Annotated in this window: 53 protein-coding genes and 2 pseudogenes (1 of these 55 only partly in view); 27 read left to right on the forward strand and 28 right to left on the reverse strand. The window is 63.0% G+C overall.

Translation table 11 applies throughout. The features are described 5' to 3' along the window. Positions 1–14: 14 nt before the first annotated feature. From F474_RS18445 to F474_RS18455, 3 genes are all read right to left on the reverse strand, one after another. Positions 15–1340 (reverse strand): DEAD/DEAH box helicase, encoded by a 1326-nt coding sequence (locus tag F474_RS18445; protein WP_097087224.1) that lies wholly within the window; start codon positions 1338–1340, stop codon positions 15–17. A gap of 78 nt (positions 1341–1418) precedes the next feature. Beyond that, positions 1419–1898: an NYN domain-containing protein gene (locus F474_RS18450; protein WP_097087221.1), complete on the reverse strand. Its 480-nt coding sequence runs from the start codon at positions 1896–1898 to the stop codon at positions 1419–1421. An 86-nt stretch (positions 1899–1984) separates the two neighbouring features. Beyond that, positions 1985–2674 (reverse strand): DUF2076 domain-containing protein, encoded by a 690-nt coding sequence (locus tag F474_RS18455; protein ID WP_097087219.1) that lies wholly within the window; start codon positions 2672–2674, stop codon positions 1985–1987. Positions 2675–2844: 170 nt separating this feature from the next. Between F474_RS18455 and F474_RS18460 the strand changes: the two genes are divergently transcribed. The 9 genes from F474_RS18460 to F474_RS18500 all read left to right on the forward strand — a co-directional run bounded on the left by F474_RS18460 (position 2845) and on the right by F474_RS18500 (position 12260). Further along, positions 2845–3516, forward strand: coding sequence for a hypothetical protein (locus F474_RS18460; RefSeq protein WP_097087216.1), 672 nt, complete (start codon positions 2845–2847; stop codon positions 3514–3516). Between the two features lie 131 nt (positions 3517–3647). Further along, positions 3648–4376 (forward strand): DUF4198 domain-containing protein, encoded by a 729-nt coding sequence (locus F474_RS18465; RefSeq protein ID WP_097087214.1) that lies wholly within the window; start codon positions 3648–3650, stop codon positions 4374–4376. 430 nt (positions 4377–4806) lie between these two features. Further along, positions 4807–5784 carry a hypothetical protein gene (locus F474_RS18470; RefSeq protein WP_097087212.1) on the forward strand — a complete coding sequence of 326 codons (978 nt, stop codon included), beginning with the start codon at positions 4807–4809 and terminating at the stop codon, positions 5782–5784. Positions 5785–5846: 62 nt separating this feature from the next. Further along, a complete protein-coding gene (locus F474_RS18475) occupies positions 5847–6785 on the forward strand; it encodes an iron-containing redox enzyme family protein (RefSeq protein ID WP_097087209.1) in 939 nt (312 codons plus the stop codon). Positions 6786–6795: 10 nt separating this feature from the next. Further along, positions 6796–8205, forward strand: coding sequence for a hypothetical protein (locus F474_RS22715; protein WP_165830342.1), 1410 nt, complete (start codon positions 6796–6798; stop codon positions 8203–8205). Then, a complete protein-coding gene (locus tag F474_RS18480) occupies positions 8202–9452 on the forward strand; it encodes an aminotransferase class III-fold pyridoxal phosphate-dependent enzyme (protein ID WP_165830343.1) in 1251 nt (416 codons plus the stop codon). The genes F474_RS22715 and F474_RS18480 overlap by 4 nt, the downstream gene beginning before the upstream one ends. 3 nt (positions 9453–9455) lie before the next feature. After that, positions 9456–10607, forward strand: a complete 1152-nt coding sequence (locus F474_RS18485; RefSeq protein WP_097087204.1) for an ATP-grasp domain-containing protein — start codon at positions 9456–9458, stop codon at positions 10605–10607. Next, positions 10604–11824 carry an MFS transporter gene (locus F474_RS18490; protein WP_165830344.1) on the forward strand — a complete coding sequence of 407 codons (1221 nt, stop codon included), beginning with the start codon at positions 10604–10606 and terminating at the stop codon, positions 11822–11824. Before F474_RS18485 ends, F474_RS18490 begins: the two co-directional genes overlap by 4 nt. After that, positions 11808–12260: a GNAT family N-acetyltransferase gene (locus F474_RS18500; protein WP_097087199.1), complete on the forward strand. Its 453-nt coding sequence runs from the start codon at positions 11808–11810 to the stop codon at positions 12258–12260. Before F474_RS18490 ends, F474_RS18500 begins: the two co-directional genes overlap by 17 nt. A gap of 5 nt (positions 12261–12265) precedes the next feature. Here F474_RS18500 and F474_RS18505 read toward each other — a convergent pair whose 3' ends face one another. Both F474_RS18505 and hrpB read right to left on the reverse strand, forming a co-directional pair. Then, positions 12266–12754 carry an Lrp/AsnC family transcriptional regulator gene (locus F474_RS18505; RefSeq protein WP_097087197.1) on the reverse strand — a complete coding sequence of 163 codons (489 nt, stop codon included), beginning with the start codon at positions 12752–12754 and terminating at the stop codon, positions 12266–12268. A gap of 611 nt (positions 12755–13365) precedes the next feature. Continuing rightward, a complete protein-coding gene (hrpB, locus tag F474_RS18510; RefSeq protein WP_097087195.1) occupies positions 13366–15858 on the reverse strand; it encodes an ATP-dependent helicase HrpB in 2493 nt (830 codons plus the stop codon). A gap of 116 nt (positions 15859–15974) precedes the next feature. Here hrpB and zapE point away from each other — a divergent pair, with 116 nt between their 5' ends. The 4 genes from zapE to F474_RS18530 all read left to right on the forward strand — a co-directional run bounded on the left by zapE (position 15975) and on the right by F474_RS18530 (position 19423). Beyond that, on the forward strand, positions 15975–17063 hold the full coding sequence (gene zapE / locus F474_RS18515) for a cell division protein ZapE (RefSeq protein ID WP_097087193.1): 1089 nt from the start codon (positions 15975–15977) through the stop codon (positions 17061–17063). 100 nt (positions 17064–17163) lie between these two features. Continuing rightward, the gene (locus F474_RS18520; RefSeq protein WP_097087190.1) at positions 17164–17916 is read left to right on the forward strand and encodes a sulfite exporter TauE/SafE family protein; all 753 of its coding nucleotides are present in this window, start codon (positions 17164–17166) and stop codon (positions 17914–17916) included. Positions 17917–18101: 185 nt separating this feature from the next. After that, a complete protein-coding gene (locus F474_RS18525) occupies positions 18102–18521 on the forward strand; it encodes a polyribonucleotide nucleotidyltransferase (RefSeq protein WP_097087678.1) in 420 nt (139 codons plus the stop codon). After that, positions 18521–19423 (forward strand): cation diffusion facilitator family transporter, encoded by a 903-nt coding sequence (locus F474_RS18530; RefSeq protein ID WP_097087187.1) that lies wholly within the window; start codon positions 18521–18523, stop codon positions 19421–19423. Before F474_RS18525 ends, F474_RS18530 begins: the two co-directional genes overlap by 1 nt. Here F474_RS18530 and F474_RS18535 read toward each other — a convergent pair. Then, positions 19408–20436, reverse strand: a complete 1029-nt coding sequence (locus tag F474_RS18535; protein ID WP_097087185.1) for a DUF6515 family protein — start codon at positions 20434–20436, stop codon at positions 19408–19410. The genes F474_RS18530 and F474_RS18535 overlap by 16 nt on opposite strands. Before the next feature lie 440 nt (positions 20437–20876). Here F474_RS18535 and F474_RS18540 point away from each other — a divergent pair, with 440 nt between their 5' ends. Beyond that, entirely contained in the window at positions 20877–21362 is a 486-nt protein-coding gene (locus F474_RS18540) for an Lrp/AsnC family transcriptional regulator (RefSeq protein ID WP_097087183.1), read from the forward strand. Here F474_RS18540 and F474_RS18545 read toward each other — a convergent pair. The 9 genes from F474_RS18545 to glyA form a co-directional block, all read right to left on the reverse strand. Then, complete coding sequence (locus F474_RS18545; protein ID WP_097087181.1) at positions 21353–21955, reverse strand: pseudouridine synthase; 603 nt, start codon at positions 21953–21955, stop codon at positions 21353–21355. The two genes, F474_RS18540 and F474_RS18545, sit on opposite strands and share 10 nt — an antisense overlap. Before the next feature lie 183 nt (positions 21956–22138). Continuing rightward, complete coding sequence (locus tag F474_RS18550; protein WP_097087179.1) at positions 22139–22690, reverse strand: DUF2780 domain-containing protein; 552 nt, start codon at positions 22688–22690, stop codon at positions 22139–22141. Positions 22691–22979: 289 nt separating this feature from the next. Beyond that, positions 22980–24179, reverse strand: a complete 1200-nt coding sequence (gene fdhA / locus F474_RS18555; RefSeq protein WP_097087177.1) for a formaldehyde dehydrogenase, glutathione-independent — start codon at positions 24177–24179, stop codon at positions 22980–22982. Positions 24180–24291: 112 nt separating this feature from the next. Then, positions 24292–25149 (reverse strand): formyltetrahydrofolate deformylase, encoded by an 858-nt coding sequence (gene purU / locus F474_RS18560; protein WP_097087174.1) that lies wholly within the window; start codon positions 25147–25149, stop codon positions 24292–24294. 11 nt (positions 25150–25160) lie between these two features. Then, complete coding sequence (locus tag F474_RS18565; RefSeq protein ID WP_097087172.1) at positions 25161–25793, reverse strand: sarcosine oxidase subunit gamma; 633 nt, start codon at positions 25791–25793, stop codon at positions 25161–25163. Between the two features lie 63 nt (positions 25794–25856). Next, positions 25857–28874, reverse strand: a complete 3018-nt coding sequence (locus F474_RS18570) for a sarcosine oxidase subunit alpha (RefSeq protein ID WP_097087169.1) — start codon at positions 28872–28874, stop codon at positions 25857–25859. Positions 28875–28876: 2 nt separating this feature from the next. Continuing rightward, on the reverse strand, positions 28877–29200 hold the full coding sequence (locus F474_RS18575) for a sarcosine oxidase subunit delta (protein ID WP_097087166.1): 324 nt from the start codon (positions 29198–29200) through the stop codon (positions 28877–28879). Between the two features lie 15 nt (positions 29201–29215). Further along, on the reverse strand, positions 29216–30466 hold the full coding sequence (locus F474_RS18580; protein WP_097087164.1) for a sarcosine oxidase subunit beta family protein: 1251 nt from the start codon (positions 30464–30466) through the stop codon (positions 29216–29218). Positions 30467–30486: 20 nt separating this feature from the next. Further along, positions 30487–31737 carry a serine hydroxymethyltransferase gene (gene glyA / locus F474_RS18585; protein ID WP_097087162.1) on the reverse strand — a complete coding sequence of 417 codons (1251 nt, stop codon included), beginning with the start codon at positions 31735–31737 and terminating at the stop codon, positions 30487–30489. Between the two features lie 383 nt (positions 31738–32120). Here glyA and F474_RS18590 point away from each other — a divergent pair, with 383 nt between their 5' ends. Beyond that, a complete protein-coding gene (locus F474_RS18590; RefSeq protein ID WP_097087159.1) occupies positions 32121–33158 on the forward strand; it encodes a low specificity L-threonine aldolase in 1038 nt (345 codons plus the stop codon). An 84-nt stretch (positions 33159–33242) separates the two neighbouring features. Here F474_RS18590 and F474_RS18595 read toward each other — a convergent pair whose 3' ends face one another. Both F474_RS18595 and F474_RS18600 read right to left on the reverse strand, forming a co-directional pair. Next, positions 33243–33512, reverse strand: a complete 270-nt coding sequence (locus tag F474_RS18595) for a cell division protein ZapA (protein ID WP_097087156.1) — start codon at positions 33510–33512, stop codon at positions 33243–33245. Continuing rightward, positions 33509–33739, reverse strand: coding sequence for a hypothetical protein (locus F474_RS18600; RefSeq protein ID WP_097087151.1), 231 nt, complete (start codon positions 33737–33739; stop codon positions 33509–33511). Before F474_RS18600 ends, F474_RS18595 begins: the two co-directional genes overlap by 4 nt. A gap of 315 nt (positions 33740–34054) precedes the next feature. Between F474_RS18600 and F474_RS23350 the strand changes: the two are divergent. From F474_RS23350 to F474_RS23365, 4 genes and pseudogenes are all read left to right on the forward strand, one after another. Then, a pseudogene (locus tag F474_RS23350) lies at positions 34055–34819 on the forward strand (MCP four helix bundle domain-containing protein); the annotation flags it as partial. Continuing rightward, positions 34811–35674 carry a methyl-accepting chemotaxis protein gene (locus F474_RS23355; RefSeq protein WP_371919433.1) on the forward strand — a complete coding sequence of 288 codons (864 nt, stop codon included), beginning with the start codon at positions 34811–34813 and terminating at the stop codon, positions 35672–35674. The pseudogene F474_RS23350 and the gene F474_RS23355, both read left to right, overlap by 9 nt. A gap of 77 nt (positions 35675–35751) precedes the next feature. Further along, positions 35752–36855: pseudogene (locus F474_RS23360) on the forward strand (FIST signal transduction protein); the annotation flags it as partial. 3 nt (positions 36856–36858) lie between these two features. Further along, positions 36859–37770: a methyl-accepting chemotaxis protein gene (locus F474_RS23365; RefSeq protein WP_371916169.1), complete on the forward strand. Its 912-nt coding sequence runs from the start codon at positions 36859–36861 to the stop codon at positions 37768–37770. Between the two features lie 102 nt (positions 37771–37872). On the opposite strand, the gene gbcB is transcribed toward F474_RS23365, so the two are convergent. Further along, positions 37873–38973 (reverse strand): glycine-betaine demethylase subunit GbcB, encoded by a 1101-nt coding sequence (gene gbcB / locus F474_RS18615; RefSeq protein WP_097087145.1) that lies wholly within the window; start codon positions 38971–38973, stop codon positions 37873–37875. Between the two features lie 303 nt (positions 38974–39276). Between gbcB and gbcA the strand changes: the two genes are divergently transcribed. Continuing rightward, positions 39277–40572, forward strand: a complete 1296-nt coding sequence (gene gbcA, locus F474_RS18625; protein ID WP_097087142.1) for a glycine-betaine demethylase subunit GbcA — start codon at positions 39277–39279, stop codon at positions 40570–40572. Between the two features lie 3 nt (positions 40573–40575). Here the strand turns inward: gbcA and F474_RS18630 are convergent, their stop codons facing one another. The 8 genes from F474_RS18630 to F474_RS18665 form a co-directional block, all read right to left on the reverse strand. After that, entirely contained in the window at positions 40576–41274 is a 699-nt protein-coding gene (locus F474_RS18630) for an RHS repeat-associated core domain-containing protein (protein ID WP_097087140.1), read from the reverse strand. Positions 41275–41293: 19 nt separating this feature from the next. Further along, positions 41294–41935, reverse strand: coding sequence for an RHS repeat-associated core domain-containing protein (locus tag F474_RS18635; RefSeq protein ID WP_165830345.1), 642 nt, complete (start codon positions 41933–41935; stop codon positions 41294–41296). A 94-nt stretch (positions 41936–42029) separates the two neighbouring features. Then, positions 42030–42800 carry an electron transfer flavoprotein subunit beta gene (locus F474_RS18640; protein WP_097087135.1) on the reverse strand — a complete coding sequence of 257 codons (771 nt, stop codon included), beginning with the start codon at positions 42798–42800 and terminating at the stop codon, positions 42030–42032. Positions 42801–42809: 9 nt separating this feature from the next. After that, positions 42810–44030 (reverse strand): electron transfer flavoprotein subunit alpha/FixB family protein, encoded by a 1221-nt coding sequence (locus F474_RS18645; RefSeq protein ID WP_097087133.1) that lies wholly within the window; start codon positions 44028–44030, stop codon positions 42810–42812. Beyond that, positions 44030–46012, reverse strand: a complete 1983-nt coding sequence (dgcB, locus tag F474_RS18650; RefSeq protein WP_097087130.1) for a dimethylglycine demethylation protein DgcB — start codon at positions 46010–46012, stop codon at positions 44030–44032. Before dgcB ends, F474_RS18645 begins: the two co-directional genes overlap by 1 nt. 99 nt (positions 46013–46111) lie before the next feature. Beyond that, a complete protein-coding gene (gene dgcA / locus F474_RS18655; RefSeq protein ID WP_097087128.1) occupies positions 46112–48172 on the reverse strand; it encodes a dimethylglycine demethylation protein DgcA in 2061 nt (686 codons plus the stop codon). 15 nt (positions 48173–48187) lie between these two features. Next, positions 48188–48718: a DUF5943 domain-containing protein gene (locus F474_RS18660; protein WP_097087125.1), complete on the reverse strand. Its 531-nt coding sequence runs from the start codon at positions 48716–48718 to the stop codon at positions 48188–48190. Positions 48719–48793: 75 nt separating this feature from the next. Then, positions 48794–49771: a dipeptidase gene (locus F474_RS18665; RefSeq protein ID WP_097087123.1), complete on the reverse strand. Its 978-nt coding sequence runs from the start codon at positions 49769–49771 to the stop codon at positions 48794–48796. 245 nt (positions 49772–50016) lie between these two features. Between F474_RS18665 and F474_RS18670 the strand changes: the two genes are divergently transcribed. From F474_RS18670 to F474_RS18680, 3 genes are all read left to right on the forward strand, one after another. Next, positions 50017–50445, forward strand: a complete 429-nt coding sequence (locus F474_RS18670; protein WP_097087121.1) for a lysozyme inhibitor LprI family protein — start codon at positions 50017–50019, stop codon at positions 50443–50445. 116 nt (positions 50446–50561) lie between these two features. Next, positions 50562–51254, forward strand: coding sequence for a hypothetical protein (locus F474_RS18675; protein ID WP_097087119.1), 693 nt, complete (start codon positions 50562–50564; stop codon positions 51252–51254). Between the two features lie 52 nt (positions 51255–51306). Next, positions 51307–51858: a hypothetical protein gene (locus F474_RS18680; RefSeq protein WP_125483387.1), complete on the forward strand. Its 552-nt coding sequence runs from the start codon at positions 51307–51309 to the stop codon at positions 51856–51858. Here F474_RS18680 and F474_RS18685 read toward each other — a convergent pair. Then, entirely contained in the window at positions 51855–52790 is a 936-nt protein-coding gene (locus tag F474_RS18685; RefSeq protein ID WP_097087674.1) for a GlxA family transcriptional regulator, read from the reverse strand. The two genes, F474_RS18680 and F474_RS18685, sit on opposite strands and share 4 nt — an antisense overlap. Positions 52791–53178: 388 nt before the next feature. On the opposite strand from F474_RS18685, the gene F474_RS18690 reads away from it, so the two are divergent. The 4 genes from F474_RS18690 to F474_RS18705 all read left to right on the forward strand — a co-directional run bounded on the left by F474_RS18690 (position 53179) and on the right by F474_RS18705 (position 56040). Continuing rightward, positions 53179–54066 (forward strand): 3-keto-5-aminohexanoate cleavage protein, encoded by an 888-nt coding sequence (locus F474_RS18690; protein ID WP_097087115.1) that lies wholly within the window; start codon positions 53179–53181, stop codon positions 54064–54066. Between the two features lie 14 nt (positions 54067–54080). Next, positions 54081–55046 carry an L-carnitine dehydrogenase gene (locus tag F474_RS18695; protein ID WP_097087112.1) on the forward strand — a complete coding sequence of 322 codons (966 nt, stop codon included), beginning with the start codon at positions 54081–54083 and terminating at the stop codon, positions 55044–55046. Next, entirely contained in the window at positions 55039–55521 is a 483-nt protein-coding gene (locus F474_RS18700; RefSeq protein ID WP_097087110.1) for a thioesterase family protein, read from the forward strand. Before F474_RS18695 ends, F474_RS18700 begins: the two co-directional genes overlap by 8 nt. Positions 55522–55779: 258 nt before the next feature. Next, on the forward strand, positions 55780–56040 hold the full coding sequence (locus F474_RS18705) for a hypothetical protein (RefSeq protein ID WP_097087108.1): 261 nt from the start codon (positions 55780–55782) through the stop codon (positions 56038–56040). A gap of 20 nt (positions 56041–56060) precedes the next feature. Here F474_RS18705 and F474_RS18710 read toward each other — a convergent pair whose 3' ends face one another. Continuing rightward, a protein-coding gene (locus tag F474_RS18710) for a M12 family metallo-peptidase (RefSeq protein ID WP_097087107.1) crosses the window boundary here: on the reverse strand, positions 56061–56814 show its final stretch. Its footprint extends 968 nt past the window's final position; only the last 754 of its 1722 coding nucleotides appear in the window; its start codon lies beyond the right edge, outside the window — the gene reads right to left on this strand; it ends in the stop codon at positions 56061–56063.

Genomic DNA, 56814 nt, shown 5'->3' on the forward strand with positions numbered 1-56814 from the left:
AAGGGCGGTGCCTCTCAAGGCTTACGCTTGCGCGGCCCGGTATTGAACTTGGGCACCTTGCGCACCGCCTGAATCTCGGGCTGCGGTGCATCGTGGTTTTCCACCCACCGCCCCAGTGACCCTTTCGCACCACCGGTTTTCGGCTTCTTGGGTTTTTTCGGTTTCTTGATGACTTCACCGCCGGCGGTGGTTTCCGGCACACGGTGATCAGGTTCGAAGCCTGGCTCATCGATGCGCTTGATCACCTGCCGGGTCAGGCGCTCGATGGCGGCCAGTTGGTCGACTTCATCGGCGCACACCAGCGAGACCGCTTCACCCGTATTGCCAGCACGGCCGGTGCGGCCGATGCGGTGAACATAGTCCTCGGCGTTGATGGGCAGGTCGAGGTTGACCACCTGGGGCAGGTCCTGGATGTCCAGGCCCCGTGCGGCCACGTCAGTGGCAACCAGGATTGCCAGCTCACCGGCCTTGAATTGATCCAGCGCGCGTTGGCGCGTGGCCTGCGGGCGGTCGCCGTGGATGCCATCGGCGGCGTAACCCTGGCCCTGCAAGCGCTCGACCAATTGGTCAACGCCGTTGCGGGTTTTGGCGAACACCAGTACCTGTTTCCAGCGCTTGGCCTTGAGCAGGTGGCAAAACAGGTCGGCCTTGCGCTTTTTATCCACCGTGACCAGCCATTGCTTCACGCTGCTGGCGGCAACGTTGCGCGGGCTGACTTCCACCGACAATGGCTCGTCGAGCATCTGCCCGGCAAGCATGCGAATCTCGTCGGAGAACGTGGCGGAGAACAGCAGCGTCTGGCGGCGCTTGGGCAGGCTGGCATAAAGGCCACGCAGTTCTTCGGCAAACCCCAGGTCGAGCATGCGGTCGGCCTCGTCGAGCACCAGTGCCTGGACCTGGTTGAACTTGACTGCGTTCTGGCGGAACAGGTCCATCAGCCGGCCAGGCGTGGCCACCAGCACGTCGACACCACGGCGCAGGCGCATCATCTGCGGGTTGATGCTGACGCCGCCATACACCGCGTAGGTGCTGACCGGCAGCGCCTCGGCATAGGCACGCACATTGGCATGCACTTGCTCGGCCAGTTCACGGGTGGGCACCAGCACCAGGGCGCGTACCGAGTTGCTGGCCACCTTCGCCCCTTCTTGCGCCAGGCGCTGCAGCAAGGGCAAGGCGAAGCCCGCGGTCTTGCCGGTGCCGGTCTGGGCGGCGGCCATCAGGTCGCGGCCAGCGAGCACTGCGGGGATAGCCTTTTGCTGAACCGGGGTAGGCTCGCTGTAACCCAGGGTTTCCAGGGTGCGCAGCAAAGGGTCGATCAGGCCGAGGGAGGCGAAGGTCATGGAGGTACCAATCAGGGTGGGGCAAATACGGGCGCGCAGTTTACACCAGTGCGTGCCCCGCGAGCGCCACCGCCCGGCTCAATGGCGCAGCAACAGGTTGCCTTCGATGGGCACGTAGCGGCTGGCTGCGCGGATCAGCGCCCCGGCGGTCAGCCCAGGCACGCCGTAGGCGGTGGCTTGCACACCGTGGCGCTCGATGACCCGCTGCAGCAGCAAATCGAAATCGCCATCGCCAGAGGCCAGCACCACCTCATCGACCTCGGGCGCGGCGTCCAGCACGTCGATGGTGATGCCCACGTCCCAGTCGCCCTTGGCCGAGCCATCGGCGCGCTGGATGTAGGGCTTGAGCTTCACGGTAAAGCCCACGTTGCGCAGGATCTGCTGGAACTGCTGCTGGCGCGGGTCACCGCGCTCGGTGGCGTAGGCATAGGCCTTGACGATCTGGCCTTCGCGGCTGATCTGCTGCCAGAAGGCCGAGTAATTGAAGTGGCAACCGTAGGCCTGGCGCACGGTGTAATACAGGTTCTGTACATCGGCGAACACAGCGATGGTTTTCACACCTGCCCCTTTTCGGCTGGATACGGCAGCGCCGCCCGAAGGCGGCGCTGCGTGGTCAGGCGATCAGTATGCCAGCCCTTGAGGCTTCAGACGTAATCATCGTCGTCGAAGAAGCCGCCGTCGGCGCCATCGCTGCCCCAATCGGTGTTAGCGAAGCCGCCGGGGTCCTGGTCACTCCAGTTGCCCTGGTCGGCCACCTGGCCCTGGTCATAATTTGCCGGCTCGTCGCGGATGACCTCGACGATCTCCTGCGGCGCGCTGTTGTGGTGAAACAGGCTACTGATGCCCTCAGCCAGCATCACGCCCCCGGCCACGCCGGCGGCGGTCTGCAACGCACCCCGCATGAAGCCGCCGCCAGCCGGTGCGGCCTGCGGTTGGGGTGGTGGGGCATAGTTCTGCTGGGGCGCAGGCTGGCCCCAGCCGCTGTTGGGGTCGCGCCAGCCGCCGGCGCTGCGCGGGGCAGGCGCAGGCTCACGGCTACCGCCGCCGAACAGGTTGGAAAGAAAGCCCCCGCCGCCTTGCTGGGCAGGCGCCTGCGCCCGGCTACGCGCTTCATCCAGCTCAGCCTGCAATTGGCGCTTCTGCTCATCCATGCGCTTGAGGGCTGCCTCCTGCACCAGAATGGCCTGGGCCATGTAGTAGGCGGCCGATGGCTGGGCGGCCAGGTGCTGCTTGATCAACTGATCGGCCTGGGCATCGCGGGCGCCGCCCTCGGCCTCGGCCTTTTTCAGGCGGGTGAACAAGCCATCGATCAGGGTTTGCTCTTCACTGTTCATGGCGACCTCGCAAGTTGCCGAAAGAAGTGGCCCACTGGCCAGACGGGAAAACAATGCGGCCCGGCCCCGGTGCTTTCAATCCATACCCCGCATTAAAGTTAATTTATCCAGCCGCGGCCGATCGGCTACAGTGACGCCTGCTTCGCCATTCGACCCTGACGCAGACCCCAATGAATCCGCTCACCGTAGTCCAAGACGCCCTGTATTTCTTTCGCCGCCACCTGCTGGCCATCGCTGCGCTGTGCCTGCCACTGATCGTGCTGGAAGCGCTGGCCGAGCAGTTGGTGGCCCATAGCACCGGCCCCAACGGCTCACCTGTGTACGACATCCTCGTCGGCCTGCTGTTCTATCCCCTCTACACCGGCGCCCTGATCCTGTTCCTCGATGCCCGCAGCCACGGCGACACCCCGCGCACCCAAGACCTCTGGGCCATGGCGCTGCGCCTGTGGCCACGCTTTGCGCTGCTGGCTGCGGTGAGCACGCTGTGCATCATGCTGGGCATGTCGCTGTTCGTGCTGCCGGGGCTGTGGGTGATGGCCAAACTGGTGTTTTCCGAATACCTGCTGGTGCTGCGCGGGCTGCCACCGCTCAGTGCGATCAAGCAGAGCTTCCTGCTCACCCAGGGCCATTTCTGGCGCATCCTGGCGTGCATCCTGCTGGTGCTGGTGCCGCTGTGGGCGATCGACTGGGCCAGCGCCCAGGTGTACCCACCGGAAGGCGGCAACATGCTCGTGCAATTGATCATCGACAGCCTCAACAGCTTCCTGCAGCTGTTCACCACGGTCGTGCTGTTCCGCCTGTTCATGCTCATCGCCGACCCCAGCCTGCGCCAGCCCGGCTGAGGCCGGCTGGCGGCTGTTGCCAGACACCTCCTGAAGCCGGTGAGCTTCGGTAAAATCTGGTAACAGTACGGCACAGATTTACCCCCCCTCGCTTCGTTAGCTTAGTGCTTCTTCCGACAACGAGGCTTTCCATGAAACGTTTCTCGCTGCACCTGATCGCCGCTGCCCTCCCCCTACTCGCCGCCACCCAGGCCAATGCTCACGGCCTCTGGACCGAACAGCGCCGTGGCCACATCGAAGTGGTGGTCGGCGAAGGCGCCGAAGACGATGCCTTCGACCCTGCCCAGGTCAAGGCCGCCCACGCCTGGAACGGCAAGGGCGACGCGTTGAAGGTCGAGATCGAGAAACTCAAGGATCACGCCCGCCTGGCACCGGCCAAGGGGGCGGCCGTGGTGGCCGTGGAATTCGACGCAGGCGTGTGGACCAAGGACGCCGACGGCAAGTGGGCAGAGAAACCCAAGGCCGAGGTCAAGAACGCCGTGTCCACCACGCAGGGGCTGCGCTACAGCCTGGCGATCAACGACCACTACAGCCAGTTGCCCAAGCTCGACAAACTGGGCTTGGTGATCGTGCCGCAAGTGGACCCCGCCACCGTGGGGCAGGGCAAGCCGCTTGCCGTGCAGGTGCTGTCCAACGGCAAACCGGTCGAAGGGGTCAAGCTTTACGAAGACTTTCGCAACATGCCCGAGCAAGCCACCATCACCACCGACAAGGACGGCCGCGCCCAGGTCACGGTGCGCAACGAAGGCCTGAACGTGATCGCCGCCTACAGCGAGGCCAAGGTCGAGGGCAACAAGGCGCTCGACGCGTACGGCTACTTCACCTCGCTGACGTTCGTCGGCGCCGAGCACCACGAGTAATACCCCGCCGCGGCTCATCCCACCTGGGCCGCGCTTTCAACCCCCACCCCGCCCGGCGAGAGCGGCATCAGCCTGCCACCATGCAACAGCACCCGATTGGAAGATTTTTCCAAACCCGGGGCCACTGCACTTCGGAAAAAGCAATTTTATTTCTCTCCTCCAGTGCTTGAATAGTTCCGCCGGGATTGGACATTTAAATGTTCGATTGCATGCATTCCATGTATCGGATCGGACCGGCATTACCATCACTGAAGGGATAAGACCATGTCGACTACCGTTGCCAAATCGGAAAAGAAAGTTGATACCTCCAGCAAGAAGATCGTGATCAAGGCCAAGCATCAGCGTCCGATCCTGATGGCTGCTCACTTGTAACAGGGCGTCACTGGCCGGGCGTAATGCCCGGCTTTCCTATTCGACGAGGAGCACTGGGATGAGCGAGACCTTTGTCGCATTTGGCCGGTTCCAAGAGGGTCACGACCCTGCGGCGAAAACGTTGTTGTTTTCAGGTAGTGAACATGAAATAAGCGGTTTGACCGGCGACAGTACCCAATGGAATCAAGTACTCGCGCTGTGTGATGGCTCCAGGACACTGGATGAAGTGTGTGCCCTCAACGGCGCCCTGCCCAGCGAGGAGGTGGGAGAACTGCTGGAGTCGCTCGCCGAGAGCAACCTGGCCTATCGCATCGACTCTGGCGAGCGGTACATGACCGGTGATGAAGCCATACTCATCATTGAGGACCTTCAGGCCGATTTGCTTCACAAAACACTCTATGCAAACAAATTCTGGCGAGCGCTGCAGGCGCCAGAGCAGGTGCCGGTGAACGTCTATTACGGCATGGCCATCGAGAACTTCAACTTCCTCTATCGCGAAAGTTGGTTCGATTCGCCAGTGCTCAATTACGTCGCCTCGGAAAAAGCCCGATTGAAGATGAATGAGTTTTACGGTGAGGAATACGGTCACGATGAACTCATCTTCAAAGCACTGAGCACCCTTGGCATCACCCAGCAGCAAATACGTGCATCGATGCCCCTGCCAGAGACCCTGGCGCTGTGCAATGCACTGGCTTATTGGGCAGCGACCGACCCACTGTTCTTTTTCACCACCATGGGCATTCTCGAAGGCAAAGACATCGAGGTCGATAGTTATATCCTGGCGATGCAAGCCAGTGGAAAGGTCGATAACGCGTTCATCGACCCCATCATGGCTCACGCCAATATCAACATCGGTGCCGAGCACGGGGTGCTCACCCGAGAACTGTTCGCCGAAATACCCGTGGTCACGGCCGACCAGCTACGCAGCATGAAGGCGAACACCCATGTATTCGTGGAGTTGTACGACAACTTCCATTCTGCCGTCTGGGATTTTTACTCGACCACCGAAACCCTTCTCCGGCCAGTCAACCCATAAGGGGCGCTCGCATGCAAACCCATAGCCAACGATTCCGTTATCCCAAATTCCGGGCGGGCGTTATGCACACGCAGGTCGGTGACAGCCACCACCTGGACTATCGGCTGCAGAGTGTAGTGCTGGAAGACCCACAGGACGCCAGCCTGGTGGCGCTGCTCGCCGACTTGAAAGAGGGTTGCCTGAGTACCGACGAACTCTGTCGCAAACACGAGGCGCGTTTCGAGGCAGAATCGGTCGCAGCGCTGATTGCCGACCTCGACAAGCACTATCTGCTAACCGAAGGCCGATACAGCAAGCCTGCGGGAGTGCTTTCGGGCAAGGAGTTCACGCGCAAGCTCAACGCAACCATCGCCAGTTTCCACAGAAAGCAGGGCGACTCGCCGCTGTATATACGGATGAAGGACCGCAGTGTCACGCGCACGCAACTTATCGGTTTCGCCATTGAGTACTACCACATCGTCAAGCAGGCACCGAAAGTCATCTCACCCGCGATGGCCCACCACACCAGCCCAGAGGTGTACCAAGGGATCAAGAAGCTGTTTCTGGAGGAGCATGATCATGAGTCCCTGCTGGCCGAGGCGCTGCACGCGGTAGGCATCGATAAGCACAAGCTCGGGCAGGTAGCGCCACTGGATTCGACCTTCTCTATCTATTCTTCGCTCGGTGTGTATGCCCGGCAGCACCTGTTGTCGTTCATCAGCGCACTGTTTCTGTTCGAAGAGCCTTATCCGGAATTCAATGAGCTGTTCATCGAATCCTGCCAGCGCCTTGATATTCCCAAAGCATTCTGGGGGCCGATCATCGGGCATTCCAATGTCAACGAGTCCGAAGGTCACGGCAACATCACCAACGAACTGCTATGCCACTTTCCCGCGATCTCGGCAGAGGAAGCCAGGGTCACCCTTGTCCATGCCTGCTCGCTGCTCGAATTGATGGGGCGCTGGGACAGCCAGATCTGCGCCTACTACGAGGCAACCGTCAAACTTCGCTTGTTCAGCTGAGGAAACCAGCATGGAAAAGTGGTCCATTGGCAGCTACCGCAAACCGTTCCTGGATGTCGGCTATTTCCATGCCGACGAGTTGAACGGAACCGTCGAAATCGGCGAAAAGGATTCGGAGTTCGCATTGTCTAGCGAAGCTGCAGCTTTGCTCGATGCAACGTTGAAGGGCCTGATGCGCAAAGACAGCGAGCACTGGCCAGCATTGCAGCAGAAAACAGCCGACCTGCAGCTCCAGAACATCGTTTCGGTACTCGACGATGCCGGGCTCATCAGGGAGTCGGCGCCTGAACACACGCTTGCGAAGAAACAGCACCTGTTGCAGGAAGCCCTCAGCGAAGCCGAGTGTGCCTTGCAAAGGCACCCCTTCACCGAGCTTGGCGTTGCACGTGAACTGCTGGACTTCATCGCAGATACCTCGCCCCGGCCATTCGATGCCTTGTATGCCAGCAGCACCAACATCTACCTCGTCTATGCCCGCGTAGCGCTACAGAGCTGGATGATCATCTGCCCACCGGCTGTATCGGCAGCGGCCGCGCTGCTTGAGCGGCTGCTGGGTAAGCCACACCCCCCGGTAGAGGTGGAGTTCAGTGCGTTCTGGGTGGGCGAAGTGCGCAAGTGCCTGTCGGTATTGACTTGGCTACTGGTGCGTAGCCAGCAGCCCGGTGCGGGGAAGCTCTGCACGAACCTACTACCCATTGAGGCTACTGATTCTGGGCTGAACCTGGCCATCCGCCTTGAACGCTGGGGGCTGGACTTCCTCGCCGAGCAAAGCGGCAGCCAGTACCGCGCCTCGTTCAATGACCAAAACGATCGCCGCGATGCCCTGATCGCCGCGAGCTACGCTCAGGAGTACTACATCACTGATCGGTTCATCGACCTGATCTGCCCCGCTATCGCCAAACGGCTGCCGCGGCCGCTGAAAAAGCTCGCTCGCCGCTACTACATGGAGGAGGCCGGGCATGAGCTCTACGAGCTCAAGACGTGTAAATCGTTGGGCATGAGCGAGGACGCGTTACACACGGCGCTACCGACCCCCTTCGCACAGCTGTTGTGCGATTTCTACACCTATTTCGCAACCAGTGACGTGGTCTCGTATTTCGCAGCGGCCACCATCACCGAAGGCCTGCCAGGCCAGGAAAACCTGCTCAATGCTTTATCGGCGCAATTCAGCAGTGCCCCCGTCTTCAACAACCGGCCCTCACGCAAGCATGAGCAGTTGAACGACAAGTTGGCTCATCAGTACATCTCAAGGATCATGCTGTCGGAAGTGGGCGAATTGAGCATGGCACAGCAACGGTCCACCGCAACGGCCTACGCTCTGCTGCTGGAACTGACCCACCGCGCTTGGGAAGAATTGCACCGGATTCACGTCGTCAACCGGCGGCCACCCCTGAACTTCGCCATGGAAGACTTCCTGTGAATTCACCGCTGGCACTGGAGCGATATCAGGCATTGGTGAACCCACATTGGGCCTCCCTGCTGCAGCAACTGGGCCAGGCCCCGGTTTTCCTCCGAGCCAAAGGCGAGTTCCTCTACGACAGTGAGGGCAAGCGCTGGCTGGACTTCGTCGGGCATTATGGTGCGTCGATCCTGGGGCACAATCATGAAGCGATCCAGCACCAGCTGATCGAGCTGGTCCGGCAGGACCTACCTGTGGGGGCGCCGTTGGGTATCTGCACAGGTGCGGCCCCGTTGGCGGAGCGCTTGATCGACCGTATCGAGCTGCCCGGTTCGTGGAAGCTGTGCACCCTGACCACCGGTACCGAAGCGGTCGAGGGCGCGGTCAAGGCCGCACTGTTTCACACCTCGAGGCGAAAGCTGCTGGTCCGACGGCGCTGCTTCCATGGCAACAGTGCCTTGACCCTCCACCTGAGCGATCAGCCCGCCCATCGTGTGGGCTTCGAAACACTGCGGCCCGACCTAGAGGTGGTGTTTTTCGAGGAGATCGACCAAGCCTTGGCACTGATTGCGGGTGAAGACATCGCCGCCCTGCTCATCGAGCCAGTCCAGGCCATGGGTGGCGGCCGCGCCTGCCCGGCCAGTGAAGCTGACCGATTGCTCAAGGCGTGCCGGGCGTTCGGTACCGTCAGCATCGTCGACGAAGTGTTTTCCGGGCTGGGGCGCTGCGGCGCGTATTCGGCGATGCAAGCCCTGGGCTGGCGTGAACGGCCCGACATGCTGCTTCTGGCCAAAGCCCTGACCGGCGGCCTGATACCCAGTGCCCACTTGCTGCTGCGTACGCCGCTGTTCGATGACCTCTTCGCCCGGCCGGGTTGCCAGAAGATCCTCGGCAGCACCTTCGCGAACAACAACCTGGCACTTCACCTGGCCAGCGCGGTGTTGGACCTGCTCGACGAACACCTTGGGCCTGGCAATGCGCTGGAACCGCTGGAATGCTTCGGCGGGCAGTTGGGTGCCTGCGCCGGGAGCTGCCCGGACGTGATCCAGAAGGTTACAGGGCTGGCCGCCTGCGTCTTCATTCACTGCAAAGATGCCGAGACCTGCTTCAACCTGTGGCACTCGCTTTTTCTCAATCAGGTCTGCACCACAATCTGCCCGCACGATCCCGCTGTTCTGAAACTGATCGTACCGTTGACCGTCAGCCAGGATTCGCTGGACGAGTTTGTGCATATCTTTTCCGACCTGACTCTCGACCTTCAGGGGTGATCGATGAGGCTGCTATTGCTCGGCCCTACAGACGACTACCTGCGCAAAGTCATGATGGTCGCACCATCGGTCGTCGTGCTGACCGAAACGAAGCGACTGACGCCTTGGCAGCGCACGGCGCCGTGCGAAATACATCTCGCGGACTTCGACGACATTCCCGGCCTACTGTTCAAGGCCTCCGCCATCAACACCCGCACGCCGTTGCGAGCAGTGCTCTCATTCACCGAACTCGGCACCGTGCCAGCAGCGATCATCGGGCGGACCTTGAGTATCGCCGCCCCGCCATTGCACGCCTCGCTGGTGTCTCGAGACAAGCTGTTGACGCGCGAAGCATTGCGCGCCCAAGGGCTCACCAAGGTGGCCTTTTTCGAGCGGCGCACCTGCACATCCGATCACGCGCTGCATAACGAAGGCCCGGGTACGCTGATAGCCAAGCCCGTGGGCGGGACCGGCAGCTGTGATGTGCACCGGGTCGAGGCAGGTGCCACCGTGCCGCTCGCGGCCAACGGGCGCTACATCGTCGAAAGCTGGGTGCCCGGCGAGGAGTTCAGTTGCGAGACGTTCAGCATCGCAGGGGTGCATCACCTGCTGGCCGTGACCGAAAAACGCCTCGGTGGGGTCGGCGGGCTGGTGGAAGTCGGGCACGTGGTCGATTCAGAATCATCCGCCCTCTCCACCAGCCAGTGGCATTATATTCGTCGCTGCCTGGACGCCATCGGGCTTACCGACGGGCCGGGCCACCTGGAGTTCAAGGTGGACGGCGACGCGATCGAAATCATCGAATGCCACAACCGACCGGGCGGCGACCGTATCTGGAACTTGGTCGAGATAGTGACAGGGTTCGACATGATAACCGCCCACGCCCGGTTGCTGCTGGGTGGGCCCGTAGAAGTGTTACTAACACGCCATGGCTGCGCCGCCATCAGCTATTTCGACTTCCCTGTAGGCACCGTCAGGTCAATCCACGTCCCCGAGCGCAGCGCTGGATACGTGCACTGGTTCGAGATGTACCTCAGGCCCGGCGACACGATCAAGGCCATGACCGACTCGTTCCATCGTCATGGGGGCATCATCGTCTCGGCGCCGGACCGCCTCCTGCTGGAGGAACGCCTGAACCTGGAATTAGATCGCATCGAGGTCATTGTCGACCCATGAGCCTGCGTACCCTGGTTGTTTCGATGCCAAGCGACGCTCGGCGCGTCGTGCTGGTCCAGTTCCTCACTGCACTGGGTTACTTTTCGGTAATCCCTTTTTTCGTGGTGTACATGGTCAAGGGGCTTGGCCAGTCTCCGGCCTTTGCCGCAGGACAGCTGACGCTATTTCTCTCGGGGCAATACGCGGCCTCCTTTGCAGGGGCGTATGTGAGCCATCGAGCCACGCCCTTGTTCACGATGAAAATCGGTCTAGTTTTACAGATCGCCACCTATGTGCTGTTCGCCACAGGAGTGTCGTCGCCCCCCGCCCTTTGCGCACTGAGCCTGGCGCTCGGCGTGAGCAAGGCGTTCTTCACACCTGCGGCAAAGGCCGCGCTCGTCGCTTTGACACCCGCTACCAACCACTACTTGCTGTTTTCTTTTAGAAGTACGGTCAACAACCTCGGCGTAGCCCTCGGCAGTTCACTGGGGGCCGCGCTCATCGACCAGACGGCATTCGCCTTCTTCCTGTTCGCCGCGTGCATCCAGGCCGTGGCACTGGGGGTGCTCCACGCCGTGCGCGCCCCATCGGCGACACCCGAACGCCCTGCCCGGCCCAAGCCTGACTTTGGCAGGGCCGTGCGTGCGGTCATGGCCATGCCTCTGGCCGTTGTGCTGATGGCCGTGACCCTGTGCTATCAGTTCCACTACATCCAGTTGGAATATGCCTTTCCCTTGATCGCCGACAGTGCATGGGGTACGGATGCCGTAGCCCACGTGTTCTGGGTGAACGCCGCCGCAGTGATGGCGCTGCAGATCCCCCTCAACACATGGCTGTCGCAGCGGCTGCCGGTGTATCTGACTTTGGCCTTGGGCTTCACCCTCATGTGCCTAGCCTTCGGGCTGCTGGCCGAGTCATCCGTTGAGCCAGTGTTCCTAGCAGGTGTGCTGTTGTTCACGCTGGGCGAAATCACCATCGACCCCGCGATCGACGCGTTGCTCAGCAAAGGCCTGCCGGTCGACCTGCTCCCTGTGGGCTTCGGTGTACTAGGGCTGATGGGCCTGCTGGGCGCAGTGGCAGGCAATGCGGTAGCCAGCCGCTTCGCAGGGTTGGGCGACTTCACCCTGTTCTGGTACATCAACTGCGCGCTCGCGGCAGTGGCGGTAGCGCTGGTGACGCTCTACCGTAGGCAAGACAAACCCACATTCAAGGAAGGGCTTCATGGGCACCATCACTGAGACCGACACCATAACTCTGACGCTCGACAAGGCCCGCCTGGACATCACTTTTGTGCATGCCTTCCTCACCACCTCGACCTGGGCAGCTGGCATCTCCCGGGACCGGGTAGAGACCAGTATCGCCAACAGCCTGTGCGTAGGCGCTTACGACGGAGCCCAGCAGGTGGGCTTCGCCCGCCTGGTCACAGACTTTGCGACCTTCGGCTACCTGTGCGATGTCTTCGTCGACGAGGCATACCGAGGGCGAGGCCTGGGGCGCCGGCTCTCGGAAACCTTGCTTGAAGTACCTGAAGTGAGGTCGCTGCGGCGGATCCTGTTAGCCACCACCACAGCGCCCTGGCTGTACGAAAAGATAGGCTTTACACCCGTCAACCGGCCCAATTACCTGTGGCAACTCCATCGCCCGGACGTATACACCCAAACACCCACAGCGTGAGGCACTCAAGCGGATAACGAGCAAATTGGCAGGTGGTTGCTGGCATGGATTTCCCTCAGGCTGACCGAGGTCTTGATCTGCTTGATGCACTTGAGCGAGCGCAGCGTTAGCTCGACGAACTGAGAGTAGATCTCCATGGTCGGGCAGACGATCTGAATCATGAAGTCGAAGTCACCTGTGACGTTGTACAGCGCCATCACCTCAGGCGAAGCGATCAGCCGCTGCTCGAGTTCACGGGTGCACTCAGGGGTATGGGAATCCACAGATAACTGAATGAACGCGGTGATATCGAAGCCCAGCACATGTTTGTCGAGGATCGCCTGGTAGCGCTTGATATAGCCATCATCCTCCAACCGTTTAAGGCGTCGCCAGCACGGTGTCTCACTCAACGCAATCTTTTCGCTCAACTTCGAAAGTGTTGTTCGACAATCCGACTGCATGATGGAAAGGATTTGCAGATCTACAGAGTCCAGCGCGTTCGATTTCCTTTTCATGGTTGTTCCTTGGTTGAATGCTCAAACAGGACATCACGTTATCGGCAGTAGAACGGCAAAAGCCTTATTGTTGTAAGAAATTGAAGCGCTACGGCATGCGGTGTTCGTGACTCACCCGCGACTACTATTTGTAGAGCCAGGGCTTGCCAGGCTGCGAAGAGCGAATCGATTAAGCAACGTCGCCCGCGCGCTGTCAACACACATCACTGGGTCTCGCGCAAGCGGGTCGACGCACGGTACGAGGGTGCCAGCGTACTTGTCCGAAGGGCCACCCTGTATAAATACAGCTGTTCGAAACAATGCGCTGTGTCTGCCTTGCTTTTCCCCTGGCTTGCACTTGCCGCGCAGTGGCGGCCTCGCTCAAGTTATCAACACCTTGTTGGCTGGCTGTTTCACCCTCCTCGAGATACTGCATAGCTGTATCGAGCGAGCCTGATCGCAGTGGTAACCTTGAACATACTTCTGTAGTGGCGCCCTTACCTAAAACAAGGTTCTAGTTCCTCTAGCGCTCAGTTGATATACAACTTCGCCATCAAGCAAGCCTCTCTCGCTGCCACTGTCGGCCACCTGTTCAATTGGCGTGCTGCCACACAACAGCTCCCCACACCCGCTCAAGTTCCCCGAGGCTTGGCCCTCGCCGTCGGCTCCGCCACCAACGGGTCCTCCGGCCAGTAATGCTTGGGGTATCGCCCCTTCAAATCTTTCTTCACCTCGGCATAGGTGTTGCGCCAGAAGCTCGCCAGGTCTTGCGTCACCTGCACCGGCCTGCGGGCCGGCGAAAGCAGGTGCAGCTTGACGACTTGCCGGCCACCGGCGATGCGCGGGGTGTCGGCCAGGCCGAACAGCTCTTGCAGGCGCACCGCGAGCACTGGCGGTTGCTCGCTGTAGTCCAGGCGAATGTGGGAGCCCGAGGGCACGGCCAGAGTCGTTGGGGCAAAAGTGTCCAGCTGCTGCGGCAACGGCCAGGGCAGGCTGTTGCGCAGGATCGAGGCGAGATCAAGCTGGGCAAAATGGCTGAGCCGGCTGACTTTACCCAGATAGGGCTGCAGCCAGCCCTCAAGTGTGGCCAGCAACGCGGTGTCGCTGACGTCGGGCCAGGCGCTGCCGGGGCCATCCAGCTGGCGCAGGAGCTGGACACGGGCCTGCCATTGGCGTAGCTCAGGCGTCCAGGGCAGCAACTCAAGGCCTTTGCGCCGCACCAGTGCCAACAAGGCGCTCGCGCGCGCTTCGTCGCTCAGGCCAGGCAAGGCCTGGCGGCTGAGCACCAATTCGCCCACCCGCACCTGGCGCTCGGCCTTGAGCCCTCCTTCACGCTCGTCCCAGTCGAGCACGTCCACTTCTCGGCGCTGGTCGTTCAATACCGTGTCGAACAGCGCTTCATCCAACTCGGCGGCCAGCCAGATGCGCTCTTCGCGCTGGCCTTGGCGGCTCCCCAGGTCGGCAATCGCCAGCCAGGGATGTTTCATCAGCGCATCGACCTCGCCGAACTGCGCAGCACGGCCATTGGCCAGGCGATAGTCGGCGCCGCCGGGCCGCCGTTGCTGGGCGACGCGGTCCGGATAGGCCAGGGCGAGCAAGGCGCCTACCCAACGGGGGTGGTCGGGGTCGCTCACCGGTTCGCCAGGCTGGCCGCGTAACCCGGCGCGGTATTGCCGGGCGATCTGCCGCACTCGCTGGGCGCCGCCGCGGCCCTGGCCAATGGCAGCCAGCCGCTTGTGCAGGTCGGCACCGCTGCCGGGCAGCAGGTCTCGCTCACTGAGCAAGGCCGCCACGTCGCAGGCAAGGTTCGCCAGGCCCAGCGCCTGGCCACGCAGCAGCAGGTGGGCGATGCGCGGGTGCGCCGGGAGGTCGGCCATGGCCTGGCCATGGGGTGTCAGGCGGCCCTGGCCATCCACAGCGCCGAGGCGTGCCAGCAGGTCGTGGGCCTGGGCGCAGGCGGCCTGGGGCGGTTGGTCGAGCCAGCGCAGGTCCTGCGGTGCCACGCCCCACTGGGCCAATTGCAGAGCCAGGCCAGACAAGTCGGCCTGAAGCATCTCGGCAGGGCTGAAGGCCGCCAGCTGTTCGTGCTGGTCTTGCGACCACAGCCGATAACACACCCCCGGTTCCAGGCGCCCGGCGCGGCCTGCACGCTGGGTGGCGCTGGCGCGGGAAATGCGTTGGGTGTCCAGGCGGGTCATGCCACTGCGCGGATCGAACCGGGGCACGCGCTCCAGGCCCGCGTCGATCACCACGCGCACCCCCTCGATGGTCAAGCTGGTCTCGGCGATGTTGGTGGCCAGCACGACCTTGCGCTGCCCTGCCGGCGGCGGGTCGATGGCGGCGCGCTGCGCATCCAGGCTCAATTCGCCGTGCAGGGGGCACAGCCGCACGTCAGCGCGCTCGCCCAGCGCTTCGGCCAACTGCTCGTGGGTGCGGCGGATCTCGCCCAGCCCAGGCAGGAAAACCAGCAGGCTGCCGGCCTGCTCGTCCAGCGCCTGCAGGCAGGCTTGCACCACCCGTGGCTCGATGCGTTCGCCTGGCTGCGCAGGCCGGCTCCAGTGGGTGGTGACCGGGAACATGCGCCCTTCGCTGGTGAGCACTGGCGCATCGTCGAGCAGCCGCCCCAGGCGCTCGCCGTCGAGCGTCGCGGACATCACCAGCACCTTGAGCGCCGGCTCCTCGCGCAGCAGTTCGCGCCCGTTGAGCGCCAACGCCAGGGCCAGGTCACCTTCAAGGTTGCGCAGGTGAAACTCATCGAAAATCACCAGGCCCACGCCCTCCAGCGCGGGGTCGGCCTGCAGGCGACGAGTGAGGATGCCCTCGGTCACTACTTCAATACGTGTACACGGGCCGACCTTGCTTTCCAGCCGTACCCGGTAGCCCACGGTCTCGCCTACCGCTTCGCCCAGCTCGGTGGCCAAGCGCTGGGCGGCAGCGCGCGCGGCCAGCCGGCGCGGTTCGAGCATCAGAATGCTTTGCCCGGCCATCCACGGCTCATCAAGCAGCGCTAGCGGTACGCGGGTGGTTTTACCGGCGCCGGGCGGCGCTTGCAGCACCACCTCGTGGCGCGCCTGCAGGGCTTGGCGCAAGGCCGGCAGCACGGCATCGATGGGCAAGGAATTCATGGGGCCTCCAGATCGCAGGCGCGCAGTATACGGCCGCTTGCGGGCCGTTGAGTCATCTGCCCGCCAGCAATGCGCTAAGATCCCCGCCGTGTTCGCAAAACACCAAGGATCCGTGAATGCCTACCGTAAATGCCGAAGCGGTCATCGCCGACATACAGGCCCAAGCCCAGGGCCGGGGCTATACGCTCGATGAACAACAACTGGCAGCGGTCACCCGGTTGGGCCAACTGGCAGCTGGCCTGTCTCACCCTTGGCTCGCGCGCCTGAAAAAACCCAAAGGCGTTTATATCTGGGGGCCGGTCGGCCGCGGCAAAAGTTTCCTGCTCGACGCTTTTTTCGCCGCGCTGCCCCTGGCGCAGAAGAAACGGGTTCACTTTCATGCGTTCTTTCGTGAACTTCACCAACGCCAATTTGAATACGCCCACAGCCCGCATGCCATCGAAGACGCCCTCGACGTGATGTTAAAAGGCTGCGAATTACTCTGCTTCGATGAGTTCCACCTTCACGACATCGGCGACGCCATGTTGATGTCTCGTTTCTTCAAAGCGTTGTTCAAGCGCGATTGCCTGTTGCTGACCACTTCCAATTACTCGCCTGAAGGCTTGTTGCCCAACCCGCTTTACCATGAGCGCTTCCTGCCGACCATCGAGCTGATCGAGTCGCGCATGGATGTGCTGTCCATCGCCGGTGGCATTGACTATCGCAGCCTGGCCACCGCCGAGCCGGACCCTTTTGCCAAAGGCGCCTTCGTCAGCCCCGCCGATGCGCAACAACGCAAGGCCCTGGGGTTGCCGGCCGACGCGCCGGCCAGCGCGAACGTGCCGGTAAATCGCCGCAGCATCGCCGTGATCAGCGCAGGCCAAGGCACGTTGCACTTGCGCTTTCCCGACCTGTGCGAGGCCCCTACCGCGACCATGGACTACCTGGCACTGGTCGCCGACTACCCGCGCTGGGTGATCGAAGCGGTGCCCCGCATTTCCACCGCCTCGGCCGCCGCGCAACAACGCTTTCTCAACGTGGTGGACGTGCTCTACGACAATCGCTGCGAAGTGTTCATCCACAGCAGCTGGCCATTGGAAGTTGCAATCGACCATTGCGAAATTGCGGATATCGTCAGAACGCGCAGCCGGCTATCACAACTTCGGCAGTTCGCGAATAGCCCCACCCCCTCTGAAACTGATAGCTATCCCGTGACCGCCCCATAGCCATAAATCGGCGAACCTGACAGGCAGTTTCAAAACTGCTTGCTTGATTATCACGCAACCGGCACGAAGCCACGAACAACAACAAAGGAATCCCCCCACCATGAGCGATGTTCTCGCCTTCACCTGGCCAGGCTACGCCGTCATATTGTTGACCCTGCTTATTGCGTACATCATCTTCGGTATTGCCGGGTTTGGCACTGCCCTGGTCGCCAGCCCGATACTGGCGCTCTATGTGCCCGTGGCGAAGATCGTGCCGCTGCTTGCCTTGATGGACCTGTGCGCGGCGCTGGTCAACGTCAGCCGCGATGGCCGCAGGGCCAACTGGCAGGAGCTGCGGCGTCTGGTGCCGATGATGGTGGTCGGCAGCCTTATTGGCGCGGCGATCCTGCTGACCACCCGCCCTGACTTCCTGCTGCTGGCACTGGGCATTTTTGTGGTCGGCTATTCGCTGTACTCGCTCAGCGGGCTCAAACCTCATCGCGATTTCGCCCCCGTGCACGCCATTGCCTTTGGGGGTGTTGGCGGTGTGTTCAGCGCCCTGTTCGGCAGCGGCGGCTTCATCTATGCCATCTACCTGAGCGGGCGGCTGCAGGACAAGAATGCCCTGCGCATCACACAGACGACACTGATCGGCCTGAGCACCCTGACCCGGGTCGTGCTGTTCGCGCTGGCAGGCGTGTACCTGGACGCCAGCCTGCTGTGGCTGGCGCTGTTGCTTGCGCCTGGCATGTTGCTGGGTATTACCCTGGGCCGCCGTATCACTCTGAACATGTCACGCGACCAATTTCTCACGGTGATCAACCTGGTCGTGCTCGCCTCTGGCGTAATGTTGATCGTCCGTTACTTCACCTAAGCCTCGCCGGCGTGCTCCTGACCCCTGCCACCTGGCTAGCCAGGCTGGTTTTCGGCGACCGGATCGATGGCTGGCCGCCTCTGGAAGCGCAACGGCTGCCACGGTATAACAGCGAACCGCGCCCCTGCCGGCGCGGTCTGAACCTCAGCCCGCCCCCTGCGGCGCTTCGCTTTCTGGAGAATTTCATGCGCATTGCCCACCGTATGATCGGCACCGCCCTGGTCGCCACCCTGCTCACTCAACTCACTGCCTGCGGCACGCTGTTCTGGCCCGACCGCCGCGGCCAGATCGACGGTAAAGTCGACCCGGTGGTGGCAGTGCTCGATGCCGTCGGCATCCTGTTCTATGTGATCCCAGGCCTGATCGCTTTTGGCGTCGACTTCGCCACCGGCGCGATCTACTTGCCGCACGGCACCCAGGCGCAGGTCGACCCTGCCAAGCTGCGCCCTGCAGTCAACCCCGATGGCTCCGTGGACAAAGCGCGCCTGCAAACCATCCTCGAGCAGGAGCTGGGCCAGCACTTGCCGCTGAACGACCCGCGCCTGATCGAACACAAAGGCAGCCTGCAGCAACTGGCGGCCTTCGGCCTGGTACCAGCAGCCTGATGCCGGCCGCGAACATCGACCGCCACGCGCGCTTGTTGCGCCTGGCCACCCGCGCTTCGCTCAGCGTAGCGAGCATCCTGATCGTGACCAAGGCGGTGGCCTGGTACCTCAGCGGCTCGGTCAGCCTGCTGGCCGGCCTGACCGACTCGGTGCTCGACGGTGCGGCGTCATTCCTGAACCTGCTGGCGATCCACTACGCGCTGCGCCCGGCCGATGACGACCATCGCTACGGCCATGGCAAGGCAGAGGCGCTGGCAGGCATGGGCCAGGCACTGTTCATCGCAGTGAGCGCCGTGATCATCGCCATTCAGGCGGTGCGCCGCCTGCACAGCCCCGAGCCGCTTGGCGAGGCCGGTGTGGGTATTGCGGTGATGGTGCTCTCGCTGGTGCTCACGGTCGGCCTGCTGATCATCCAGCACAAAGTGATACGCGAAACCGGCTCCACGGCCGTGCGCGCTGACTCACTGCATTACCGTTCTGACCTGATGCTCAACGGCAGCATTCTGGTGGCACTGGTGCTGGCCGCCGCAGGCTTCCCCCAGCTCGATGCGCTGTTCGGCCTGGGCATCTCGCTGTATATCCTCTGGAGCGCGGTGCAGATCGCCCGGGAGAGTATCGAGATCCTGATGGACAAAGAGCTGCCACTGGATGTGAGCGAGCAGATGATGGGCCTGGCCTGCGCCGTGCCTGGGGTGCTCGGGGCACATGACCTGCGCACGCGGGTGTCGGGCAACCACTGGTTCGTGCAATTGCATCTGGAATTACCCGGGCAACTGACGCTGTCGGCCGCCCACGCGCTGTGCGAGCAGGCCGAGGCAGCCATCATGGCGCAGTTCCCGAAGGCCGAGGTGCTGGTGCACGCCGACCCTCATGAGGTGGTGCCAGGTCAGTTGACGCCGTAGCCGCGGGTGACCAGGCAGTTAGTCAACGTCTGCCGGTAGGTGTAGAGCACCGCATCGGCCGGGGCGTAAGTTGCCGCGCGGGGGTCGAAGCCGCTCTGCTGGGTCGCCCACTGTTGGCATTCGAAGCGGTCGCGTTCCAGCTGCTCCAGGCTCTGCCCATTGCTGGGGTACACCTGCACGTCCCAGGCATTGCTGCTGGAGGCTACCGGCTGGGCAGGCACCGGTTCGCTGTACGGCGCATTGGCTGGCGGGTTGACCACTACGTAGTCCTGCTCGTCGTCCATCCACTGGTACCAGGTACCGGCTGCCAGAAAGAACACCGAGCCGCCGACCCAGGTGCGTGTCGCGTAATCAGGCAACACCCGGGTGCGGATGCCGTAAGGCGGTGTAACCACCACATAGCGGCCAGCCTGCGGGCGATACCAGTAGCCGCCGGAGTAATAGAAGTCCCGGCCACCGTAGGGCACACGCCAGTTCTGCCCGGGAAAGCGGTCGACCATCTGCCCGGGGCGGTATTGCGGCCCTGGGCCCCAGCCATTGCCACGCGGTGGCCCCCAGCGGTCGTCCCCGCGGCGCTGGCCGGGGCCACCGGCTTCATACCGGCGATTCTGAGGTTGCAGGTCACGATAGTCGCCACGGATGGGCGGTTCGGTCTGGCGCACGCTGTCAGGGTGCGGCTGCAGCGGGTTGCCATTGCTGTAGCCAGGCTGCGGCTGGCCGCCATTGGGGTTGGTCTGCCAATTGGGCCGCGGCGCAGGGGGCTGGGTTTGCTGGAAGCGCCCCATGGGCCCGCGCTGCTGGGGTTGAGCCGGCGGCTGAGCGGGAGGCGGCGGCGCAGGTTGTGTCGGCCGAGGTGCCGGTTGCTGGGGCGCCTGAGGCTGCTGAAAGCGCCCGGCCGGCCCCTTGTTACCTTGGAACATTCCCGGCGGGCCTTCGCTGTCGGCCAGCGCCTGCCCTGCGATACAAAGGCTCAATAACCCGGCACTGGCCAGGCGCCACAGGCGTGCGTTCATGGGACTGCTCATAGGATGAGGGGCATACCGGATAAGACTGGGAAAACCGTAAGCGGTTCGCCGCTACTCTACCAGCGCGCTGGCCCGGCGTATGGCCAGCAGCGCACATTTCATGCGGGAATAAAAAAAGGAAGGCCCTTGGGCCCTCCTTGATCGATACGGCGTCCGGCTCAACGCTTGTGGCGCAGGCTCACCTCGCACCCTCTGCTGGGACGGTGCGCAGCCCGGTGGCCAGCCCCGGCCCGGTGGGGCTGGCGGCCGCGAATGGCCCGCTAGGGCCGTTCGCCGTGGACGAATGTCCGGGCAGTGATTCTGTTGAAAATCTTAGGCCACCAACGCCGGCAGGTGCTTGCGAAGATTGCCGAGATAATCAACGCTTGCGCAATTTTTCGCCCAGCAATCATAATTCGACGCAATTGGTAAAAAACGAGGCCCCGCCCATGAGCAAGCTGGACCGCTATGACCTGAGCATTCTCGCCGAGCTGCAGCGTGATGCCCGCATTTCCAACCAGGAGCTGGCCGAGCGCATCGGCCTCTCCCCTTCACCCTGTTCGCGGCGGGTCAAGCAGTTGGAAGACGACGGCTACATTTCGCGCCAAGTGGCCTTGCTCGACCGCAAGAAACTGGGCCTGAGTTTGACCGCCTACGTGTTCATCGGCATGGACCGCCACACGCCCGAGCGCTTCGAGAAATTCGAGTCGATCATTCGTGGCCTGCCGCAGGTGCTCGAATGCAGCCTGGTGACCGGGATGGACGCCGATTACCAGCTCAAGGTCGTGGTGCAGGACATGGACCACTATCAGCAACTACTGCTGGGCCACCTCACCCGCATCGAAGGGGTGACCAGCGTGCGCTCGAGCTTCGTGCTCAACCAGGTGCTGGCCAGCACCGAAATGCCGTTGACCCACCTGCGCAATCAGAGCTGAGGCGCGACCTCGCGCCACTGGCCGGGCAGCAAGCCGTCGAGCGCATAGGGGCCTATGCGCACGCGCACCAGGCGCAAGGTGGGCAGCCCGACGGCGGCGGTCATGCGCCGTACCTGGCGGTTGCGCCCTTCGCGGATGACCAGCTCCAGCCAGGCGGTCGGAATGCTTTTGCGAAAGCGCACCGGCGGGTTGCGCTCCCACAGCTCGGGCGCCTCGAGGCGGCGGCACTCCGCCGGCAGGGTGGGGCCATCGTTGAGCTGAACGCCTTGGGCCAGTTGCCGGACCTGCTCGTCGCTCGGCTCACCCTCGACCTGCACCCAATAGGTTTTCGGCAGTTTGTGCTTCGGGTCGGCGATACGCGCCTGCAGGCGCCCGTCGTTGGTCAGCAGCAGCAGGCCCTCGCTGTCGCGGTCGAGCCTGCCGGCGGGGTAGACGCCGGGCACATCGACGAAGTCCTTTAGGGTGGCGCGGCCTGCGTCGTCGTTGAATTGGGTGAGCACGTCGAAAGGCTTGTTCAGCAGCAGCAGGCGCGGGCTGGCCGGTGGGGCTTTAGGCGTGCGGCGCTTAAACAGTGGACGAGAGGGCGCGGGCATGGTCTGAAGTAGGTCGTTCGCTGGGGCGGGTAGCTTAAGCACGGGTACGTCGCGCGGCAAGCCGCCCTCCCACTTCCTGACCCGCGCCCCTGAGCTAGGCTTAAACCTATTCCATTGAGTTTGAGTGGGAGGCCGGCTTGCCGGGCGACGTGCAACGGCGACGCGGCGGCTTCAGCCTCCTTCTCAGCCCTTGGTCCCCCAGATCGAAGCCAGGCTCTGCAAGGTCGAGCCACTGGTGCCCTGCTGCCCCAGGTATTGCAGGATGATCGGCGCGAACTGCCCGATCATGCCGCTGTTCATGCCCAGTTGGCCGAATGCATTGCTCATGTCCCCTTGAGACTGCACATTGCCCAGCGCTTTACTCAGGCCGGCGGATTTCCCCGACTGGCCCAGCAGGCCCGAGAGCCCTTCCAGCCCGCCCAACGCGTTGTTGCCCGACAACTGATCCAGCCCCGGCACCTTCTGCGCCAATTCCGCATACTGCGAGGGCTGTAATTTGTTTTTCGCCAGGCCCAGCATGGCGCCTGTACCGCCGATAGCTTGCTCCGGCGTGACGTTGAGCTGCGAGCCAAGTGTATTGAGCAGGCCGGCTGCTTTGGGCGAAGCGGCCACGGCGGCATCGTTCTGGTTGCCGTTGTGCAAGGTTGAGGCAGCGTTTACGGCGTCGTTGAGGTTGAAAGCAAACGCATGGGTGGTGAGCAGCGCCAGGCTGGCGGCAAGGGAAAGGCGTTTCATGGAAGGCTCCGGCAGCGAATGCGGGTTTCGATAGGCTAACCGGGGAAATGTTCCTGGCTGAAGCCTCGGCCGCGGCCGGTTTCATCTTGACGGTTTTGAACATCGCGCCGGAACAGGCCTGCTATCAGTCTTTCCAGGTAACAGCGGGCCCGCTTGATCGCAGGATGAGAGTCACGTCCTGGCAAACACCGACTTTTTCATGCAGCGCAAGCCAAGCCCAAGCGATCACCATCCGATACGCACGGTTTGAGCCGATAACAGGCCGCCCCCGCAAGGGCGGCCGTTTCGATCACGCCGCGCTGAACATCTTGTGCGGGTCGATCACGAATTTCTTCGGTACGCCTGCATCGAACTCACCGTAACCTTGCGGTGCTTGATCCAGGCTGATCACCTGCACGCCCACCACTTCAGCGATGTTGATGCGGTCCCACATGATCGCCTGCATCAGCGCACGGTTGTACTTCATCACCGGGGTCTGGCCGGTGTGGAAGCTGTGCGACTTGGCCCAGCCCAGACCGAAGCGAATGCTGAGCGCACCCACCTTGGCGGCGGCATCGACGGCGCCCGGGTCTTCGGTGACGTACAGGCCAGGGATACCGATCTTGCCGGCTACGCGGGTCACCTGCATCAGGGAGTTGAGCACAGTGGCCGGAGCTTCGCTCTTGGCGCCTTCGTGGCCATGGCCGCGGGCTTCGAAGCCCACTGCGTCGACTGCGCAGTCCACTTCCGGCTCACCGAGAATATCGACGATCTGCTCGTGCAGCGGGGTGTCCTTGGACAGGTCGACCACTTCGAAACCCTGGGCCTTGGCGTGTGCCAGGCGGGCCGGGTTGAGGTCGCCGACGATGACCACGGCGGCGCCGAGCAGGCGGGCCGAGGCGGCAGCGGCCAGGCCCACCGGGCCGGCACCTGCCACGTACACCGTGCTGCCTGGGCCCACGCCGGCGGTGACGGCGCCGTGGTAACCGGTTGGCAGAATGTCCGAGAGGCAGGTCAGGTCACGGATTTTTTCCATGGCCTTGTCGCGGTTCGGCAGTTTGAGCAGGTTGAAGTCGGCATAAGGCACCAGCACGTATTCGGCCTGGCCACCGGTCCAGTCGCCCATGTCGACATAGCCGTAGGCGCCACCGGCACGGGCCGGGTTGACGGTCAGGCACACGCCGGTGTGCTGCTCTTTGCACGAACGGCAACGGCCACAGGCGACGTTGAAGGGAACCGACACCAGGTCGCCGATCTGCAGGCTCTCGACGTCCGAGCCCTTCTCGATGACTTCACCGGTGATTTCGTGGCCGAGCACCAGGCCGACCTGGGCAGTGGTACGGCCACGAACCATGTGCTGGTCAGAGCCGCAAATATTGGTGGAAACGACGCGCAGGATCACACCATGCTCGATCTTGCGGCCACGCGGGTCTTGCATTTTCGGGTAGTCGATCTTCTGTACCTCGACCTTGCCAGCGCCCAGATACACCACTCCGCGGTTGCCAGACATGCTTTCACCTCGCTGTTGTTGTTGTGTGTAAACACTCACAGAATCGCAGTTCGCCAACGCCGGAACATTGCCGATCCCGACATCAGCGTAGCCAAAGGCACCACTTGTGCGATCAAAGCACCACGGTACGGTTGGCGTTGAGGAACACCCGGCGCTCAATGTGATAACCGATCGCACGGGCCAGGGTCAGGCATTCGATGTCGCGCCCCTTGGCAATGAGGTCTTCGGGGTAATGGCTGTGGTCCACCACCTCCACGCCCTGGGCGATGATCGGGCCTTCGTCCAGGTCGTTGTTGATGTAGTGCGCAGTGGCCCCAACCATCTTCACACCCTTGTTGTAGGCCTGGTGATAGGGCTTGGCGCCCTTGAAGCCCGGCAGCAACGAGTGATGAATGTTGATGGCCCAGCCGTCCAGGCGTTTGCACAGTTCAGGCGAGAGCACCTGCATGTAACGGGCGAGGATCACAAGCTCCGCACCGGTACGCTCGATCACCTCGACCACCTGGCGCTCCTGCGCCGGCTTGTCGTTGGGGTCGAGAGGGAAGTGGTAATAGGGAATCGAGTGCCAGCGCGCGAGCGGCTCGAGGTCGGGATGGTTGGACACCACGGCGACCACATCCATGGCCAGTTGGCCGATGCGCTGGCGGTAGAGCAAGTCGTTCAGGCAGTGGTCGGCCTTGGAGACCATGATCACCACCTTGGGCCGGTACTGGGGCGGCACCAGCTCGAAAATCATGCCGAAGGCCTGGCCACGCTCGGCCAGGCTCTGGCGGAACACCTGTTCGTCGAAGCCGGAAGGCTGGCGAAACTCCACACGAATGAAGAAGCGCCCGCTCAGGCGGTCGTCGAAGGAGTGGTGCTCAGTGACGTAACAGCCTTGCTCGAACAGGAACCGCGTCACCGCGTCCACCGTTCCTAGCCGGCTGGGGCAGTCGGCTGTGAGAATCCAGGTATCGGGGGCGCGGCTCATGGGCTGGCTCCTTATTCGACGATGGCCAGGCCGTACTCAGCAGAAGCATCCTGCAGCCACAGCCACCAGTAATCGGCGAAGCTGCGGCGGATCACCAGCTCCCAGGTGTCTTCGCCCATGCGGCGGATCACCAGTTGGGATTTGGCGAACACCGTACCCACGCCTTTGCCCACCGGGAAGTTGCTCGGGTGCACGTCATAGCTGGTGGACTTCTTCAGCACGTCCACCACGTTCGGCCCGGTCAGCTCCAACAGGCTCTGCCCGCCACTGACGTTGACCACCTGGATGTGCTGGCCGGCCAGGGCGTCGCGCAGAGCTTGCTCCAGGGCCAGCTCCTCGCCACGGGGGCAGATCAGCAACCACTCGTCCGGGCCCATCCATTGCAGCGAAAGCCGCTCGTTGGCCACCACCGCCAGCGCACCGGGCAGCTCCAGGCCCAAGGCCTTGTGCACGCCCTCGGCGAAGGCCGAGTCATGGCCATCGCCGCGCAGGGTGAGGTGGCCAAGCAGTTGTTTGTGGCGCAGGGTCACGCCTGCGTTCTTGCGGCCTTTGCCGACCAGGCTGGGCAGGTCGGCATGGTGCAGCGGGGACTCGACCTTCACGTCATCGCCCGGGCGCTGCTGGTAAACATTGGCTGTGCTCATCTTCGACACCTTCACAAATCGTGGAACACCCCGGCCCGCCACGGCCGGCCGGGGTGCCGGGGCTTATACGTTCTGCCGTTCGTTTTTCGGGTCGACGAACACCGACGAGCAGATCTCCGCCTCGATGGCGCTACCGTCGGCCATCGGTGCCCACACCCGCTCACCCATGCGCTTGAGCCCACCTTTGACCACCGCCAGGGCAAAGGACCGGCCCAAGGTCGCGCTCATGTAGCTGGAAGTCACGTGGCCGACCATGTCCATCGGGATGGACTGCTTGGTATCGAACACCAGTTGCGCGCCTTCGGGCAGCACTTTGTTCGGGTCTACAGGCCTGAGGCCTACCAGCTGCTTGCGGTTTTCGCGCACGCAGTCTTCGCGGTTCATGCCACGCCAGCCGATCCAGGAGAACGGCTTGTTGCGCCCGACACACCAGCCCATGTTCAGGTCATCCGGGGTCACCGAGCCATCGGTGTCCTGGCCGACGATGATGAAGCCCTTCTCAGCCCGCAGCACGTGCATGGTTTCGGTGCCGTATGGGGTCAGGTTGTACTTCTTGCCCGCCTCGGCGATTTTCTCCAACACGCCCATGGCGTAGTCGGCCTGGATGTTCACTTCGTAAGAAAGCTCACCGGTGAACGAGATCCGGAACACACGGGCCGGCACGCCGGCTACCTTGCCTTCCTTCCAGGTCATGAACGGGAAGGCGTCCTTGTCCAGGTCGATGTCGGTCACTTCGGCCAGCAGTTTGCGGCTGTTGGGGCCCGACAGGGTCAGGGTGGCCCAGTGGTCGGTCACCGAGGTGAACCACACTTTCAGCTCAGGCCATTCGGTCTGGTGGTAGATCTCCAGCCATTGCAGCACGCGCGCAGCGCCGCCGGTGGTGGTGGTCATCAGGAAGTGGTTGTCGGCAAGGCAGGCGGTCACGCCGTCGTCGAAGACCATGCCGTCTTCCTTGCACATCAGGCCATAACGGGCCTTGCCCACGTCCAGCTTGGTCCAGGCGTTGGTGTACACGCGGTTGAGAAACTCGCGCGCGTCCGGGCCCTGGATGTCGATCTTGCCCAGCGTCGAGGCATCGAGCAGGCCGACGCTGTCGCGCACCGCCTTGCACTCGCGCGCCACGGCGGCATGCAGGTCTTCACCGCGCTTGGGGAAGTACCAAGGGCGCTTCCACTGGCCGACGTCTTCGAATTCGGCGCCATTGCGCACATGCCAGGCATGCAGCGCAGTGAAGCGAACCGGCTCGAAGATATGGCCGCAGTGGCGGCCTGCCACAGCACCGAAGGTGACCGGTGTGTAGTTGGGGCGGAACATCGTGGTACCCATCTCGACGATCGAGATGCCGCGGCTGCGGGCAGCGATGGCCAGGCCATTGATGTTGCTCAGCTTGCCCTGGTCGGTACCGAAGCCCAGCGCGGTGTAGCGCTTGACGTGCTCGACCGATTCGAAGCCTTCGCGGGTGGCCAGCTCGATGGCCGCAGCGGTCACGTCGTTCTGCTGGTCGACGAACTGCTTGGGCGCACGTGCAGTGCCCTTGTCGTGCGGCACCTGGAACAGCGCCAGGGTTGGCTCTTCAGGCTTGGAGAGCACCTTGGGCAGCGTGCCTTCGACGATCTTGAAACCGGCCTCGGCGGCGGCGCGAGCGCCCCCCTCGAAACCGTCGGCCAGGGCATCACCCAGCGGGTAGACACCGTTGATACCGCCGACGCACACGCGCTTCTGCGGTGCTTCGGTGGGTACGAAGCCAAGAATGTCTTCACGCCAGGCCGGGCGGCCGCCCAAGTGCGAAGCCAAGTGGACCACCGGGCTGTAGCCCCCGGAGCTGGCGATCAGGTCGCAGTCGAGCCATTCACCGTTGCTGGTGACCTTCATGGCCTTGGCGTCGATGGTGGCCACCCGGGCACCGCTCACACGCTTGGTGCCGCGGGCTTCGATGACAGCGCAGCCGGTGAGGATACGCACGCCACGGGCACGAGCTTCCTCGACCAGCGCACCGCGCGGGTTGCTGCGGGCATCGGCCACGGCAACGACCTGCAGGCCGGCGTCGACCCAGTCGAGCACTACGCGATAGGCGTGGTCGTTATTGGTCGAGAGCACCAGTTTCTTGCCCGGCGCCACGCCGTAACGACGTACATACACCGACACAGCGCCGGCGAGCATGTTGCCCGGCACATCGTTGTTGCCGTACACCAGCGGGCGCTCGTGAGCACCGGTGGCCAGCACCACACGCTTGGCCCGAACCCGGTGCACGCGCTGGCGCACCTGGCCCATCGGGGCACGGTCGCCGAGGTGGTCGGTCAGGCGCTGGTGGATGGTCAGGAAGTTGTGGTCGTGATAGCCGTTCACCGTAGAGCGTGGCAGCAGGGTCACGTTCGGCAGTGTGGCCAGTTCGCCGATCACGCTGGCGACCCATTCGCTGGCAGGCTTGCCGTCGAGGGTTTCACGGGTGTCGAGCAGGCTGCCGCCGAACTCTTCCTGCTCGTCGGCCAGGATCACGCGCGCACCGCTGCGTGCAGCAGCCAGGGCGGCAGCAAGGCCAGCGGGGCCCGAGCCGACCACCAGCACGTCGCAGTGCTGGTTCATGTAGTCGTAGGTGTCCGGGTCGTTCTCGGTCGGCGAACGGCCAAGGCCCGCGGCCTTGCGGATGTACTTCTCGTACGTCATCCAGAAGGATTTGGGGTACATGAAGGTCTTGTAGTAGAAGCCAGGGGGCATCATCTTGCCGCCCACCTTGCCCAGGATGCCCATCATGTCGGTGTTGACGTTCGGCCAGCCGTTGGTGCTGTTGGCCACCAGGCCCGAATACAGTGCCTGTTGGGTGGCCCGTACGTTGGGGATCTGGGTGGCTTCGGTGGAGCCGATCTGCAGTACGGCGTTAGGCTCTTCGGCACCGGCTGCGATGATGCCGCGCGGGCGCGAGTACTTGAAGCTGCGGCCGATGATGTCCACGCCATTGGCCAGCAGTGCCGAGGCCAGGGTGTCGCCCTCGTAACCGGTGTAGGTCTGGCCATTGAAGCTGAAGGAGAGCTTCTTGTTGCGGTCGATGCGGCCGCCATTGGACAGGCGATTGACTTGGCTCATGTCTATTCCTCCCGCGCCGCTGATTCAGGCACGGCTGCAGCCGGTTTGGCGGTCACCTGGGGTTTCTCGCCGATCTTGTAGGTTTCCAGAATCTCGTAGGTCACGGTGTCACGGGTGACGTTGAAGTACTGGCGGCAGCCAGCGACGTGATCCCACAGCTCATGGTGAATGCCGCGAGGGTTGTCGCGGAAGAACATGTAGGTGCCCCACTCCTGGTCGGAGCAGGCGTTGGGGTCCAGCGGCCGGGCGATGTGCGCCTGGCCCGAGGCGTGAAACTCTTCCTCGGACCGCAGCTCGCCGCAATGGGGGCAGAAAATCTGCAACATGAATGGCTGCTCCTGTTAGTGGGCGACGGCGGCGGCGCCGTGTTCGTCGATGAGCGCACCGTTGTAGAAACGGTCCATGGAAAACGGTGCGGCGATCGGGTGCATCTCGCCTTTGGCCAGGCTTGCGGCAAACACGTTGCCCGAGCCAGGAGTGGCCTTGAAGCCGCCGGTGCCCCAGCCGCAGTTGAAGAACAGGTTCTTGACCGGGGTCTTGGAGATGATCGGGCAGGCGTCTGGGCAGGTGTCGACGATGCCGCCCCACTGGCGGTTCATGCGAACCCGCGAAAGCACCGGGAACATCTCGACGATGGCCTGGATAGTGTGCTCGATGATCGGGTAGGAGCCCCGCTGGCCGTAGCCGACCCAACCGTCGATGCCGGCGCCGATCACCAGGTCGCCCTTGTCGGACTGGCTGATGTAGCCGTGCACGGCGTTGGACATGATCACGCTGTCGATGATGGGCTTGATCGGCTCGGACACCAGCGCTTGCAGCGGGTGGGATTCCAGCGGCAGGCGGAAGCCCGCCAACTTGGCCATGTGCCCGGAGTTGCCGGCAGTTACCACGCCGACGCGCTTGGCGCCGATGAAGCCTTTGGTGGTTTCCACACCGATCACGGTGTTGTTTTCCTTGCGGAAACCAATGACCTCGGTTTCCTGGATCAGGTCGACGCCCAGCGCGTCGGCCGCCCGTGCGAAGCCCCAGGCCACTGCATCGTGGCGGGCTACGCCGCCGCGGCGCTGTACAGTGGCGCCCAGGATCGGGTAGCGGGTGTTCTTGGAGCAATCCAGGTACGGGATCTCGGCCGCCACCTGCTCGGTGTTGAGCAGCTCGCCGTCCACGCCGTTGAGGCGGTTGGCGCTCACGCGGCGCTCCGAATCGCGAATATCCTGCAGGGTGTGGCACAGGTTGTAGACGCCGCGCTGGGAGAACATCACGTTGTAGTTCAGGTCCTGCGACAGGCCTTCCCACAGTTTCATGGCGTGTTCGTACAGCTTGGCCGACTCATCCCACAGGTAGTTGGAACGCACGATGGTGGTGTTGCGCGCCGTGTTGCCGCCGCCCAGCCAGCCTTTCTCGACCACTGCCACGTTGGTGATGCCGTGTTCCTTGGCCAGGTAGTAGGCCGTGGCCAGGCCGTGGCCGCCACCGCCGACGATCACCACGTCGTAGACCTTCTTGGGCACCGGCGTGCGCCACATGCGCTGCCAGTTCTCGTGGTGGCTCAGGGAATGCTTGAAGAGGCCGAAGCCTGAATAACGTTGCATGCTCGTTTACTCCAGCAGGCTCAGCGGTAAACCGGGAATTCGGCGCACAGGGCCGCGACGTTGCGAGCAACGTCAGCTTCCACATCGGCGTCACCGAGGTTGTCGAGGATGTCGCAGATCCAGCCGGCCAGCTTCACGCATTGCTCGACCTTGAAGCCGCGGCTGGTGACGGCCGGGGTGCCGATGCGCAGGCCCGAGGTCACGAATGGCGATTGCGGGTCGTTGGGCACCGCGTTCTTGTTCACGGTGATGTGCGCGCGGCCCAGGGCGGCGTCGGCGTCCTTGCCGGTCAGGCCCTGGCGGATCAGGCTGACCAGGAACAGGTGGTTCTTGGTGCCGCCGGAGACCACGTCATAGCCACGTTCGATGAACACGCCCGCCATGGCTTCGGCGTTGTCGATCACCTGTTGCTGGTAGGTTTTGAAGCCAGGCTCCAGTGCCTCCTTGAAGCACACGGCCTTGCCGGCGATCACGTGCATCAGCGGGCCGCCCTGGGCGCCTGGGAACACGGCCGCATTGAGTTTTTTCTCGATGTCGGCATTGGCCTTGGCCAGGATCAGGCCACCCCGTGGGCCGCGCAGGGTCTTGTGGGTGGTGGTGGTCACCACATCGGCGAACGGGATCGGGTTGGGGTACAGGCCAGCGGCAACCAGGCCGGCAACGTGGGCCATGTCGACGAACAGCAGCGCACCGACCTTGTCGGCGATGGCGCGGAAGCGGGCGAAGTCCAGCACTTGGGAATAGGCGGAGAAACCGGCCACGATCATCTTGGGCTTGTGCTCGTCAGCCAGGCGCTCGACTTCGTCGTAATCGATCAGGCCCTTGTCGTCGATGCCGTACTGCACGGCGTTGTAGAGTTTGCCCGAGGAGCTGACCTTGGCGCCGTGGGTCAGGTGACCACCGTGGGCCAGGCTCATGCCCAGGATAGTGTCGCCCGCTTGCAGCAGGGCAAGGTAGACAGCGGCGTTGGCCGAGGAGCCGGAGTGCGGCTGAACGTTGGCGTAGTCGGCACCGAACAACTGCTTGGCGCGATCGATGGCCAGTTGTTCGACGACGTCTACGTGCTCACAGCCGCCGTAGTAGCGCTTGCCTGGGTAGCCTTCGGCGTATTTGTTGGTCAGGCCGGTGCCTTGAGCTTCCATCACGCGCTTGCTGGTGTAGTTCTCCGAGGCGATCAGCTCGATGTGGTCTTCCTGGCGTTGTTCTTCGGCATCGATGGCCTTGAGCAGTTCGTCGTCGTAGCCCTTGATGGTGTCTTGCTTGCTGAACATCGCTGATCTCCTGGCGGCGCCTTCTGGGCCTGTTGTGGGGAAGGCCCAGTGCACGGCAGGGGCCCTTGTCGGCGATGTTAGGGCCACCCCTTCCCTGCCAGATGCCTGCCCGCGCCACGCACCGGCGCATTTACGACATACCGCGCAAGGGCGTACTCGCAGCGCCTCGCGGCAGGGGCAAACGCGCTTGAAAGCCCGTTATTCCGGTGGCTCGGCGCCACGGCCCGGCCATTTGCCATTGCCCTGCACCGGTGCGGCATGGCGCCACAGCCGCCAAAAAGCGACATTCTCAAGGCGCCAGTCGCCGCGCGCGCGGCAGATGGGTAGGATAAGCCCTCGCCCGGCTCACGAGGCCAGGCCACACGAACCACAGGGAATGGCCGATGAACAACAACAGCCAGCAGTTCGCCAGCGACAACTATTCCGGTATCTGCCCGGAAGCCTGGGCCGCCATGCAGGCCGCCAACCAGGGCCACCAGCGCGCCTACGGCGACGACGAATGGACCGCCTGCGCCGCCGACCACTTTCGCCGGCTCTTTGAAACCGATTGCGAAGTGTTCTTTGCCTTCAACGGCACTGCTGCCAACTCCCTGGCACTGGCGGCCTTGTGCCAGAGCTATCACAGCGTGATCTGCGCCGAGAGCTCCCACGTCGAAACCGACGAATGCGGGGCGCCGGAGTTCTTTTCCAACGGCTCCAAGCTGCTGACCGTGAAAACCGAGGATGGCAAGCTCAGCAGCGACGCGATTCGCGAAGTCGCGCTCAAACGCCAGGACATCCACTATCCCAAGCCAAGGGTGGTCACGCTCACTCAATCCACTGAAGTGGGGACTGTCTACCAGCCGGGTGAGCTGGCCAGGCTGAGCGCCACTTGCCGGGAGCTGGGCCTTCACCTGCACATGGACGGGGCGCGTTTCAGCAATGCCTGCGCGTCGCTCGGCTGCACCCCGGCAGAGCTGACCTGGAAGGTAGGTGTAGACGTGCTGTGCTTTGGCGGTACCAAGAACGGCATGGCGGTAGGTGAGGCCATTCTGTTCTTCAACCATGAGCTGGCTGAAGACTTCGACTATCGCTGCAAGCAGGCAGGGCAACTGGCCTCGAAGATGCGCTTTCTTTCGGCACCGTGGGTAGGCTTGCTCGAAAACGGCGCCTGGTTACGCTATGGGGCCCACGCCAACCACTGCGCGCAGTTGCTGGCCGGCCTGATCGCGGATGTGCCAGGGGTAGAGCTGATGTTCCCCGTTCAGGCCAATGGCGTGTTCCTGCAGATGCCGGAGCCCGCCATCGAGGCGCTGCGCGGGCGGGGATGGCGGTTCTACACCTTCATCGGCGGCGCCGCTCGCTTCATGTGCTCGTGGGACACCGAAGAGCAGAGAGTCCGGGAGCTGGCAGCGGACATTCGGGCGGTGATGGCTTGCTGACCGCCGCTCAGTGAGGCCGGCTAGCCGGGCGACGCGCGGCAAGCCGCTCACCACTGAGTGAAAACCGCGCACCGACTTCGCAGCCTAGCGCTGCTCCAGCGTGCGCTCGAGGTTCTCGACGGTGCTGTCGACCTGCTGCCGAGCCTCGATCAGCTGCGAACACAGGTTCATCGCCGTGAGCACCAGCAGCCGGTCCCCGACCAGGGTCGGGAACTGCCTTTTGGTGGAGGCCAGGGTTTCCTGCAGCATCTGGGCGGCTTCGAGGAGGGTCTGCTCCCCACCAGGCGGGGCTTTGAGCGTGTAGTCGTGATCCAGGATGGTAACGACCTCAGTGCGCTCGTATCGGTCGGTCATGCCGTCACCGCCCCGGGTGAAGCCCGTTCGATCAGCGCCTGTATGCGCGCGGCCGTAGCGCCTTGTTGTTCTTCCTGCTCCAGCAGAGACAGTTGCAGGGTGTCGTTCTCTTCTCGGGCCTGGGCCAGCTGGGCGTTCAACTCAACGTTGGCCTGCTCCAGCGCCTGATTGCGCTGCAGCAATTCATTGACGAGTGTTTCCAGATGATTCAGAGACGCTTCCAACATAATGATTTCCCGGCATTTTTCAGGTATTTAGCAAGGCGGCTACGATAGTCAAAAACCTTGTGCGTAGCCAGCCGACTTCCGACACATCCGGATGATTTCACTGTCGGAAAATTCCCTGGCCGGCAAGGCCGCCTTGGGTGGGCCATGGACTGTGTTTGGGGGGCGATGTTCCCCGCGCCAGGTGAAGCCGGACCAACGGCACCTTTATAAGCAAAATTTCTCCTAATGCGAAAGTCTGCTTGACCGATACAGCAGCATTCCTTTAATCGGCGGCAGGGACGCGCCATTTCATCTCCAGGTGCCCCTCCAATGGCCATGCGTAACTTCTCAATTGCCCAGCGCTCGCTGCTGGGTTTTGCCGTGATCGGCGTGCTGATGATCGCTTTGGGCGTCTTTGCCCTCAGCCAGATGACCAAGATCCGCTCTGCGGGCGTGAGAATCGAGCAGAACAGCCTGCCCAGCATCACCAACCTCGACCAATTTACGCAGCTCACCTTGCGCTTGCGCGTGCTTTCGTACCGCCTGCTCCTCAACCGTGAGCCTGAGGTGCTCGACAAGACGCTGCAGACCTTCGACACCCGCAATGAGCAAATTCGCGCAGCGCAAGCACGCTATGAGAAACTCATCGACGGCGCCGAAGAAAAACAGGCTTATGAACAGTACAAAACGCTGCTCGGCCAATATGGCCAGCTCGAAGCGCGCATGCGCCAGCTTTCGGCGGCCGGCCAGCTGGAGGAGTTGCGTAGCATGCTCAACAGCGACCTGCTGAGCAATTCCGATGCGGTCAACAAAGTGCTCGACCAGCTTGTTTCCATCAACACCGAGCAGACTCGCAAAGCCAATGCCGTAGCGGCCGAGCAATACGACACTGCCTTCGTGCTGGTGATCTCCATGCTGCTGCTGGCTACCGCCCTGACCCTGTTGTTCGCCTGGCTGCTGACCCGCAGCATCACTCAGCCGATCAACCGCGCCGTGGATGCGGCCGAACAGATCGCCCAAGGCGACCTGACCCAGGCTATTCACGTGGACGGCAAGGACGAAGCTGCGCGCCTGCTCACTGCCATGCAGGGCATGCAAAGCCGGCTGCGCGATACCCTTCAGCACATCGCAGGCTCGGCCACGCAATTGGCTTCGGCGGCCGAAGAGCTCAACAGCGTGACCGAAGAAGGCGCCCGCGGCCTTGGCCAACAGAACGACGAGATCGAGCAGGCCGCCACTGCGGTGAACGAGATGACCAGTGCCGTGGAGGAAGTGGCTCGCAACGCCGTCAGCACCTCCGAGGCTTCGCGTGAGGCCACCACCTCGGCCAGCGACGGCCGCGACCTGGTCACCGAAACCCTCAACGCCATCGAGCGCATGAGCGGCGATGTACAAGCCACCTCGGCGCTGGTCGGCAACCTGGCCGACGAATCGCGCAACATCGGCCAGGTGCTGGACGTGATCCGAGGCCTGGCCGACCAGACCAACCTGCTCGCGCTCAACGCCGCCATCGAAGCGGCCCGGGCGGGGGAGGCTGGCCGTGGCTTTGCGGTGGTGGCCGACGAAGTGCGGGCGCTGGCGCACCGCACACAGCAATCGACCGCCGAGATCGAGCGCATGATCGGCAGCATCCAGAGCGGCACCGACAAGGCCGTGGACGCGATGCGCAGCAGCACCGACCGCGCCGAATCGACCCTGAACATCGCCCGCGGCGCCGGCATGGCCCTGGAAACCATCCACGGCGCAGTGGCACAGATCAACGAGCGCAACCTGGTGATCGCCAGCGCCGCCGAAGAGCAGGCGCAGGTAGCCCGCGAGGTAGACAAGAACCTGGTGAACATCCGCGACCTCTCTGTACAGAGCGCCGCCGGCGCCCAGCAGACCAGCTCGGCGAGCACCGAGCTGTCGAAGCTCGCGGTCGACCTCAACAGCATGGTCGGGCGCTTCCGCCTCTGACCCTTGGGTGGGGCTCAAGGCCGCTTCCGGGCGGCCGACACAGTTGGTTATAAAACCGACCGTTCAGAGCCCCTGCCATGTCCCTATTCCAACGCTTGCGTCCCGGCCCGGCCGCCGCTCAGGCGCACACCGTTCAGTGCAGCCAGGCCGGCCTGCGCGATCAACTGGCGCGGCTGCGCTGCCAGCCGACCTTCATCACCGGTTTCGTCTCGCCGCATCTGGACATCGATGCGATCGCCCGCCAGATCAGCGAGCGCTTCCCCGGCTGCCCGATGGCGTTGAGCAGCAGTGCCGGGGAGCTGTGTACCGGGCAAGATCGCCTGTACTGCCCGGCGGCCGGCGCCTGGGACCAGATCGTACTGGCGGTGTTCGATGCCTCGATCATCGCCAGTGCCGAAGTGGTCAGCGTACCGCTGCATTGCGAGGACATCCGCCAGGGGAACATCCGCCTGAGCTTGAGCGAGCGCGTGCAGAAGCTGGCGCAATCGCTTCGGCAACTGCAAGTCAAGACGGCCGTCGATGCCCGTGACACCCTGGCCTACAGCCTGTTCGACGGCCTGAGCGCATCTGAATCGTTTTTCATGGAGGCGCTGTACGAATCGGGCCGCTTCCCCTGCCTGTTCGTCGGCGGCTCGGCCGGGAGCAAATCGGACTTTCAGCACACCTGGCTGCACGACGGCAAGAAACGCTACGAGAACCACGCCCTGATCACCTTCCTCAAGAGCGCACCAGGGGTAAGGTTCAGCGTTTTCAAAAGCCAGAACTTCGAGGCCACCTCGACGACTTTCAGCGTGCTCACCGCCTCCCTTGAAAGCCGCACCTTGCGCCAGGTCATCGACAAGAAAGGCCGCATCACCTCGCTGGTACGAGCGCTGAGCGATACGCTGGGCTGCCAGCCGGCCGAGCTGGAAAAACGCCTGGCCGACTACTCGTTCGCCATCCGCGTGGGCGGCGAGCTGTTCGTGCGCTCGGTGGCCAGCATCGATGTGCCGAATGAAGTGGTACACCTGTTCTGCGACGTCGCCCCGGGCGAGGAGCTGGTGCTGGTCAAACGCACGCCGCTGGTGGCCACTACCCAGCGCGACTTCGAAGCGTTCCTGCGCAACAAGCCGGGCCGCCCGGTGGCCGGCTTGCTCAACGATTGCATTCTGCGACGGCTGAACAACACCCAGGAGCTCGACCGCATGGGCACCGTGTTCGGTGACGTACCGGTGATCGGTTTCTCCAGCTTCGGCGAAATCCTGGGGCTGAACCTGAACCAGACCCTCACGGCGGTATTTTTCTTCCAGGTACCGCAAGGCGCGCGTTTCGACGATGACTACGTCGACCGCTTCCCCGCTCACTATGGGGAGTTCAAGGCGTTTTTCCTGCACCGGCAGATCAAGAAGCTTGCCGGGCTCAGCCAGGTAGTGGTGAGCCAGATCGAGGCGTTCAAGCAAGGCCATTATCAGAGCGAGATTGACCATGCCGGGCTGGACGACCACATCCGCCCTGTTTTCGAGGGTATGGCGGCGTTAGGGAACATTCTTGAGGAAGCCGAGGCTGGGCGCGAAGTGCTCGATGCCCAACTCAGCGAGCAAGCCCAGGCGCTGCACGAAAGCATGGACACTCTGACCGCCACCATCGCCCAGCAAAGCGACATCAGCCGGCGCGCCGAAGAAACCGTCAGCAGCCTGAACGACCAGGGGGCAACCGTGGTGGAAAGCGCCAATGCGCTGTCTCAGTCGAGCTTGCGCATCCAGAGCATCGTGCAGGTTATCCAGCAGATCGCAGGGCAAACCAACCTGCTGGCGCTGAACGCGGCCATCGAAGCGGCTCGCGCAGGTGAGATGGGCAGGGGTTTCGCCGTGGTGGCCGATGAGGTACGCAACCTTGCGCAGATCACCCACAAGAACGCGGCGGACATTGGCGTGGACGTCGCGCAGTTGTCACAGGCCATCGAGCAGGTGGCAACCCATATTCAACAGCAGACCGGCGACGTGAATGCGCTGGGGCAGATGTTGGCTTCGCTGGAGGAGTCCACCGAGCAGAGTGTGGAAACTTCGCGGCGGACCAAAGCGGTGGCAGATACCCTCAAGGGCTTGACTCAAGGCTGAGCCCCGCGCGGCGCGCGGCAAGCTGCCCTCCCCACTTCGAATCGTGTTCCAACTCGATTCATCTGCTGGGAGGCCGGCTGGCCGGGCGACGGCGACCAGGCATCAATACTCGACGCGCACATCCCCCTTCGGCACGCTGCAGCACGACAGGATGTAACCCTCGGCTTCGTCTTCCTCGGTGATGCCGCCGTTGTGATCCATCTCGACCTCGCCACTGACCTTGAGCACCTTGCAGGTGCCGCAGATGCCCATGCCGCAGGCCTTGGGAATGTAGAGCCCCAGTTTCGCGGCAGCCGCGTGCACGGTTTCGCCCGGCGCCACACGGATGCTTTTGCCCGAATCGGTGAATTCGACCATGTTGAGTTCGCCGACGGGCACTTCTGGCGCGTCGGCGGCCTGCTCGGCGTGCTCGACCGCGTCGGCCTTGGCTTCGGCCGGCGTGGCACCGAAGGATTCTTCGTGATAACGGCTCATGTCGAAGCCGGCATCCTGCAGCAGGCGCTTGACGGCGGTCATGTACGGCGTGGGGCCGCAGCAGAACACTTCACGCTCCAGGAAGTCTGGTGCGATCAGCTCCAGCATGTGCCGCGACAGGTAGCCGCGGTAGCCCGCCCAGGGCTCACCCAAACCATGGCGCTCGCAGATCACGTGAAGGCCGAAGTTGGGGATGCGCGAGGCCATCTGTTCCAGCTCGCGGTGGTAGATCACATCCTTGGGCGAGCGGGCGCTGTGCACGAACACCATGTCGACGTTGGCGTTGGTGTCGTAGAACCAGCGCGCCATGGACATGACCGGGGTAATACCGACGCCGCCCGAAAGATAGAGCACTTTCGCCGCAGGGAAGTCGATGGCGTTGAACAGGCCCACCGGGCCGTGAACCGGTAGCTCGAAGCCTTCGTGCATGTTGTCGTGCAGCCAGTTCGATACCTTGCCGCCGGGTACGCGCTTGACGGTGATGGAGAAGCTGTAGGGCACCGATGGGGCGCTGGAAATGGTATAGGAGCGCATCACCGGCTGGCCGTCGATCTCCAGCTCCAACGTCACGAACTGGCCGGGCTTGAAGAAGAACAGCACCGGCTGGTCGGCCATGAAGCAGAACGTGCGAACGTCCCAGGTTTCCTGGATGACTTTCACACAGCGAACCACGTGGCGACCATTGGCCCAGGTCTGGGTTGTCACCGGGTTCAGGAAGTTGTTGGACATGATGCTCTCCACGGCCGACTACCGGCCTTTCATGGCAGCGATTCTGCAAGCGGCCCTTGTGGCCGACTTTTCTATTCGCGACATTCACATACTTATGGCGACCAGCCCTACCAGAGCTGCCTTGGCGCGTCGGGAACGGATTTGGCCGTGTCGCGTTTGGGCAAGGTTCCGGCTATCGCCAGTCGCACACTCCACCGCAAATGAAACACTGATTTCATCCGCCTTGCGTCGCCTACCGTGAAGCGCCGAAGGGCGCCCTAATACCCAATCGCCGGCCACCGTGGGTGGCCATGAGGAATATCGATGGACGTCACCCAAAAACTGACCCTGGGCGATCCACTGGAACCGGCCCGCAAGGCCACAGCCGAGATGCTGCAAACCCGTGAGCGTACGTACTCACTGCCGCAGCCTTTCTATTGCGATGAGCGGGTGTTCGACATCGACATGCAGGAGGTCTTCCACAAGGAGTGGCTGATCGCAGGCATGACCTGCGAGGTGCCGGCCAAAGGTAACTACCTCACCCTGCAAATCGGCAAGAACCCCATCGTGGTGATCCGCAAGCCCGACGGCAGTATCCAGGCGTTCCACAACGTCTGTCGCCACCGTGGTTCGCGCCTGTGCACCAAGGAAAAAGGCAAGGTCGCCAAGCTGGTGTGCCCGTACCACCAGTGGACCTACGAGCTCGACGGCCGCCTGCTGTACGCCGGCACCGAAATGGGCGCCGATTTCGACATGTCGCAATTCAACCTCAAGCCTGTGCACACCAAGGTGGCCGGCGGCTACATCTTCATTTGCCTGGCTGAAAATCCGCCGGCGATCGACAACTTCCTCAGCACCCTGGCTCACTACATGGAGCCCTACGACATGGAAAACACCAAGGTGGCGGTGCAAACCACCTTGATGGAAAAAGCCAACTGGAAACTGGTGCTGGAGAACAACCGCGAGTGCTACCACTGCAGCGGCTCGCACCCTGAATTGCTGCACACCCTGCTGGAGTGGGACGACACCAACGACCCACGTGCCAGCCAGGAATTCAAGGACCACGTGGCTGAATCGGCTGCGGCCTGGGAAGCGGAGAAGATCCCTTACCTGCATGCCGGCTTCGGCCTGCGCAACCGGATCGTGCGCATGCCGCTGCTCAAGGGCACGGTGTCGATGACAATGGACGGCAAGCAGGGCTGCAAGAAGCTCATGGGCCGCATCAAGAACCCGGACCTGGGCTCGATGCGCATCCTGCACCTGCCGCATTCCTGGAACCATTGCATGGGTGACCATGTAATCGTGTTCACCGTATGGCCGATCAGCGCTCAGGAAACCATGGTCACCACCAAATGGCTGGTGCACAAGGACGCCGTGGAAGGTGAGGACTACGACATCGCCCGCCTGCGCGAGGTCTGGGACGCCACCAACGACCAGGACCGCCGCCTGGCCGAAGAAAACCAAACCGGCATCAACTCCACTGCGTACCAGCCAGGGCCGTACTCCAAGACCTACGAGTTCGGCGTGGTGAACTTCATCGACTGGTACAGCGAGCGCGTGCTGGCCAACCTGGGGGCAGAGCCTGCGCCTTACCTGAAGGAAGTGAAGGTTCACGAGTAAGCTTCATACGTTGAACACCGGCGCGGGTGGCCAGCGCAGGCGCTGGACCGCGGCCGGTACACGCTCAGCCGCCAGGTTCAGCGCCTGGAGGATCACCTGCCGGTTGCTGATGACTGCCCCAATCATGGTCATCGAATACGCCGGAACCATTGCCAAATCGCTGGCATTGAGCAACGCGGTGGGGCCGTAGAGCTTGGCAACACGGCTACCCAGCGCGAGCATCGCCCCTCCCCCGGCCAGCATCACCCCAATACGGTCGAGCCGGCTCCGTTGTGGCTGCATCAGCAGCCGCAATGCCGAAAGGCTACCGCTCAAGGTATTGGACGCCAACGCAAACCCATTAGATAACGCCTGCGCCAAACCGACACCCAGAACCCAGGCATGCCCATTCGGGTCGCTTCGGTTCACCGGGTCGCCCTCGCACCAGGCATAGCTATTCAGGCCGCCCTTTCCAAATGGGCTAAAGGCGTCACCGGTGATGAACCGCCCCACAGGGCTGTAATAGAACCTAGCGCCGTTTCCGGCGATGCACAACGAACGTGTACCACCGCTGGAGAGCCCCGCAAAGCCAATGGCAAACAGCGGCCGGCTGGTGAAACCCAGTGGCGTGTATGCCTGGCGCAGCTTTACTTCACCCAGTACCCCCCGCAACGGAGAGTTCAGGCAATCCAGGGCCAGGAGCACTCGGGTCGCGTTTACCATAGCTCGCCCATCAAGCAGATCATGCCGTGCTGGAAGAAGTCCGCGGGGCCCAACTCACCTCGCTCACCACCCTTTTTGCTTTACCTTTGACCCCCCAATGAATTGCTAAACCGCTTCGCCCCACCACGGTCAAAGTGGTCGCGGCGAGGGCCATGTAGCTGGCGACCTTCCCGTTATCGACCCATGCAGTGACTTGGGACGCGATGGCGCCAAGCATCACCGCGACGTCTACCAGCAAGACCGCTCTGCTGGGTTTCTGAAGCCTGTAGCCGGTGGCCATCATGCCGGCGTACGCCAGGATATTCAGAGTGCCCAAAATGTTGGTAGCAAGCGCGAATGTGCCTTGTGGGTCGACATGGTTGACAGGCTCGCCGGCGCAATAGGCATAGGCATTGTGGCCACCGGCGGCAAACGGAGAAAGCGTGTCGGGGCGGTCGAAGCGTTGCAGCGTCGGGATCAGGCCCCGCCGACCCGCACCGGCCAGGTAGCAACCACGGCCCGCCTCGTACCACAGCCCTGTGAAGGCTGAGTAGCCGTTGCCCGTGCGCTCGCGATGGTAGCCAAAGGGCGAATAGTTCAGAGAGCCGCCGCGCTGACCGCCGCGCACCAGAACGCTGCCTTGCCGGTCAGTGAATAGGGCGGTGAGTACATCCTGTTTCATGGTGAACACCCCAGGGCCCGGCCACTTTGACGCTCTGTGGCCACACCCTAGCATGGTGCATTACTCGCAGGACCTGGCAAGTTTTACAGGCGCTTCAGCGAATGACGCCCTCTTCCAGCAACAGCTTGAGCACCGCCTCGGCGCCCTCTTGAGCCGTAACACCCTTCATTACCTGGCCACCCCCGCCGCTGGCTTTGGCGGTGGCCGCCTTCATGCGGTCGGCGCCGCTTTTCGCCTTGATCACTTTCAGGCGCTTGGGCCGCGGCTTGGCCGGTTGCAGCTCGGCTTCGGCCAGCAGCTCGTCATCGACGATCTCGACCTCGTGTGCCTGCAACTGTGCCCGTTGGGCCGGGCCATAAGCGCTTTGCCGCGGCGTAGGGGCGGCATTGTCGACGGTCGCGATCATCGGCAGGCGCACCTTGAGCCGGCGGCGCTGGCCGCGAGGCAGTGCCTGAAGCACCTGTGCACTGCCGTTCTCGATCGACTCGACCTGAGCCAACCCTACCACCACCGGCCAGCCCAATTGCTCGCCGAGCAAGAAAGGCAACATGCCGGAGCCTTCGCCGGTTTCAGCGTGCGTGCCGCTGAGTACGATCTGTGCCTGGGCACTGCGCAGGTAGTCCACCAGCGCTGGCAGCGCATCGGCGCCGGCCGGCTGCTCAAGCACGTGCATGCGAGGCAACCCCATGCCCAGGTAAGCCCGCAGCGCAGGCTCGTGGGCGTCGCCTGCGTGCAGCACCTGCAGGTCACTGCCGGCCAGCTGCAGCCCCAACTCTACTGCTCGCGCGTCTTGTTCGGCACGGCGCGCGCGGCCTGAGGTAGGGTGCGCCCCCACCGACACCAGGCTTACGATCTTCACAGTCATGGCTTCACCTTATGCCGCTTCGCGCTTGGCGCCGTTTCGGTAGTTGTGCACCGCTTCGATCAGCGCCTTGAGGATTTCACTGCTGTCGCCGACGATCGAAAGGTCGGCGCGCTTGATCATGTCGCAGCCTGGGTCGATGTTGATCGCGATGACCTTTTCGCAGGCACCTATGCCCTGCAGATGCTGGATGGCACCCGAGATACCGACGGCCATGTACACCCGCGCCGTAACCCACGTACCGGTGGCGCCCACCTGACGGTTGCGCGCCATGTGGCCGTTGTCCACGGCCACCCGCGAGGCACCCTCGGTGGCACCGAGGATTTCGGCGGCGTTATGAAACAGTGCCCAGTCGGTAATGCCATTGCCGCCAGACAAGATGAATTCCGACTCGGCCATGGGGATGGCGGCAGGGTCTACAGCCACTGCCCCCAGGTCTTCCATGCGGGGCAGGCTTCGTGCCACATCAGCGGCCAACGAGACCGGCAACGCTTCGTGGCGCGTCTCATCCACGGGCTCGGCGCACTCAGGCGCAGCCAGAATCAACCTAGGCAACGCTCGCGTCACGTCCTGCTGGCCTGCGCCCGCACGGCCTGTGCACAGCCCATCCTTGACCTGCCATACGCGGGTTGCCGGGCGCTCGCCCAGGCTGGCGCCCAAGCGCCGGCCCAGCTCGCCCCCGCCACTGCGGCTGTCAGGCAGCAGCCAGTGGCGGGGGCTGAACTGCGCATCCACAGCGCGCAAGCCCTGAATGCGCTGCTCAGGCACATAGCCTTCGAACTGATTGCCTTCGATCTGCAGCAAGCGGTCTACACCGGCCGTATCGAAAGCGCTTTCCTTGTGCTCGCCAAACACCACGGCCAGCACAGCACCCTCCTGGCCGGCCAAACGCCGAGCCAGGCCCAGCAGGTCCTTGTCGTGCAGGGTCAGGCGGCCGCCGACCATGTCGGGCACTACGGCGATATAAAAGGCCGGCTCGGCCACCTGATGCAGCGGCAACTTGACCTCGGCGCTGGCCGCGCGGCGCACGTTTCCGCCCTGCTGGCCGCCGCTGCGGTCGATACGCTTGATCCCGCTGGGGCCGATAAAGCCCTGCCCGTGCGGATTCTTGCGGATGATGCCGTGAGGGCCCATCCATTGTTGTTGCTGGGGTTGCATCGCCGCGTGTAGCGGGTGCAGCCGGTTGCGGGCGATCCACTCGGCCCGCGGGTCACGACGAATGATCTCGCTCATCAGTTCACCTCCGCAGGTTCAGCCTGGCGCGCGGCGGCCTTGGCCGGCGCGGCGTCGGCCTTGGCCGGCGCGGCGTCGGCCTCGATCAAGGCATCGGCCACCAACTCGGCGATGTCCTTGATGGCCGGGCGTGGCTCGACCACCCCTTCGAGCATCGCGGTGCATTGCGGGCAGCCCACCGCCACCAACTCCGCCTGGGTTTCCCGAATGTCCTCCATGCGCATGTCGGGGATCCGTTGCTTGCCGGGGATGTCGGTGATCGGCGCGCCACCGCCACCGCCACAGCAGCGTGAACGGAAGCCCGAGCGCTGCATCTCCCGCACCTCGATCCCCAGTGCGCGCAGCACCTGGCGGGGCGCCTCGTACTCTCCGTTGTAGCGGCCCAGGTAGCACGGGTCGTGATAAGTCACGCTGCCGCCCTTGTGCTGCCCCAGGTTGAGCTTGCCGCTGCCGACCAGCTCGGCAATGAAAGTGCTGTGGTGCAGCACCTCATAGTTGCCACCGAGCGCGCCGTATTCGTTCTTGAGCACATGGAAGCTGTGCGGGTCGCAGCTGACAATGCGTTTGAAGCTGTATTTGCCCAAGGTCTGGATATTGCGACGGGCCAGCGCCTGGAACGTCGCCTCATCGCCCAGCCGCCGCGCTACGTCTCCGCTGTCGCGTTCTTCCAGGCCGAGGACGGCGTAGTTCACCCCTGCTGCCTTGAGCACCTTGACGAACGCACGCAGCGTGCGCTGGTTGCGCATGTCGAAGGCGCCATCGCCTACCCAGAAGAGCACGTCGGCCTGCTTCACGTCCGCCAGCAGCGGCATGTTGAGGTCGGCTGCCCAGTTCATCCGCCCGCCGGGGGCGAAGCCGCCTGGGTTGTCGGTGGCAATCAGGTTGTCCAGCACCTCGGCGCCCTTGTTGGGGGTCGCGCCCTTTTCCAGGGTCAGGTGCCGGCGCATATCGACGATGGCGTCCACGTGCTCGATCATCATCGGGCACTCTTCCACGCAGGCGCGGCAGGTGGTGCAAGACCACAGCGTGTCGGCATCGACCAGCGCCTTGCCTTGCAGCGACACGATCGGCAGGTGTGGGCCACCACTGTGCTCACCCAGCGGTTTTCCGGGGTAAGGGGAGCCGGCGAAGTTGGCGTCGTTGCCGCCCGCCAGGCCAATGACCATGTCCTGGATGAGTTTTTTCGGGTTCAGCGGCTGGCCTGCCGCGAAGGCAGGGCACATGGCCTCGCACTTGCCGCACTGAACGCATGCGTCGAAGCCCAGCAGCTGGTTCCAGGTGAAATCCTTGGGTTTTTCAACACCCAGAGGGGCGCTGGAATCCAGCAGGTCCAACGGCTTGAGGCCGGTGGAGCGGCCACCACCGAAGCGCTCGGCGCGGCGGTGCCAGGCCAGATGCAGGGCGCCTGCGAACGCATGCTTCATTGGGCCGCCCCAGGTCATGCCGAGGAACTGCTCGGACACGCCCCAGGCAACACCAATGCCCAGAATCACTGCCAGCACCCATCCACCGAAGTTTTCCGGAAGGATGCCTGCCACTGGCAACGTTGCGATGAAGAAGCTCACCGAAAAGGCCAGCAAACTCTTGGGCAAGCGCATCCAGGGGCCTTTCGAAAGGCGCGCAGGCGGGTTAAGGCGGCGCTTGTAGACAAACAGCGCACCGCAGAACATCAGCACGGTGGCTGCCAGCAACGCGAAGCCGAGAATGCGGTTGTGCAGGCCAAAACCGTGCACCAGGACAGCCAGCAGCGCGGCGAGCACGAAGCCCCCCGCGGTGGCCACGTGGGTATTGGCCATGTACTTGTCACGGGCCACCACATGGTGCAGGTCGACCATGTAGCGCCGCGGCATCGCGAACAAGCCGCCCAACAGGTCAACCTTCGAGGGGCGGCCACGGCGCCACATGGCAACGCGCCGCGCAGCACCGAGTGCCGCCAACGCCAATGCCGCAAACAGCAGAACAGGCAGGATCACGCTCAACATAACCAAGCACCTTCGAGCTTCAAGCCCCACGCTGCAAGCCGAAAGCCGGGCGTGCTCGGCCTTGGCTTACAGCGTGCAACCTGAAGCTGGCAACTGCAGTTAAAAGTCTTTACACAGGCGCAGGGCGTCGTAGATCGCGGCATGCACGTTGCGCTGGGCCACGCAGTCACCGATGCGATACAGCAGGTAGCCCTCACCCGGCTGGCTCAGAATCGGCTGCGGTGCGATGGCGAACAGTGCATCGATGTCGATCTGGCCCTTATTGCGCGAACCGTCCTTGAGGCCGTAGTAGAGCGTCTCGTCGGGGCGAACGCCGTTTTCCACGACGACCTGGTCGACGACTCGCTCTTCCTTGGCACCGGTGTATTCGTTCTCCAGCACCGCCACCAGCTTGTCACCCTCGCGGTAGACCTTTTCCAGCATCAGGTCGCCGGTCATGATCACTTCCTTGGGGTACATGCTGCGGTAGTAAGTGGGGAAGGTCGTCCCGCCCATCGCCACGCCCGGTTTGATGTCGTCGGTGACGATTTCCACCTGGCAGCCCTTGTCGGCCAGGAAGTCGGCGGCCGACATCCCGCTGAATTCGCAGATGGTGTCGTACACCAGCACGTTCTTGCCCGGTGCGACCTTACCGTCGAGGATGTCCCAGCTGCTCACCACCAGGCCCTCTTCGGCGCCCCAGTGTTCGTTCTGCTCCATGAACGGGTGGCCGCCGTTGGCCAGCACGATCACATCCGGGCGCAGGTCCTGGATGGTCGGAATATCCGCTGCAGTGCCAAGGCGCAGGTCGACTTTCAGCCGCGCCAGCTCCAGCTGGTACCAGCGGGTGATACCGGCGATCTGGTCACGCTGCGGTGCACGGGAGGCTGTGGTGATCTGGCCACCGATCTGGTCTTTCTTCTCGAACACGGTCACGTCGTGGCCGCGCTCGGCCGAGACCCGTGCGGCCTCCATGCCGGCAGGGCCGGCACCCACGATCACCACCTTGCGTTTGGGCCCGGTGGTTTTTTCGATGATGTGCGGCACGCCCATGTATTCGCGGGACGTTGCGGCATTCTGGATGCACAGCACGTCCAGGCCCTGGTACTGGCGGTCGATGCAGTAGTTGGCGCCTACGCACTGGCGAATCTGATCGACCTGCCCCATCTTGATCTTGGCGATCAGGTGCGGGTCGGCGATGTGCGCGCGGGTCATGCCGACCATGTCGACATAGCCGCCTTCGAGAATACGCTGGGCCTGGTTCGGGTCTTTGATGTTCTGCGCATGCAGCACCGGGACCTTGACCACTTCCTTGATGCCCGCCGCCAGGTGCAGGAACGGCTCCGGCGGGTAGCTCATGTTGGGGATCACGTTGGCCAGCGTGTTATGGGTGTCGCAACCCGAACCGATCACGCCGAAGAAGTCGACCATGCCAGTGGCGTCGTAATAGGCGGCGATCTGCTTCATGTCCTCGTGGCTGAGGCCATCGGGGTGGAATTCGTCACCGCAGATACGCATACCCACGCAGAAGTCGTCGCCGACTTCGGCACGCACGGCCTTGAGTACTTCCATGCCGAACTTCATGCGGCCTTCGAAGCTGCCGCCCCATTCGTCGGTGCGCTTGTTCACGCGCGGGCTCCAGAACTGGTCGATCATGTGCTGGTGCACTGCCGACAGTTCCACGCCGTCCAGGCCGCCCTCCTTGGCCCGGCGCGCGGCCTGGGCATAGTTGCCGATCACCCGCCAGATCTCTTCCGGCTCGATGGTCTTGCAGGTGGCGCGGTGCACCGGCTCGCGGATGCCGGACGGCGACATCAGGGTCGGCCAGTGCTCGCCGTCCCAGCGCGAGCGGCGGCCCATGTGGGTAATCTGGATCATGATCTTGGCGCCATGCTTGTGCATGGCGTCAGCCAGGTTCTGGAAGTGCGGAATGATCTTGTCGGTCGACAGGTTCACCGATTTCCACCAGCCCTGGGGGCTGTCGATGGCCACGACGGACGAGCCGCCGCAGATGGCCAGGCCGATACCGCCTTTGGCTTTCTCCTCGTAATACTTCACGTACCGCTCGGTGGTCATACCGCCGTCGGTGGCGTAGACCTCGGCGTGGGCCGTGGACAGTACGCGGTTACGGATGGTCAGTTTGCCGATTTGAATCGGCTGGAACATTGCTTCGAAAGCCATCTCACGGTCCTCGGCTTACAGCGGTTTGACGACGAACAGCCCGTCATCGTGGCCCTCTTCGGAGCCTCCGTAGACTTGTTCTGCGACGGTACGAATCGAGCTGCCGCGGGCGGCCAGGATCTGGTCCATGGCGCCGGCAAACCAGCCGGTGAACATGTAGTCGACCTTGCGGCCGCATTTGCCATACACGTATACGAAGGCCGAGTGCTCGAGCTTGACGCTGCAGGTCCCGGCGTCCAGGTCGATGTCCTGGATCTTGAACAGGCCCCAGCCGCGCTGAGACAACCGCTTCATGTAGTGCTCGAACACCGCTACGCCTTCCAGGCCATGGCATTCGGCTTCTTTCTCGCACCAGTGCCAGGCTGATTTGTAGCCGGCCTTGTAGAGGATCTCGGCGTAAGCATCGGCACCGAGCACTTCTTCGATACCCATATGGTTATTGACGAAGAAATGCCGGGGTACGTAGAGCATCGGCAGTGCATCGGAGGTCCAGACTCCGGTTTCGCTATCGACTTCGATCGGCAATTCGGGGGCGTGTTTGGCCATGGAAACTCAACTCCATCAAAAAAGGGTTTGGTGGCCCCGGCATGCCTTGCCGGGGCGAAAATCAGGAAAGCAGGGTCATTCGCCCCACACGTCGGCCAGCACGCGTACCCAGTTCTCACCCATGATCTTGCGAACAACGCGCTCGGAGTGGCCGCGTTTGAGCAGGGTTTCGGTGAGGTTGGGGAATTCACCTACGGTGCGGATCCCCAGTGGGTTGATGATTTTGCCGAAGTTGGTCAGGCGGCGGGCGTAGCCCTTGTCGTGAGTCAGGTACTCGAAGAAGTCCTGGCCATGGCCCTGGGTGAAGTCGGTGCCGATGCCGATGGCGTCTTCGCCAACGATGTTCATGGTGTACTCGATCGCTTCGGCGTAGTCGTCGATGGTGGAGTCGATACCCTTGGCCAGGAATGGCGCGAACATGGTCACACCAACGAAGCCGCCGTGGTCGGCGATGAATTTGAGCTCTTCGTCCGATTTGTTGCGCGGGTGCTCTTTAAGGCCCGAAGGCAGGCAGTGGGAGTAGGTCACTGGCTTCTTCGATTCCAGGATCACCTCCTCGGACGTCTTGGAGCCAACGTGCGACAGGTCGCACATGATGCCCACGCGGTTCATCTCGGCGACGATCTCGCGGCCAAAGCCCGAAAGCCCGCCATCACGCTCGTAGCAGCCGGTGCCCACCAGGTTCTGGGTGTTGTAGCACATCTGCACGATGCCCACGCCCAGCTGCTTGAACACTTCCACGTAGCCGATCTTGTCTTCGAAGGCGTGGGCGTTCTGGAAACCGAACAGGATGCCGGTCTTGCCCTGCTCCTTGGCCTTGCGGATGTCGGCAGTGGTGCGCACCTGCAATACCAGGTCGCTGTTTTCGCGCATCAGCTTCTGGCTGGCGGCGATGTTGTCGACGGTCGCCTTGAAGCCTTCCCAGACCGACACAGTGCAGTTTGCGGCAGTCAAGCCGCCCTTGCGCATGTCTTCGAACAGTTCACGGTTCCATTTGGCGATGATCAGGCCATCGATGACGATGCTGTCAGCGTGGAGTTCGGCTGGGCTCATCAGGCAGTCCCCTTGTAGTGGTGGCACCGAACTGGCTGCCGGCGCTTTGGGGGGAGCATATGCCTGCGGCCTTGGTCGCTCGGATGCAAAAACGACAGGGGGGTTTCCGAAAGCGTCAACGCCTGCCAACCGGCGCCTGAGCCTGAGGCAAGCGGATGAAATACCAAGGTCGCGCTGTCAATTGCGACGCCCATGGGCCAGAATCCGGGCATCACATTTAGTAACACGACGGGGAGCGTCGTCTGATGAAATCATTGCTGTGGGTGCTGGCATTCATTTCGGTAGGGGCCTATGCGGCCGACGACGACGGGCCCACGCCCTGCGACAACGTTGAGACCGCTCAGCAAAGCCTCGACTGTTCGGCCTACAACCGCAAGACCGCCGAGAGCGAGCTTGAGGACGCTTACAACGGCCTGACCGCGCGCATCAGCGCCCAATATGGCGATCAACCCAAGTTGCTCAAGGATTACCTGGCCAAGATCAGCGCGGCCCAGGACATCTGGCGAAAGCTGCGCACCGCCGACTGCGCGGTGGAGGTGATGGAGGCCGACAAAGACGCCAACGCAGCCCAGACTGCCGAGAATGACTGCATGGCCCAGCGCAGCGATGAGCGCTCGGAATACCTCCAGAGTATCGGCACTCAGGCTGACGAAACCGACACGCCCGACAATTGACGCACACAGAGGAAACGTTGCGCCTTATCTCCAACCCGATTCGCTTCCAAAGTTTGGGACGCTCGCTAACGAGCTAACCCAACGGCGCCACGGCGCCCTCATCAAGGAATGCAATCATGAGCATGGATAAAGCCATCGAAATTCTGAAAAAAGAAGGTGAAGAACGCGTGCTGCTGGTCGGTAGCACCCTCTGCATCTTCGCTGAAAATGTACCGCTGAAAGTGGCCGAAGACGTCGCTGCCTGCATGCGCATCATGGATATGTCCTCGGACAGCAAGTTCGACAAGGAAACTCAGCAGCGCCAGTGGTACAACAACTACACCAAGGGGCTGGCACAACTGGGCTGGACCATGACCGGCGCAGCACACGCCGAGGAAGCGGTGGAAACCGAGAACGAGACCCTGGGCAGCATCGCGGTCAAGCTGATCACTCGCGAAATGGGCGCAGGCCACCGCCTGAGCCGTTGCCTGAGCCGCGGCTTTACTGCCATCGCCTCGGCGCCCCAAGCCCAAGCCCTGTTCGAGCGCAGCAGCCGCAGCGTTTCTGGCAAATCCAGCACTTTCCAAGCAGTGGACTGCGAGCTGAGCCCTCAAGGTATGCCGATCATGCACATGAAGAGCTTCCAGATCGCCTACGACCAGAGCAAAGCTGCCGAAGGTGGTGTGCTGCGCAAGCTGGAGTCGGCATCGACCAAGGTTTACCGCGCCTCCCAGCAAGGCACCTTCAGCCTGCGCCAGTTCGAAACCCTGCGCGCTAAAATCGCGGCCAAGCTTGAAAGCCGCGCCGACGACGTACTGGGCCTGGATTGATACCTCGCCGCGCGCCTTGCTCCAAGGCGCGCGGCACCTGTGGAGCATGCGTGTGACCCCTGCCCTGCATGAGGACATCCTGGCGAGCATTCGCCGGGCAACGCTGGCGGCCAACGCCGCGCAAGACCTCGAAGCCGCCCCGCTGCAATGGCTGAAGGTGTACATGACGCACATGCAGGCATTAGGCTGGCAAGTCGCGCAGTGGCACAGCCAGACTTACTCATTCACCCCGGCGGACGGGCTGCTACCCACCGTGATGAACGGCACCCTCCCATCGCGCCAGCCGCCCAACACCCGTTTCCGAAAGCTCACCCATCATCTGATCGACGCAGGTTTGCACGACAACCGGCCACTCCTTCCCGCTGCCGGCGACAAGAACAATGCCTCACATCTGCTGCATGACTTCGTCGAACGCGCTGATGGCAGCATCGCACTGAGCCTCTATCACTTGAGCGGCCACCCCGACCCCCAAGCGCCGAAGCTGCGCCTACCCTTGACCAATGTCACCTGGCTGGCAGTGCTGGAAGTATCGGCCTTCGCCACGCTACGCAAGCGCCTCGAGGCCGAACCGGAACCCACCCCGAGCGTGCTGGCAGACTGCTAGCCACGCCGATCGTCGCGCGGGCTCTTGCCGAAACGCGCTTTGTAGCGCCGGGCAAAGTAAGAAGGTAATTCAAAGCCACACGCGACGCTCACTTCGGTCACACTCATGTCGGTCTGGCGCAGCAAGTGCTGAGCCTTATCGAGGCGTATGCGCAGGTACAGGTTACTCGGCGTCTCGTTCAGGTGGGCGCGAAATAGCCGTTCCAATTGCCGCCGCGTCACGCCTATCCCTTTGGCCAGTTCCAATGTGCTCAGCGGCGGCTCGCTGTGCTGCTCCATCTCGGTGATCACCTGCACCAGCTTGCGGTTGCTGGTGCCGTAGCGTGAAACCACCTGCATGCGCTGGTGATCCTTTCGTGGGCGGATGCGCCCCAACACGAATTGCTCCGAGACCTGGATGGCCAATTCCGCGCCGTGGGCCTGGGTGATCAGGTCGAGCATCAGGTCGATGCTGGCGGTGCCGCCGGCGCAGGTGATGCGAGCTCCAGCGGCCTCGAACAATTCAGGTGTGGTTTCCAGTTGCGGGAACTGCTCGCTGAAGGCGTCGCGTGCCTCCCAGTGCAACGCTACCCGGCAGCCATCGAGCAGGCCGGCCTGGGCGAGGACGAACGCTCCGGTGTCTACCCCGCCCAGGGTGGCGCCCTGGCGAGCATGCTGCCTGAGTGCACGCGCCAGGGCCTGGGAGTAGTGCGCCAGAGGGTTGAAACCGGCGACCACGAACAGGTACGCGGCCTGTGGTAGCTCGGCCAAGGCCACATCGGCATTGACCGACATGCCGTTGCTGGCGATCACCGCCCCTCCTTCCAGGCTGGCGACCGTCCAGCGATAGGCCCCTGGCCTGAAACGATTGGCCACCCGCAGAGGTTCGATAGCGCTGATGAAGCCGATTGCCGAAAAACCCGGCATCAGAATGAAACAGTAGTCTTCAGGCATGCTCGCCTCCGCGCCACGATGCCGGTTCATACCTCAACCATCGCCTAGTAATCAAGGCCCGGGAAACACTTGCCAGTGCCCTGCGCAGGCACGCCGGGGCATGCTCTCACGCGCTGGCAATGTCGCCGGCCCTACAAAGGAGTGACACCATGGAACTGAAGCCCGGTATTGCAATGATGGAACCCGTGCACAAGCGCGGTGAAGAAGACGAAGACGATCTGGTACAGCCTTGGCGCTAAGGCTTGCCGCTTGAGAACCGCAGGCCCCGGCCTGCGGTTCCTATTGCCCCGGCACAGGTCGAACCGGTGCAAGTGCCGGTCGCCTGCGTGAGCCTGGATGTGCGGCAGCCTGCGTAACGTGGCGACCATCTACGCACTGGAGCCACGCCGTGAACCCTGAAGTGATCGTTACCTGTGCCCTCACCGGGGCTGGAGACACCACCGCCAAGAGCCATTTGGTCCCCATTACCCCCCGGCAGATCGCCGAGGCCGCGCTGGAAGCGGCCCGCGCCGGTGCAACCGTGGTGCACTGCCATGTGCGCGACCCACAAACTGGCCAGTTCAGCCGCGATGTAGCGCTGTATCGGGAGGTGATGGAGCGTATACGCGAGCATGACACCGACCTGATCGTGAACCTGACTGCCGGCATGGGCGGCGACCTGCAGATCGGCCCTGGCGAGACACCTACCGAATTCGGCCCTGCCACCGACCTGGTAGGCCCGTTGGCACGCCTGGCTCACGTAGAAGCCCTGCTGCCGGATATCTGCACCCTGGATTGCGGCACGCTCAACTTTGGTGACGGTGACACCATCTACGTTTCCACCCCTGCGCAGCTGCGCGCGGGCGCCAAACGCATTACCGAGCTAGGTGTGAAAGCGGAGCTTGAGATCTTCGATACAGGCCACCTGTGGTTTGCCAAGCAGATGATCAAGGAAGGCCTGCTGCACGACCCACTCTTCCAACTGTGCCTTGGCATTCCCTGGGGCGCGCCGGCCGACACCACCAGCATGAAGGCCATGGCAGACAACCTCCCGCCCGGCGCCACCTGGGCCGGTTTCGGCATTGGCCGCATGCAGATGCCCATGGCCGCCCAAGCGGTGCTGCTCGGCGGTAACGTGCGGGTGGGCCTGGAAGACAATCTCTACCTCGACAGAGGGGTGCTGGCAACCAATGGCCAATTGGTCGAGCGCGTGAGCGAAATTCTTCACCGCCTGGGCGCGCGGGTGCTAACACCCGCAGAAGGCCGCGCCCGCATGAACCTGCCCAAACGCGGCTGACCGGAGAACTGCAGATGAGCTATATCACCGACATCAAGACCTTCGCGGCCCTGGGCAGTGGCGTGATCGGCAGCGGCTGGGTGGCGCGGGCCCTCGCTCACGGCCTGGACGTGGTGGCCTGGGACCCCGCACCGGGTGCTGAGGCGGCGCTGCGCGAACGCATTGCCAACGCCTGGCCTGCGCTGGAAAAGCAGGGCCTGGCAGCTGGCGCATCTCCCGACCGCCTGCGCATGGCCGATACCGTCGAAGCGTGCGTGGCTGACGCCGATTTCATCCAGGAAAGCGCCCCGGAACGGCTTGAGCTGAAACTGCAATTGCATGCCCGCATCAGTGCTGCCGCGCGCCCCGAAGCGTTGATCGCTTCCAGCACTTCCGGGCTGTTACCCAGTGACTTCTACGCCCAGGCCAGCCATCCCGAGCGCTGCCTGGTCGGGCACCCGTTCAACCCGGTCTACCTGCTGCCTTTGGTGGAAGTGGTTGGCAACCAGCACACCACGCCGGCGGCCATCGACGCCGCAAGCCAGGTCTACCAGCGCCTGGGCATGCGCCCGCTGCATGTACGCAAGGAAGTGCCAGGCTTCATCGCAGACAGGCTGCTCGAAGCGCTGTGGCGTGAGGCACTGCACCTGGTCAATGACGGCGTTGCTACCACCGGTGAGATTGACGACGCCATACGCTATGGCGCGGGCTTGCGCTGGTCATTCATGGGCACCTTCCTGACGTACACCCTCGCTGGTGGGAAATCCGGTATGCGCCATTTCATGGAGCAGTTCGGGCCGGCCCTGCAGCTACCCTGGACCTATCTGCCAGCACCGGAGCTGACGGACAAGCTGATCGACGATGTCGTGGACGGCACCACCGCGCAACTGGGCCAGCACCGCATCGAAGCCTTGGAGCGCTACCGCGACGATGCGCTGCTTGCCGTCATGGCTGCGCTTGAAAAAGTGCGGGCACAGCATGGAGTGGACCTCGATGGCTGAACCGCTGATCACCTGGCGCGGCGAGGTACTGGGCCAATGGTGCGATTACAATGGCCACCTGCGCGATGCGTTCTACCTGCTGATCTTCAGCTATGCCACAGACGGCTTCATGGAGCAGATCGGCCTGGGCGAGAGCGGGCGGCAGGCCAGCGGGCATTCGCTGTTCACGCTGGAATGCCATCTGAATTTTCTGCATGAGCTGCATCAGGGCGAAACGGTCGAGGTTCAAACCCGTGTGCTCGCCTTCGATCAAAAGCGGGTTCAGCTCTACCACAGCCTGCACAGGCCAGGCGATGGGCAGGCTGTGGCTGCCAGTGAGCAGATGCTGCTGCACGTAGACCTGCAAGGCCCGCGATCGGTGCCGTTCGGTGATGCTTCTGCCACGCACTTGAACGCTTTGCACAGGCTGCACGCTCAGCTTGCGCAACCCCAATGGGTCGGGCGGGTGATCGGGCTGCCGCCTCCTCGGCCCTGATACGGCAAGCCAAAGAATTGCCCCGCTCAAAGCCGTAAAGAGCGGGGCAGTTCCTGACTTCTCGACAGCCTGGCGCGGGCAGTGACCAAACCGCCCGCGGCCCAAGGCTGGCCACCAGTGTGCAGGCCGGCGAAACAGCACAAGGCGCTGAAAACGACCTTTTCTTGCCCACCGCTGCCACCGACGCGACGCCCTCTTGCCGAGCCGTGCGCGGTTTACCAGAATCGGTCAACACTCGCCCGAACAAGGAGCACTCCCATGATGCACGCTGACCTGATCGACCAGGACGACCTCATCGGCAAACTGCGCGCTGTCGGCTTCGAGGTACCGGCAGGCTCAACGGCCGAGCAAGCCTGCGAATGCGCCGTGCGCGGCCTGGACCCCGCCCGCGCAAACGCCCTGCGTACCATGGTTGAGCAAATGCTGCGCGGCAATGCGACGATTCTGCCGGCAGTGCGCGAGGCGCTGGACAAAACCCTGTTGCCCGCCTTGGTCAGGTGCCTGCAGAAAAGCGCCTGACCTACCCGGCGTACGCGCGATCATTGCAGTGGAAAACGCTCCGAGATCCAGCGATCGTAAGGCCAAAACTGCCCGGGGCGACACGCCAAGAGCTGAACTGACGTCATGAACTCGATCGTCGTCAGGCACTGGCCGTACTTCTCATTGGCGATCCGGTAGTCCCGGGCGTCCTCTTCTGCTGGGTAGATGCGCCATAGATCCGCAGAGATCGCTGGGTCGCCACCGCTGGAACAAGGGCCCATCCCCACTTCCGTCTCCGATACTGCCTGCAGGCATTGTTCAGCCCCTGCGCTCTGGTTACGCAGTTGGTAAAAATTGCCGACCCGGGTGAAACCCCATTGCTTGTCGGGGCTGGTCGACACGGCACTGTCAGCATCGCAGGCACGCGTAGCAACGCCTGAATGACCGTTTAGCTGGAGGCAGGCGCCGCTGGAGAGGTCCAGCCGACGTCGATTTACCAGCGGGACAAAGTCCGGTGCTGGGAAAAAACCAGCCATGGTGGCTTTGCGTTCGTTCATCAGGCGAGCGACGTCATTGCTTTCGGGAGTGCCTAAGGCAAGGCCGTTATACGTCAGCCTCGGCGTCGAGAAATAGTCGATCCTCGGGCAACTGACGCTGGCACATGTCGCTGACAGTTGCGTCCGAAAGCTTGGCGGCGTTGAGCGCCGGTATCCGTAGCCGTACGGGAAGAAGGCGCTTCTCGCCTCTGGCCCCTTGTTATGGTTTGCCCCAAAGTTATGCCCAAGCTCATGGGCGGTCGAATTCGCCATGCAG

The organism is Pseudomonas sp. URIL14HWK12:I12 (assembly GCF_003097135.1).
In the GTDB taxonomy this organism is placed as follows: domain Bacteria; phylum Pseudomonadota; class Gammaproteobacteria; order Pseudomonadales; family Pseudomonadaceae; genus Aquipseudomonas.

Bases quoted from the DNA above. Each gene is read 5' to 3' on its own strand.
- F474_RS18695 (WP_097087112.1), top strand. From the start codon at position 54,081: ATGAGCTATATCACCGACATCAAGACCTTCGCGGCCCTGGGCAGTGGC.
- F474_RS18535 (WP_097087185.1), bottom strand. From the start codon at position 20,436: ATGAACGCACGCCTGTGGCGCCTGGCCAGTGCCGGGTTATTGAGCCTT.
- F474_RS18670 (WP_097087121.1), top strand. From the start codon at position 50,017: ATGAAATCATTGCTGTGGGTGCTGGCATTCATTTCGGTAGGGGCCTAT.
- F474_RS18645 (WP_097087133.1), bottom strand. From the start codon at position 44,030: ATGAGCGAGATCATTCGTCGTGACCCGCGGGCCGAGTGGATCGCCCGC.
- glyA (WP_097087162.1), bottom strand. From the start codon at position 31,737: ATGTTCAGCAAGCAAGACACCATCAAGGGCTACGACGACGAACTGCTC.
- F474_RS18685 (WP_097087674.1), bottom strand. From the start codon at position 52,790: ATGCCTGAAGACTACTGTTTCATTCTGATGCCGGGTTTTTCGGCAATC.
- F474_RS18470 (WP_097087212.1), top strand. From the start codon at position 4,807: ATGAGCGAGACCTTTGTCGCATTTGGCCGGTTCCAAGAGGGTCACGAC.
- F474_RS18465 (WP_097087214.1), top strand. From the start codon at position 3,648: ATGAAACGTTTCTCGCTGCACCTGATCGCCGCTGCCCTCCCCCTACTC.
- F474_RS18575 (WP_097087166.1), bottom strand. From the start codon at position 29,200: ATGTTGCAGATTTTCTGCCCCCATTGCGGCGAGCTGCGGTCCGAGGAA.
- F474_RS18520 (WP_097087190.1), top strand. From the start codon at position 17,164: ATGAGCGATGTTCTCGCCTTCACCTGGCCAGGCTACGCCGTCATATTG.
- fdhA (WP_097087177.1), bottom strand. From the start codon at position 24,179: ATGTCTGGCAACCGCGGAGTGGTGTATCTGGGCGCTGGCAAGGTCGAG.
- F474_RS18590 (WP_097087159.1), top strand. From the start codon at position 32,121: ATGAACAACAACAGCCAGCAGTTCGCCAGCGACAACTATTCCGGTATC.
- F474_RS18665 (WP_097087123.1), bottom strand. From the start codon at position 49,771: ATGAGCCCAGCCGAACTCCACGCTGACAGCATCGTCATCGATGGCCTG.
- F474_RS18550 (WP_097087179.1), bottom strand. From the start codon at position 22,690: ATGAAACGCCTTTCCCTTGCCGCCAGCCTGGCGCTGCTCACCACCCAT.
- F474_RS18700 (WP_097087110.1), top strand. From the start codon at position 55,039: ATGGCTGAACCGCTGATCACCTGGCGCGGCGAGGTACTGGGCCAATGG.
- F474_RS18660 (WP_097087125.1), bottom strand. From the start codon at position 48,718: ATGGCCAAACACGCCCCCGAATTGCCGATCGAAGTCGATAGCGAAACC.
- F474_RS18460 (WP_097087216.1), top strand. From the start codon at position 2,845: ATGAATCCGCTCACCGTAGTCCAAGACGCCCTGTATTTCTTTCGCCGC.
- F474_RS18505 (WP_097087197.1), bottom strand. From the start codon at position 12,754: ATGAAAAGGAAATCGAACGCGCTGGACTCTGTAGATCTGCAAATCCTT.
- F474_RS18530 (WP_097087187.1), top strand. From the start codon at position 18,521: ATGCCGGCCGCGAACATCGACCGCCACGCGCGCTTGTTGCGCCTGGCC.
- F474_RS22715 (WP_165830342.1), top strand. From the start codon at position 6,796: ATGGAAAAGTGGTCCATTGGCAGCTACCGCAAACCGTTCCTGGATGTC.
- F474_RS18570 (WP_097087169.1), bottom strand. From the start codon at position 28,874: ATGAGCCAAGTCAATCGCCTGTCCAATGGCGGCCGCATCGACCGCAAC.
- F474_RS18455 (WP_097087219.1), bottom strand. From the start codon at position 2,674: ATGAACAGTGAAGAGCAAACCCTGATCGATGGCTTGTTCACCCGCCTG.
- F474_RS18545 (WP_097087181.1), bottom strand. From the start codon at position 21,955: ATGCCCGCGCCCTCTCGTCCACTGTTTAAGCGCCGCACGCCTAAAGCC.
- F474_RS18565 (WP_097087172.1), bottom strand. From the start codon at position 25,793: ATGAGCACAGCCAATGTTTACCAGCAGCGCCCGGGCGATGACGTGAAG.
- hrpB (WP_097087195.1), bottom strand. From the start codon at position 15,858: ATGAATTCCTTGCCCATCGATGCCGTGCTGCCGGCCTTGCGCCAAGCC.
- F474_RS18485 (WP_097087204.1), top strand. From the start codon at position 9,456: ATGAGGCTGCTATTGCTCGGCCCTACAGACGACTACCTGCGCAAAGTC.
- F474_RS18600 (WP_097087151.1), bottom strand. From the start codon at position 33,739: ATGTTGGAAGCGTCTCTGAATCATCTGGAAACACTCGTCAATGAATTG.
- F474_RS18540 (WP_097087183.1), top strand. From the start codon at position 20,877: ATGAGCAAGCTGGACCGCTATGACCTGAGCATTCTCGCCGAGCTGCAG.
- purU (WP_097087174.1), bottom strand. From the start codon at position 25,149: ATGAGCCGCGCCCCCGATACCTGGATTCTCACAGCCGACTGCCCCAGC.
- gbcA (WP_097087142.1), top strand. From the start codon at position 39,277: ATGGACGTCACCCAAAAACTGACCCTGGGCGATCCACTGGAACCGGCC.
- F474_RS18705 (WP_097087108.1), top strand. From the start codon at position 55,780: ATGATGCACGCTGACCTGATCGACCAGGACGACCTCATCGGCAAACTG.
- F474_RS18580 (WP_097087164.1), bottom strand. From the start codon at position 30,466: ATGCAACGTTATTCAGGCTTCGGCCTCTTCAAGCATTCCCTGAGCCAC.
- F474_RS18640 (WP_097087135.1), bottom strand. From the start codon at position 42,800: ATGACTGTGAAGATCGTAAGCCTGGTGTCGGTGGGGGCGCACCCTACC.
- dgcA (WP_097087128.1), bottom strand. From the start codon at position 48,172: ATGGCTTTCGAAGCAATGTTCCAGCCGATTCAAATCGGCAAACTGACC.
- F474_RS18475 (WP_097087209.1), top strand. From the start codon at position 5,847: ATGCACACGCAGGTCGGTGACAGCCACCACCTGGACTATCGGCTGCAG.
- gbcB (WP_097087145.1), bottom strand. From the start codon at position 38,973: ATGTCCAACAACTTCCTGAACCCGGTGACAACCCAGACCTGGGCCAAT.
- F474_RS18500 (WP_097087199.1), top strand. From the start codon at position 11,808: ATGGGCACCATCACTGAGACCGACACCATAACTCTGACGCTCGACAAG.
- F474_RS18445 (WP_097087224.1), bottom strand. From the start codon at position 1,340: ATGACCTTCGCCTCCCTCGGCCTGATCGACCCTTTGCTGCGCACCCTG.
- F474_RS18675 (WP_097087119.1), top strand. From the start codon at position 50,562: ATGAGCATGGATAAAGCCATCGAAATTCTGAAAAAAGAAGGTGAAGAA.
- F474_RS18630 (WP_097087140.1), bottom strand. From the start codon at position 41,274: ATGGTAAACGCGACCCGAGTGCTCCTGGCCCTGGATTGCCTGAACTCT.
- F474_RS18525 (WP_097087678.1), top strand. From the start codon at position 18,102: ATGCGCATTGCCCACCGTATGATCGGCACCGCCCTGGTCGCCACCCTG.
- dgcB (WP_097087130.1), bottom strand. From the start codon at position 46,012: ATGTTGAGCGTGATCCTGCCTGTTCTGCTGTTTGCGGCATTGGCGTTG.
- zapE (WP_097087193.1), top strand. From the start codon at position 15,975: ATGCCTACCGTAAATGCCGAAGCGGTCATCGCCGACATACAGGCCCAA.
- F474_RS18490 (WP_165830344.1), top strand. From the start codon at position 10,604: ATGAGCCTGCGTACCCTGGTTGTTTCGATGCCAAGCGACGCTCGGCGC.
- F474_RS18595 (WP_097087156.1), bottom strand. From the start codon at position 33,512: ATGACCGACCGATACGAGCGCACTGAGGTCGTTACCATCCTGGATCAC.
- F474_RS23355 (WP_371919433.1), top strand. From the start codon at position 34,811: ATGCAAAGCCGGCTGCGCGATACCCTTCAGCACATCGCAGGCTCGGCC.
- F474_RS18635 (WP_165830345.1), bottom strand. From the start codon at position 41,935: ATGAAACAGGATGTACTCACCGCCCTATTCACTGACCGGCAAGGCAGC.
- F474_RS23365 (WP_371916169.1), top strand. From the start codon at position 36,859: ATGGGCACCGTGTTCGGTGACGTACCGGTGATCGGTTTCTCCAGCTTC.